Origin of the sequence: Thioalkalivibrio sp. ALJ24 (genome assembly GCF_000377785.1) — a bacterium.
Lineage (GTDB): Bacteria > Pseudomonadota > Gammaproteobacteria > Ectothiorhodospirales > Ectothiorhodospiraceae > Thioalkalivibrio.
In genome coordinates this window covers 183,775-239,267 of the sequence record NZ_KB898725.1, presented here as the reverse complement: position 1 = coordinate 239,267, position 55,493 = coordinate 183,775, and the positions used below count along the sequence as shown (strand labels likewise).

54 protein-coding genes, 3 tRNA genes and 1 other RNA gene (1 of these 58 running past the window's edge) are annotated in these 55,493 nt (G+C 68.5%); 44 read left to right on the top strand and 14 right to left on the bottom strand.

The window, feature by feature from the left end; translation table 11 throughout:
* The 4 genes in view from D571_RS0103400 to D571_RS0103385 are tightly spaced (at most 11 nt apart) and all read right to left on the bottom strand, a layout consistent with a single transcriptional unit that may run on beyond the window.
* On the bottom strand, positions 1 to 552 hold the 5' portion of the coding sequence (locus D571_RS0103400; protein WP_018935270.1) for a KpsF/GutQ family sugar-phosphate isomerase. Its footprint begins 426 nt before the window's first position; 552 of the gene's 978 nt are visible here — the first part of the coding sequence; it begins with the start codon at positions 550 to 552; the stop codon falls past the left edge of the window.
* On the bottom strand, positions 549 to 1,520 hold the full coding sequence (locus D571_RS0103395; RefSeq protein ID WP_018935269.1) for a calcium/sodium antiporter: 972 nt from the start codon (positions 1,518 to 1,520) through the stop codon (positions 549 to 551). The genes D571_RS0103400 and D571_RS0103395 overlap by 4 nt, the downstream gene beginning before the upstream one ends.
* An 11-nt stretch (positions 1,521 to 1,531) precedes the next feature.
* Positions 1,532 to 2,482 (bottom strand): NAD-dependent epimerase/dehydratase family protein, encoded by a 951-nt coding sequence (locus tag D571_RS0103390; RefSeq protein WP_018935268.1) that lies wholly within the window; start codon positions 2,480 to 2,482, stop codon positions 1,532 to 1,534.
* A gap of 4 nt (positions 2,483 to 2,486) precedes the next feature.
* Positions 2,487 to 3,572 (bottom strand): LLM class flavin-dependent oxidoreductase, encoded by a 1,086-nt coding sequence (locus tag D571_RS0103385; RefSeq protein ID WP_018935267.1) that lies wholly within the window; start codon positions 3,570 to 3,572, stop codon positions 2,487 to 2,489.
* Positions 3,573 to 3,693: 121 nt separating this feature from the next.
* Between D571_RS0103385 and D571_RS0103380 the strand changes: the two genes are divergently transcribed.
* From D571_RS0103380 to hisC, 11 genes are all read left to right on the top strand, one after another.
* Positions 3,694 to 4,323, top strand: coding sequence for a hypothetical protein (locus D571_RS0103380; protein WP_018935266.1), 630 nt, complete (start codon positions 3,694 to 3,696; stop codon positions 4,321 to 4,323).
* Between the two features lie 7 nt (positions 4,324 to 4,330).
* Positions 4,331 to 5,263 carry an ABC transporter ATP-binding protein gene (locus D571_RS0103375; protein ID WP_369773851.1) on the top strand — a complete coding sequence of 311 codons (933 nt, stop codon included), beginning with the start codon at positions 4,331 to 4,333 and terminating at the stop codon, positions 5,261 to 5,263.
* Complete coding sequence (mlaE, locus tag D571_RS0103370; RefSeq protein ID WP_026287545.1) at positions 5,256 to 6,035, top strand: lipid asymmetry maintenance ABC transporter permease subunit MlaE; 780 nt, start codon at positions 5,256 to 5,258, stop codon at positions 6,033 to 6,035. Before D571_RS0103375 ends, mlaE begins: the two co-directional genes overlap by 8 nt.
* A 19-nt stretch (positions 6,036 to 6,054) precedes the next feature.
* Entirely contained in the window at positions 6,055 to 6,513 is a 459-nt protein-coding gene (gene mlaD, locus D571_RS0103365; protein ID WP_018935263.1) for an outer membrane lipid asymmetry maintenance protein MlaD, read from the top strand.
* A gap of 35 nt (positions 6,514 to 6,548) precedes the next feature.
* Entirely contained in the window at positions 6,549 to 7,223 is a 675-nt protein-coding gene (locus D571_RS0103360) for a phospholipid-binding protein MlaC (RefSeq protein WP_018935262.1), read from the top strand.
* Positions 7,220 to 7,552, top strand: coding sequence for a lipid asymmetry maintenance protein MlaB (locus tag D571_RS0103355; protein ID WP_018935261.1), 333 nt, complete (start codon positions 7,220 to 7,222; stop codon positions 7,550 to 7,552). Before D571_RS0103360 ends, D571_RS0103355 begins: the two co-directional genes overlap by 4 nt.
* Positions 7,553 to 7,652: 100 nt before the next feature.
* A complete protein-coding gene (murA, locus tag D571_RS0103350; RefSeq protein WP_018935260.1) occupies positions 7,653 to 8,912 on the top strand; it encodes a UDP-N-acetylglucosamine 1-carboxyvinyltransferase in 1,260 nt (419 codons plus the stop codon).
* Between the two features lie 4 nt (positions 8,913 to 8,916).
* Complete coding sequence (gene hisG, locus D571_RS0103345) at positions 8,917 to 9,567, top strand: ATP phosphoribosyltransferase (RefSeq protein ID WP_156815758.1); 651 nt, start codon at positions 8,917 to 8,919, stop codon at positions 9,565 to 9,567.
* Positions 9,568 to 9,578: 11 nt separating this feature from the next.
* Positions 9,579 to 10,646 carry a 3-deoxy-7-phosphoheptulonate synthase gene (locus tag D571_RS0103340; RefSeq protein WP_018935258.1) on the top strand — a complete coding sequence of 356 codons (1,068 nt, stop codon included), beginning with the start codon at positions 9,579 to 9,581 and terminating at the stop codon, positions 10,644 to 10,646.
* Positions 10,647 to 10,669: 23 nt separating this feature from the next.
* Positions 10,670 to 11,974 carry a histidinol dehydrogenase gene (hisD, locus tag D571_RS0103335; RefSeq protein ID WP_018935257.1) on the top strand — a complete coding sequence of 435 codons (1,305 nt, stop codon included), beginning with the start codon at positions 10,670 to 10,672 and terminating at the stop codon, positions 11,972 to 11,974.
* Positions 11,975 to 11,976: 2 nt separating this feature from the next.
* On the top strand, positions 11,977 to 13,071 hold the full coding sequence (gene hisC / locus D571_RS0103330; protein WP_018935256.1) for a histidinol-phosphate transaminase: 1,095 nt from the start codon (positions 11,977 to 11,979) through the stop codon (positions 13,069 to 13,071).
* A gap of 33 nt (positions 13,072 to 13,104) precedes the next feature.
* Here the strand turns inward: hisC and D571_RS0103325 are convergent, their stop codons facing one another.
* Entirely contained in the window at positions 13,105 to 14,226 is a 1,122-nt protein-coding gene (locus D571_RS0103325; RefSeq protein WP_018935255.1) for a S1C family serine protease, read from the bottom strand.
* A gap of 63 nt (positions 14,227 to 14,289) precedes the next feature.
* Between D571_RS0103325 and D571_RS0103320 the strand changes: the two genes are divergently transcribed.
* The 6 genes from D571_RS0103320 to D571_RS0103295 all read left to right on the top strand — a co-directional run bounded on the left by D571_RS0103320 (position 14,290) and on the right by D571_RS0103295 (position 19,176).
* Positions 14,290 to 15,036 carry a Nif3-like dinuclear metal center hexameric protein gene (locus D571_RS0103320; RefSeq protein WP_018935254.1) on the top strand — a complete coding sequence of 249 codons (747 nt, stop codon included), beginning with the start codon at positions 14,290 to 14,292 and terminating at the stop codon, positions 15,034 to 15,036.
* A 222-nt stretch (positions 15,037 to 15,258) separates the two neighbouring features.
* Positions 15,259 to 15,864 carry a ubiquinol-cytochrome c reductase iron-sulfur subunit gene (petA, locus tag D571_RS0103315; RefSeq protein ID WP_026287543.1) on the top strand — a complete coding sequence of 202 codons (606 nt, stop codon included), beginning with the start codon at positions 15,259 to 15,261 and terminating at the stop codon, positions 15,862 to 15,864.
* Positions 15,864 to 17,273 carry a cytochrome bc complex cytochrome b subunit gene (locus D571_RS0103310; protein WP_018935252.1) on the top strand — a complete coding sequence of 470 codons (1,410 nt, stop codon included), beginning with the start codon at positions 15,864 to 15,866 and terminating at the stop codon, positions 17,271 to 17,273. Before petA ends, D571_RS0103310 begins: the two co-directional genes overlap by 1 nt.
* Positions 17,273 to 18,010 carry a cytochrome c1 gene (locus tag D571_RS0103305; protein WP_018935251.1) on the top strand — a complete coding sequence of 246 codons (738 nt, stop codon included), beginning with the start codon at positions 17,273 to 17,275 and terminating at the stop codon, positions 18,008 to 18,010. Before D571_RS0103310 ends, D571_RS0103305 begins: the two co-directional genes overlap by 1 nt.
* 102 nt (positions 18,011 to 18,112) lie before the next feature.
* Positions 18,113 to 18,739: a glutathione S-transferase N-terminal domain-containing protein gene (locus D571_RS0103300; protein ID WP_018935250.1), complete on the top strand. Its 627-nt coding sequence runs from the start codon at positions 18,113 to 18,115 to the stop codon at positions 18,737 to 18,739.
* Positions 18,736 to 19,176, top strand: coding sequence for a ClpXP protease specificity-enhancing factor (locus D571_RS0103295; protein WP_018935249.1), 441 nt, complete (start codon positions 18,736 to 18,738; stop codon positions 19,174 to 19,176). The genes D571_RS0103300 and D571_RS0103295 overlap by 4 nt, the downstream gene beginning before the upstream one ends.
* A 3-nt stretch (positions 19,177 to 19,179) precedes the next feature.
* On the opposite strand, the gene D571_RS0103290 is transcribed toward D571_RS0103295, so the two are convergent.
* The 3 genes from D571_RS0103290 to D571_RS0103280 are packed head-to-tail and all read right to left on the bottom strand — an operon-like array spanning position 19,180 to position 22,810.
* Complete coding sequence (locus tag D571_RS0103290) at positions 19,180 to 20,559, bottom strand: FAD-binding oxidoreductase (protein ID WP_018935248.1); 1,380 nt, start codon at positions 20,557 to 20,559, stop codon at positions 19,180 to 19,182.
* A complete protein-coding gene (locus D571_RS0103285) occupies positions 20,556 to 20,912 on the bottom strand; it encodes a YraN family protein (RefSeq protein WP_018935247.1) in 357 nt (118 codons plus the stop codon). The genes D571_RS0103290 and D571_RS0103285 overlap by 4 nt, the downstream gene beginning before the upstream one ends.
* Complete coding sequence (locus tag D571_RS0103280; protein ID WP_018935246.1) at positions 20,912 to 22,810, bottom strand: penicillin-binding protein activator; 1,899 nt, start codon at positions 22,808 to 22,810, stop codon at positions 20,912 to 20,914. Before D571_RS0103280 ends, D571_RS0103285 begins: the two co-directional genes overlap by 1 nt.
* 33 nt (positions 22,811 to 22,843) lie before the next feature.
* On the opposite strand from D571_RS0103280, the gene rsmI reads away from it, so the two are divergent.
* The 19 genes from rsmI (at position 22,844) to lpxC (ending at position 43,055) form a co-directional block, all read left to right on the top strand.
* Positions 22,844 to 23,731: a 16S rRNA (cytidine(1402)-2'-O)-methyltransferase gene (gene rsmI / locus D571_RS0103275; protein WP_083916862.1), complete on the top strand. Its 888-nt coding sequence runs from the start codon at positions 22,844 to 22,846 to the stop codon at positions 23,729 to 23,731.
* A gap of 61 nt (positions 23,732 to 23,792) precedes the next feature.
* Positions 23,793 to 24,140, top strand: an RNA gene (rnpB, locus tag D571_RS13915) — RNase P RNA component class A.
* Positions 24,141 to 24,417: 277 nt separating this feature from the next.
* The gene (gene mraZ / locus D571_RS0103270) at positions 24,418 to 24,858 is read left to right on the top strand and encodes a division/cell wall cluster transcriptional repressor MraZ (RefSeq protein ID WP_018935244.1); all 441 of its coding nucleotides are present in this window, start codon (positions 24,418 to 24,420) and stop codon (positions 24,856 to 24,858) included.
* Complete coding sequence (rsmH, locus tag D571_RS0103265) at positions 24,858 to 25,796, top strand: 16S rRNA (cytosine(1402)-N(4))-methyltransferase RsmH (protein WP_018935243.1); 939 nt, start codon at positions 24,858 to 24,860, stop codon at positions 25,794 to 25,796. The genes mraZ and rsmH overlap by 1 nt, the downstream gene beginning before the upstream one ends.
* Complete coding sequence (gene ftsL, locus D571_RS0103260; RefSeq protein ID WP_018935242.1) at positions 25,796 to 26,080, top strand: cell division protein FtsL; 285 nt, start codon at positions 25,796 to 25,798, stop codon at positions 26,078 to 26,080. The genes rsmH and ftsL overlap by 1 nt, the downstream gene beginning before the upstream one ends.
* Positions 26,068 to 27,780 carry a penicillin-binding protein 2 gene (locus D571_RS0103255; RefSeq protein WP_018935241.1) on the top strand — a complete coding sequence of 571 codons (1,713 nt, stop codon included), beginning with the start codon at positions 26,068 to 26,070 and terminating at the stop codon, positions 27,778 to 27,780. Before ftsL ends, D571_RS0103255 begins: the two co-directional genes overlap by 13 nt.
* On the top strand, positions 27,777 to 29,294 hold the full coding sequence (locus D571_RS0103250) for a UDP-N-acetylmuramoyl-L-alanyl-D-glutamate--2,6-diaminopimelate ligase (protein ID WP_018935240.1): 1,518 nt from the start codon (positions 27,777 to 27,779) through the stop codon (positions 29,292 to 29,294). Before D571_RS0103255 ends, D571_RS0103250 begins: the two co-directional genes overlap by 4 nt.
* Positions 29,294 to 30,670, top strand: a complete 1,377-nt coding sequence (murF, locus tag D571_RS0103245; RefSeq protein ID WP_018935239.1) for a UDP-N-acetylmuramoyl-tripeptide--D-alanyl-D-alanine ligase — start codon at positions 29,294 to 29,296, stop codon at positions 30,668 to 30,670. Before D571_RS0103250 ends, murF begins: the two co-directional genes overlap by 1 nt.
* Positions 30,651 to 31,733, top strand: coding sequence for a phospho-N-acetylmuramoyl-pentapeptide-transferase (mraY, locus tag D571_RS0103240; protein WP_018935238.1), 1,083 nt, complete (start codon positions 30,651 to 30,653; stop codon positions 31,731 to 31,733). The genes murF and mraY overlap by 20 nt, the downstream gene beginning before the upstream one ends.
* Positions 31,733 to 33,085, top strand: a complete 1,353-nt coding sequence (gene murD / locus D571_RS0103235) for a UDP-N-acetylmuramoyl-L-alanine--D-glutamate ligase (protein WP_018935237.1) — start codon at positions 31,733 to 31,735, stop codon at positions 33,083 to 33,085. The genes mraY and murD overlap by 1 nt, the downstream gene beginning before the upstream one ends.
* A gap of 53 nt (positions 33,086 to 33,138) precedes the next feature.
* Positions 33,139 to 34,290, top strand: coding sequence for a putative lipid II flippase FtsW (gene ftsW, locus D571_RS0103230; protein ID WP_232196934.1), 1,152 nt, complete (start codon positions 33,139 to 33,141; stop codon positions 34,288 to 34,290).
* Positions 34,287 to 35,396 carry an undecaprenyldiphospho-muramoylpentapeptide beta-N-acetylglucosaminyltransferase gene (gene murG, locus D571_RS0103225; RefSeq protein ID WP_018935235.1) on the top strand — a complete coding sequence of 370 codons (1,110 nt, stop codon included), beginning with the start codon at positions 34,287 to 34,289 and terminating at the stop codon, positions 35,394 to 35,396. Before ftsW ends, murG begins: the two co-directional genes overlap by 4 nt.
* Positions 35,393 to 36,817, top strand: coding sequence for a UDP-N-acetylmuramate--L-alanine ligase (gene murC, locus D571_RS0103220; RefSeq protein ID WP_018935234.1), 1,425 nt, complete (start codon positions 35,393 to 35,395; stop codon positions 36,815 to 36,817). Before murG ends, murC begins: the two co-directional genes overlap by 4 nt.
* Positions 36,814 to 37,788, top strand: coding sequence for a UDP-N-acetylmuramate dehydrogenase (gene murB, locus D571_RS0103215; protein ID WP_018935233.1), 975 nt, complete (start codon positions 36,814 to 36,816; stop codon positions 37,786 to 37,788). Before murC ends, murB begins: the two co-directional genes overlap by 4 nt.
* Positions 37,785 to 38,729 (top strand): D-alanine--D-alanine ligase, encoded by a 945-nt coding sequence (locus D571_RS0103210; RefSeq protein WP_018935232.1) that lies wholly within the window; start codon positions 37,785 to 37,787, stop codon positions 38,727 to 38,729. The genes murB and D571_RS0103210 overlap by 4 nt, the downstream gene beginning before the upstream one ends.
* Before the next feature lie 47 nt (positions 38,730 to 38,776).
* Positions 38,777 to 39,505 (top strand): cell division protein FtsQ/DivIB, encoded by a 729-nt coding sequence (locus D571_RS0103205; protein WP_026287542.1) that lies wholly within the window; start codon positions 38,777 to 38,779, stop codon positions 39,503 to 39,505.
* Between the two features lie 14 nt (positions 39,506 to 39,519).
* Positions 39,520 to 40,755 (top strand): cell division protein FtsA, encoded by a 1,236-nt coding sequence (ftsA, locus tag D571_RS0103200; protein ID WP_018935230.1) that lies wholly within the window; start codon positions 39,520 to 39,522, stop codon positions 40,753 to 40,755.
* A gap of 81 nt (positions 40,756 to 40,836) precedes the next feature.
* Positions 40,837 to 42,009 (top strand): cell division protein FtsZ, encoded by a 1,173-nt coding sequence (gene ftsZ, locus D571_RS0103195; RefSeq protein ID WP_018935229.1) that lies wholly within the window; start codon positions 40,837 to 40,839, stop codon positions 42,007 to 42,009.
* Positions 42,010 to 42,128: 119 nt separating this feature from the next.
* Entirely contained in the window at positions 42,129 to 43,055 is a 927-nt protein-coding gene (lpxC, locus tag D571_RS0103190) for a UDP-3-O-acyl-N-acetylglucosamine deacetylase (protein ID WP_083916861.1), read from the top strand.
* Positions 43,056 to 43,062: 7 nt separating this feature from the next.
* Here the strand turns inward: lpxC and D571_RS0103185 are convergent, their stop codons facing one another.
* Positions 43,063 to 43,494 carry a DciA family protein gene (locus D571_RS0103185; protein WP_018935227.1) on the bottom strand — a complete coding sequence of 144 codons (432 nt, stop codon included), beginning with the start codon at positions 43,492 to 43,494 and terminating at the stop codon, positions 43,063 to 43,065.
* Positions 43,495 to 43,539: 45 nt separating this feature from the next.
* Here D571_RS0103185 and D571_RS0103180 point away from each other — a divergent pair, with 45 nt between their 5' ends.
* The 4 genes from D571_RS0103180 (at position 43,540) to D571_RS0103165 (ending at position 49,492) form a co-directional block, all read left to right on the top strand.
* Positions 43,540 to 44,409, top strand: coding sequence for a M23 family metallopeptidase (locus tag D571_RS0103180; RefSeq protein WP_018935226.1), 870 nt, complete (start codon positions 43,540 to 43,542; stop codon positions 44,407 to 44,409).
* A gap of 84 nt (positions 44,410 to 44,493) precedes the next feature.
* Positions 44,494 to 47,289: a preprotein translocase subunit SecA gene (gene secA / locus D571_RS0103175; protein WP_018935225.1), complete on the top strand. Its 2,796-nt coding sequence runs from the start codon at positions 44,494 to 44,496 to the stop codon at positions 47,287 to 47,289.
* 24 nt (positions 47,290 to 47,313) lie between these two features.
* The gene (argJ, locus tag D571_RS0103170) at positions 47,314 to 48,531 is read left to right on the top strand and encodes a bifunctional glutamate N-acetyltransferase/amino-acid acetyltransferase ArgJ (RefSeq protein WP_018935224.1); all 1,218 of its coding nucleotides are present in this window, start codon (positions 47,314 to 47,316) and stop codon (positions 48,529 to 48,531) included.
* Positions 48,512 to 49,492, top strand: a complete 981-nt coding sequence (locus D571_RS0103165) for a Nudix family hydrolase (protein ID WP_018935223.1) — start codon at positions 48,512 to 48,514, stop codon at positions 49,490 to 49,492. The genes argJ and D571_RS0103165 overlap by 20 nt, the downstream gene beginning before the upstream one ends.
* Before the next feature lie 4 nt (positions 49,493 to 49,496).
* On the opposite strand, the gene zapD is transcribed toward D571_RS0103165, so the two are convergent.
* From zapD to pilB, 5 genes are read right to left on the bottom strand one after another with little or no spacing between them, the layout of a single operon-like run.
* On the bottom strand, positions 49,497 to 50,267 hold the full coding sequence (gene zapD, locus D571_RS0103160) for a cell division protein ZapD (protein WP_018935222.1): 771 nt from the start codon (positions 50,265 to 50,267) through the stop codon (positions 49,497 to 49,499).
* 55 nt (positions 50,268 to 50,322) lie between these two features.
* Positions 50,323 to 50,934 (bottom strand): dephospho-CoA kinase, encoded by a 612-nt coding sequence (coaE, locus tag D571_RS0103155; RefSeq protein WP_026287540.1) that lies wholly within the window; start codon positions 50,932 to 50,934, stop codon positions 50,323 to 50,325.
* A gap of 7 nt (positions 50,935 to 50,941) precedes the next feature.
* A complete protein-coding gene (locus D571_RS0103150; protein WP_018935220.1) occupies positions 50,942 to 51,808 on the bottom strand; it encodes an A24 family peptidase in 867 nt (288 codons plus the stop codon).
* Positions 51,809 to 51,830: 22 nt separating this feature from the next.
* Positions 51,831 to 53,042: a type II secretion system F family protein gene (locus D571_RS0103145; RefSeq protein WP_018935219.1), complete on the bottom strand. Its 1,212-nt coding sequence runs from the start codon at positions 53,040 to 53,042 to the stop codon at positions 51,831 to 51,833.
* Positions 53,043 to 53,060: 18 nt separating this feature from the next.
* Positions 53,061 to 54,776: a type IV-A pilus assembly ATPase PilB gene (pilB, locus tag D571_RS0103140; RefSeq protein ID WP_018935218.1), complete on the bottom strand. Its 1,716-nt coding sequence runs from the start codon at positions 54,774 to 54,776 to the stop codon at positions 53,061 to 53,063.
* Between the two features lie 246 nt (positions 54,777 to 55,022).
* On the opposite strand from pilB, the gene D571_RS0103135 reads away from it, so the two are divergent.
* The 4 genes from D571_RS0103135 to D571_RS13525 all read left to right on the top strand — a co-directional run.
* Positions 55,023 to 55,107 (top strand) — tRNA-Tyr (locus D571_RS0103135).
* A 53-nt stretch (positions 55,108 to 55,160) separates the two neighbouring features.
* Positions 55,161 to 55,234: transfer RNA gene (locus tag D571_RS0103130), tRNA-Gly, on the top strand.
* A gap of 20 nt (positions 55,235 to 55,254) precedes the next feature.
* Positions 55,255 to 55,330 (top strand) — tRNA-Thr (locus D571_RS0103125).
* Positions 55,331 to 55,397: 67 nt separating this feature from the next.
* Positions 55,398 to 55,493: GTP-binding protein (locus D571_RS13525; RefSeq protein WP_018873918.1), on the top strand; the 96-nt coding region annotated here is incomplete at its 3' end.

Genomic DNA, 55,493 nt, shown 5'->3' with positions numbered 1-55,493 from the left:
GTCGTCGGCGGTAAAGCCGCGGGCGTCCAGCACCGCGATCGCCAGCGCGTCGCTCATCGCCAGCGCCGCGGTGGTGCTGGAGGTGGGGGCCAGTCCCAGCGGGCAGGCCTCGCGCTCGACACTGACGTCGAGGTGCGCGGTGGCTTCGCTGCCCAGTCGCGAATCGGGCTTGCCGGTCAGCGCGATCAGCGGTACGTCGAGGCGCCGGATCAGCGGCAGGATGGTCAGGATCTCCTCGGTCTCGCCGGAGTTCGACAGTGCGATCACCACGTCGTCGCGGGTGATCATGCCGAGATCGCCATGGCTGGCCTCTCCGGGATGCACGAAGAACGCCGGCGTGCCGGTGGAGGCGAGGGTAGCCGCCAGCTTGCTGCCGATGTGGCCGGACTTGCCCATGCCGGTGACCACCACGCGCCCGCGGCAGGCGAGGATGTGACGACAGGCCGCGAGGAACGCGTCGTCGATGCGTGCGGTGAGGTTGCGGACCGCCTCGGCCTCGGTCTCGAGGACCGCCAGGGCGAGGCTGCGGGTGCTTGCGGGATTCAGGTTCATGCCGGTGCCGTGATTGCGAGAGAGACAAGGTATCCGCTGAAGCCCAGCAGGAGAAGGCCCCCGTGCCAGCGGCGGATATGGCCGCCGCCGAAGCGCACGGCCACCAGGACCGCCACCGTCAGCGCCAGCATCACCGGGTAGTCGCGGCCCAGCACCCCGGGCTCCAGCGTGAGCGGGGCGACCAGCGCGGGTACGGCCAGGACCGCCAGCAGGTTGAACAGGTTGGAGCCGACGATGTTCCCCAGGGCCATTGCGGTCTGGCCGCGCCGGGCCGCGGCCACCGAGGTGGCCAGTTCCGGCAGGCTGGTGCCGATGGCCACCAGCGTCAGGCCGATCATCAGTTCGCTGACGCCCAGCTGCTCCGCAAGTTCCGTGGCCCCCAGGACCAGGGCCTGACTGCTCGCCAGCAGGACGATCAGGCTTCCGGTCACCCACGCGAGGGCCGCGGGCAGGCCGGCGGGTGCCGCAGCAGGCGGCGTGCCGGGTTCGGGGCCGGTTGTCGAGTCGCTGTCGGCACCCTGGCCCCGGGCCGCGCGCACCATCCAGAAGACCAGGGCGACCAGGCCGGCGAGCATGACCAGGCCTTCCGGGCGGGTGAGCCGTCCGTCCAGCAGCAGGAGCAGCACACCCAGGGTCACCAGCAGCATCAGCGGCAGCTCGCGGCGTACCAGGCCGCGGCCCGCCACCACCGGGGCGATCAGGGCGGTGATCCCCAGCACCAGGCCGAGGTTGGCGATGTTCGAACCGATCGCATTGCCCACGGCCAGCCCCGGAGCGTCCTGCAGTCCGGCCAGCAGGGAAACCAGGATCTCGGGGGTCGATGTGCCGAAGGCCACGATGGTCAGGCCGACCAGCACCGGGGCGACGCCCAGGCCCTGCGCCAGCCCCGCGGCGCCGTACACGAAGCGGTCGGCGCTCACGGCCAGCAGGATCAGACCGACGGCGATGAAGAGCAGGGGCAGCAGCACGGTTGGCCAGATTAGTGCTTGCCGTGGCCGCGCAGGCGCTCCAGGCATTCCGGTGTCGAGACGCGGGGTGCCCAGGCGAGCGCCTCTCGAGCCCGACCGCAGTCCAGCACCAGCGGTCCGTCCAGGCCGCGCACCCAGCCCGGGTCGCCGGCCCGGGCGCTGAGGCGCCAGGCCAGTGGATGCAGCGCGCGGATGAGTACCCCCGGCACCGGCAGGCTCAGGCGCCGTCCGTGGCGGGCCATGGCGCGCAGTGACCAGGCCGGTTCGGTCCCCAGGTTGAAGCAGCCCGGGGCCCGGCGCGTGATCGCGGCGGCGATCGCGCGGGCGGCGTCCTCTTCCCACAGGATCTGCACCGGGGCGCGGACCCCGGCGGGGTGGACGCGGCCGCGCGCCAGCCGCTGCAGCAGCGGATGGGCATTGGGGCCGACCACCGCAGGTGGCCGCAGCACGGTGGTGACCAGCTCCGGGTATTCGCGGGCCACGTCCGCCAGCGCCTGCTCGGTGGCCACCTTGTCCTCGGCGTAGGCGAAGCGCGGGCGCGGGGGGTGATCCTCGGTCAGCGGGACCGGCGAGTCCGGCCACGGGCCGTACACCGCCGCGCTGGACAGGAACAGGATCTGGCGTACGCCGACCCGCGCGGCGGAGTCGAAAACCGCGCGCGACAGCTCCACGTTCTGTCGGCGCACCCATTCGCGGTCGTGGCGCCGGCGTCCGCCGTGGCCGCCCATCAGCTGGAAGGCCAGGTGTACCAGGGTGTCGGTTCCGGTGAGGTCGGCCGGGGTCAGCTCCGCGAGGTCTTTCTGGCGCAGGTCGTAGCGATCCGCCGGCAGGGTCGCGGCGCCGGGGAAATCGGGCGGTTCGCGGTCCAGGGCGATGACCCGCTCCACCTCCGGGGTGTGAAGAAGTTCGGGCAGCAGTACCCGGCCGATGCGACCGGCCGCGCCGGTGACCGCGACGTGCATGGCGTCAGCTCGCCGCTTTCGTGGCCGGGGTGAAGGTCGGCATGACCTCCTTCGCGAAGCAGCGCATGGATTCCTCCGCCAGTTCGCGCGGGACCGCGCCGGCGCCGAAGGCCAGCAGGACGTGGTCCACGCCCGCCTCGCGCAGGACCTCGATGCGCTCGCGGCATTCCTCGGGGGTGCCGACCAGCGTCATGCCCAGCATGTCGAGGATCTTCAGATTGATCCCGGCCCTGACCAGGTGGCGGAAGCGGCCCAGCGAGCGGTAATAGTCGTAGCCCTCGATCAGGCGCTCGAGCACCGGCAGGGTCTGCTGGAACATGTTGCGGTAGAACCATTCAAACGCGGGCTTGGCCTCGCGTCGGGCACGCTTGCCGTCCGGCAGGCACAGCACGCCGAGGGTCATGCCGACCCGGGGCGGGTGCGGGGTGTCGCCGGCGGCATGGGTCCGGCCCTCGCGATACAGGCGGATGTCCTCGCGGATCATCTGCCACGGCTTGAACGGGCCGGCCAGCGCGCCGATGCCCTGCTGCGCCGCCCAGGTGAACGACTCGGGACTGACCGCGGCGGTCCACAGCGGCGGGTGCGGGTCCTGCAGCGTTGCCGGCATCACCGGGACGTCGTCGAGGTGATGGAAGGGCCCGTGCTGGGTGATGCGGCCGGTGGCGAAGGCCTGGCGCAGGGCGTCCAGCCCGGCGTCCACCCGGGCGCGGCCCTCGCTCATCTCGGCGCCGAATGTGGCATATTCCGGCGGCGAGAAGCCACGGCCGATGCCCAGCTCCAGGCGGCCGCCGGAGAGCTGGTCGAGCATGCCGACGCGCTGCGCGACCCGCAGCGGGTGATGATAGGGCAGGGGCACGACGCCCAGCCCCAGGCGCAGGTTCCGGGTGCGCTGGCTGGCCGCGGCGAGCACGAGATCCGGCGCGGTGGAATGCGAGAATTCCGGCATCAGGTGGTGTTCCACCAGCCACGCGGTGTTGAACCCCAGGGTGTCGGCGAGATCCCACAGCGCGAGGGTGTCCTCGATCGCGCGGTGTTCGTCGATGCCGAGGAATTCGGGGACCGAGATCTCGTGGAAGAGGTCGAAGAGCATCACGAAACTGTGCCGCGCCGCGGGGGTGCTGGCAAGTGATCTAGCGGTGACGCAACGGAGGAACGACATGGCAGCAGGGGAATCGCCCGGAACGGACGCGGGTACAGGCACCACGGCGCGGTTGCGGCTGCAGCCGGCGGTGGCTGCGCGTCCGGGGACGCCCGCATGGGACGGGCACTTCCCGGAGCGTCTGCCAGGCGACTGGCAGCTGGCCTATCTCGGCCATTTCCGCTCGCGGGTGCTCCTGCCGGGAGTGCTGGCGGATGACGCCACGGTGGCGGCCCCGTTCGGCGACTGGGACGAGGCAGTGCCCCCCAATCTGCGCCTCACCCTGGTGTGGCCGCGGGCCCTGCCCGTGGCGGCCGGGGCGCAGGCGGTGGTCGGGCTGGCCGGTGAGCTGGGCGAGCGCCTGGACGGCGTGCTGTTCGCGCCCGGGGTGGATGCGTCGGCGGCCCGCGCCGCGCTGCACGATGCCGGTCTGGAACGCCTGATGCTGGCGGGACCGGGCGAGGCGCGCGAGCTGGCGGGTGTCGAACGGGCGTGCTGGTACCCGTGCCTGGCGGGGGGCGAGGGCCCCGGGGTCTGGCACGTGACTCCGGCGGGGACCCCGGACCCGGCGGGCTGGCGCGCGGTGGTCGAGGCGCTGGCCGGGGTCACGCCGGCGGGCCCGGTGCCGGTGTTTCTCGACGCCTCGCCCGGGGTGCTCGACGATGTGCGCACCATCGCGAAACTGCTGGGCTGGGGGCCATGACCGTGGGGTGCGGTTTGACGCCCCGCCCGGGCGCAGCCAGACTCCGGCGACTCCACCCCGGTCGTGCCGTGATGCCACCGGGGCCCGCATCCCGGAGGGGTCGAGCGTGAGTCAGCCCGCAGCCGCCGAAACACCGCATATCGTGGTCGAGGACCTGCATTTCCGGCGGGGCCGCAAGACCATCTTTGATGGCCTGTCGCTGGAGGTCCCGCGCGGTCGGGTGACCACGGTGATGGGCCCCAGTGGCTCCGGCAAGACCACGCTGCTGCGGCTGATCGGCGGTCAGCTGCGTCCGGATGCCGGGCGCATCCTGGTCGACGGCGAGGAGATCGGCCGGCTGTCCACGCGCCGGCTGTATGCGGTGCGCAAGCGCATGGGGCTGCTGTTCCAGACCGGGGCCCTGCTGACCGACCTGTCGGTGTTCGAGAACGTGGCCTTCCCGCTGCGCGAGCACACCGATCTCCCCGAGGACATCCTGCGCACCCTGGTGCTGATGAAGCTGGAGGCGGTCGGCCTGCGCGCGGCGCGCGACATGGACCCGGCCGAGCTGTCCGGCGGCATGGCCCGGCGCGTGGCCCTGGCGCGGGCGCTGGCGCTGGATCCCGAACTGATCATGTACGACGAGCCGTTCACCGGTCTCGATCCCATCACCATGGGTCAGATCGTGACCCTGATCCGGCGCACCAACCACAGCCTCGGGCTCACCAGCGTGCTGGTGTCGCACGACGTGAACGAGGCCATGGGGATCTCCGATCACGTGGTGCTGATCGCCGAAGGGCGGGTGGTGGACGCCGGGCCGCCCGACGCGCTGCAGGCGCGCGCCACCGACTGGTCCGCCCAGTTCCTCGAGGGGCGGCCGGACGGGCCGGTGCCGTTCCATTACCCCGGCGCCTCGTATCAGGACGACCTGCTGGATGCCGGAGGGCGTGACCATGATTGACGCCATCGCGTGGGTCGGTCGCTACAGCCTGAATGCCCTGACGGTACTGGGGCGCGCCTCGATGTTCCTGTTGCGGATCTTCGCCGCGCTGGACGCGGTGGTGCGGCGCTTCGGCCTGACCGTGTGGCAGGTCTACTCGGTGGGCGTGCGCTCGCTGCTGATCGTCGTGGTGTCGGGGCTGTTCGTGGGCATGGTGCTGGGCTATCAGGGCTACATCACGCTGGTGGATTTCGGCGCTGCCGAGGCCCTGGGCGGGGTGGTGGCGCTGTCGCTGGTGCGCGAGCTGGGGCCGGTGGTGACCGCGCTGCTGTTCGCCGGTCGGGCCGGCTCCGCGCTGACCGCCGAGATCGGCCTGATGAAGACCACCGAACAGCTGTCCGCGATGGAGATGATGGCGGTGAACCCCTATCGCCGGGTGTTTGCGCCGCGTTTCGTCGCCGGGTTCCTGTCCATGCCGCTGCTCGCGGCGATGTTCAGCGCGGTGGGCGTGATGGGCGGTTACATCGTCGGGGTCGGACTGCTGGGCGTGGACAGCGGGGCCTATTTCTCGCAGATGCAGTCGGTGACCGACTGGAACGAGGACGTCCTCTCCGGAGTCATCAAGAGCATCGTGTTCGGTTTCGTGGTGACCTGGATCGCGGTGTTCCAGGGTATGGACGCCACGCCGACCTCGGAGGGGATCTCGCGCGCGACCACGCAGACCGTGGTGGTGTCCTCGCTGGCGGTGCTGGGGCTCGATTTCATCCTGACCGGCCTGATGTTCGGCGGGTAACGAGAACAGGAGTGGCAACATGAAGATGCGTTTCGTCGAGCTGGCTGTCGGGGTGTTCGTGCTCCTCGGGGTGGCGGCACTGTTCTATCTCGCGGTGCAGGTCAGCAACATCACCGAATACCGCGACGGTGATACCTACGAGGTGACCGCCTACTTCTCCAACGTGGGCGGTCTGCGGGTGCGCGCCCCGGTCAACATCTCAGGGGTGCGGGTCGGCCGGGTGTCGGATATCCACTATGACCCGGAGGCCTTCGAGGCAAAGGTGACGCTGGCGATCCGGTCCGAACACGACTATCTGCCGGCGGATACCCAGGCGAGCATCCACACCGCCGGCCTGCTGGGGGAGCAGTTCGTCGCGCTGGAGCCGGGTGGCGACTACGATACCCTGCAGGACGGTGACCAGATCCTGTTTACCCAGTCGGCCGTGGTGCTCGAGAACCTGATCGGCCGCTTCATGACCAACATGGCGGACGACTGAGTCGTCCCGGCCACCGATTTCCCAGGGGGTGCCCCATGCGTTTGTTCCCGAATGTCGTTCGTTCCCTCCGTGTCGCCCCGCTGCTGCTGGCCGCGGTCGCACTGCTGCTGGCGGCACCGGCGCAGGCCGAGAGCCCCGCGCAGATGATGGAGCGCTCGGTCAACGAGATCTACGAGATCCTGCGCGAGAACGAGGAACGCGCGCAGGAAGAGCCCGAGTTCGTGATCGAGGTGCTGCGCGAGCACGTGCTTCCGAACGTGGACGTTGACGGCATGGCGCGGCTGGTCCTGGCGCGCCACTGGCGCGATGCCTCCGATGAACAGCGCAGTCGCTTCACCGAGGCCTTCACCACCACCCTGCTCAGGGTCTACGGCGTGCAGTTGGCGGATCACCTCGACAAGGAGGTGCGCATCATCGAACGCCGTTCGCGCGAGGACGACCGCATGGCGGTGGTGGCGAGCGAGATCGTGATGGGCTCGGGGCAGTCCAACCTGCAGGTGAACTACCGCCTGCGGCCGGTCGACGGGGAGTGGAAGGTGTTCGACGTGGAGGCCGAGGGCCTGTCATTCGTCGGCAATTTCCGCAGCCGCTTCGGTGACGAGATCGCCAGCAATGGCCTGGACGAGCTGATCGAGCGTCTTGAGGACGGCGACGAGGAGTTGATCGAGGAAGCGGTGGACGACGTTGTCGAGGAGGCCGACGGGGAATGAGCGACGGCCGCATCACCGCGGATGAGGCCGGTCTGGTGCTCTCAGGGCATCTGACCTTTGCCAGCGTGCCGCAGCTGCATCGCCAGGCCGCGCGGCTGTGGGACGGACTGCCGGAACATGCCCGCGTGGAGCTGGCGGGCACCGGTCGGATCGACAGTGCCGGGCTGGCGTTTCTTGTCAGTCTTTGGCGCGAGGCGCGCCGGCGGGGACATTTTCTGGTGTTCGAGCCGGTCCCCGAACGTCTCGCTCCGCTGCTGGAGCTCTATGATCTGCGCGGGGTGATCAGTGATTCCGCCGCGCGCGCCGCGCAGCCGAGGGGGCTGCACTGATCTGCTGCAGGCGCGGCGAGCGCGCGCCGGCGGCCCAGTTTCGTTATCATTGCGGGTTTTGCCGGTCCGTCCCTGGCCCGGCGCACGAACCGGGCAACACATGGACAAGCTCATCATCACCGGCGGCGAGCCCCTGGAAGGCCAGGTCTGGGTCTCCGGCGCCAAGAACGCGGTGCTCCCCATCCTGTCGGCCACCCTGCTGGCCGACAGTCCAATGGTCATCGGCAACGTGCCGCATCTGCAGGACGTGACCACCACCATGGAGCTGCTGGGGCGCATGGGCGTGAGCCTCACGGTGAATGAGCGCATGCGTATCGAGGTGGATCCCGCCACCCTGACCCAGTGCGTCGCGCCCTACGATCTGGTCAAGACGATGCGTGCGTCCATCCTGGTGCTGGGGCCGCTGCTGGCGCGCTTCGGCGAGGCCGAGGTCTCGCTGCCCGGGGGCTGCGCGATCGGTTCGCGGCCGGTGAACCTGCATCTGCGCGGGCTGGAGGCGCTGGGGGCGGAGATCGATGTCGACGGCGGGTACATCCATGCGCGGGCCGGCCGGCTGCAGGGCGCGCGCGTGGTGTTCGACCAGGTGACCGTGACCGGCACCGAGAACCTGCTGATGGCGGCGACCCTGGCCGAGGGCGAGACCCTGATCGAAAACGCCGCCCGCGAGCCGGAGGTGGTGGACCTGGCCGACTGCCTGACCGCGATGGGAGCGAGGATCCGCGGTGCCGGGACCGACACCATTCGGGTCGAGGGCGTGGAACGCTTGCGGGGCTGCGAGTATGACGTGATGCCGGATCGCATCGAGACCGGGACTTTCCTGGTCGGTGCGGCGATGACCCGCGGGCACGTGCGCACCCGCAACACCCGGCCGAAGCTGCTGGATGCGGTGCTGGCCAAGCTGGACGAGGCCGGTGCGCGGGTGGAGACCGGGGCGGACTGGATCGAACTCGACATGCAGGGGCGCCGCCCGCGGGCGGTCAACCTGCGAACCGCGCCGTTCCCGGCGTTTCCCACCGACATGCAGGCGCAGATGATGGCCATGAATACGGTGGCCGAGGGTACCGGGTCGGTGGTGGAGACGGTGTTCGAGAATCGTTTCATGCACGCCCTGGAGCTGCAGCGGATGGGCGCGCAGATCACCATCGAGGGCAACACCGCGATCGTTGAGGGCGTGGACAGGCTGGTGGGGGCCCCGGTGATGGCCACCGACCTGCGCGCCTCCGCCAGCCTGATCCTCGCGGGGCTGGTGGCCGAGGGCGAGACCGCGGTGGAACGCATCTATCACATTGACCGGGGCTACGAATGCATCGAGGAAAAACTGAGCCAGATCGGCGCGACGATTCGACGGGAGCCCGCCTGACATGATGGAAACCATCCGTCCCCTGACCATTGCCCTGTCCAAGGGCCGCATCCTCGAGGACACCCTGCCGCTGCTGGCGCAGGCGGGCATCGAGCCGCTGGAGGATCCGGACAGTACCCGCAAGCTGATCCTCGACACCACGCGCGAGGACGTGAAGATCGTGGTGGTGCGGGCCACCGATGTCCCCACCTACGTGCAGCACGGGGCGGCCGCGGTAGGCGTGGCCGGCAAGGACGTGCTGATGGAGCACGGCGCCGCCGGCCTGTACGAACCGCTGGACCTCGGGATCGCCCGCTGTCGCATGATGCTGGCGGGGCACCCCGGGCAGCAGCCGGACCCGGGTGCGCGTCTGCGCATCGCGACCAAGTTCGTGAACATCACGCGCAACTATTTCGCCAGCCAGGGTCGCCAGGTGGAGATCGTCAAGCTCTATGGCTCGATGGAGCTGGCGCCACTGGTGGGGCTGGCCGACTACATCGTCGACCTGGTGGATACCGGCAACACGCTGCGCGCCAATGGCCTGGAGCCGCTGGAGGAGATTACCCCCATCAGTTCCCGGTTGATCGTGAATCAGGCAGCCATGAAGATGAGACATGGACTGATTCAAAATCTCATTAAGAACCTGCGCGAGGCCGTGACGCCCGCGACCACGTAATCGAGACCGCAATGACCGCCGATACCGACGACCTCAGGATCCGTGACATCCAGGAGGTGTCCGCCCCGGACACCGTGCGTGACGAGCTGCCGATCACCGATGCGGCCGCCGAGGCGGTGTACGAGGCCCGCCAGGCCTGCCACCGGATCCTGCACGGCGAGGACGATCGCCTGCAGGTGATCGTGGGGCCCTGCTCCATTCACGACGTGGATGCCGCACTGGACTACGCCGACCGCCTCAAGGCCCTGCGCGAGGAGCTCTCCGATGCGCTGAACATCGTGATGCGGGTGTACTTCGAGAAGCCGCGGACCACGGTCGGCTGGAAGGGGCTGATCAATGACCCGGACCTGGACGGCAGCTTCCACATCAACAAGGGCCTGCGGGTCGCCCGCGGCCTGCTGCGCGATCTGGCGATCAAGGGCATGCCGGCGGCCACCGAGTACCTCGATCTGATCAGCCCGCAGTACATCGCGGACCTGGTGGCCTGGGGCGCGATCGGCGCGCGCACCACCGAGAGCCAGGTGCATCGTGAGCTGGCCTCCGGGCTGTCCTGCCCGGTGGGCTTCAAGAATTCCACCGATGGCAGCCTGCGCGTGGCGATCGACGCGATCCGCTCCGCCTCGCGCCCGCACCACTTTCTGTCGGTGACCAAGGCCGGGCGTTCGGCGATCTTCTCGACTACCGGCAACGACGATTGCCATATCATCCTGCGTGGCGGCAAGCAGCCGAATTACGACGCCGAGAGCATCGAACAGGCCTGCCGGGAGCTGCGCATGGCCGAGCTGCCGGAGCAGGTGATGGTCGACTGCAGTCACGCCAACTCGCGCAAGGACCCGGCGCAGCAGGTGGAGGTCGCGCGGGTGCTGGGCGAGCAGATCGCCGCGGGCGATCGCCGCATCGTCGGCGTGATGCTGGAGAGTCACCTGCAGGGCGGACGCCAGGATATCCTGCCTGGACAGCCGCTGAACTACGGTCAGAGCATCACCGATGCCTGCATGGGCTGGGACGAATCCGCGGCGACCCTGCGGGGGCTGGCGGATGCCGTGCGTGCGCGGCGCAAGCAGAACACCCCGGCCTGAGGCCGGGCCACGAGGAATACGCCATGCCTTCGATCAAGCGACTCGACACGCAGGACACCGGTTTCGCGGCGGAACTGGAACGCCTCCTCGCCTGGGAATCCGGCGAGGAGGCCGGGGTGCGCGACGCGGTGCGCGAGATCCTCGACGCGGTAAAGGCCGAGGGCGATGCTGCGGTGCTGCGCTACACCGCGCGCTTCGATCGCCTCGAGCGGGATTCGGTGGCCGGGCTGGAAGTCCCGCCGGAACGCCTGCAGGTGGCCTTGGAGGCGATCCCGGCGGCGCAGCGCGAGGCGCTGGAGACGGCGGCCGAGCGCATCCGGCAGTACGCCGAACACCAGAAGATGCAGGACTGGCAGTTCACCGACGTTGACGGCACGGTGCTGGGGCAGCGGGTGACCCCGCTGGACTCGGTGGGGCTGTACGTGCCCGGCGGCAAGGCCGCCTATCCGTCCTCGGTACTGATGAACGCGGTGCCCGCGCGGGTCGCGGGGGTCGCGCAGGTGATCATGGTAGTGCCGGCCCCGGACGGCGAGCTGAATGACCTGGTCCTGGCGGCGGGCGCGGTGGCCGGAGTGGACCGCGTATTTACCGTCGGCGGCGCGCAGGCGGTGGGTGCACTCGCGTTCGGAACCGCCACCATCCCCGCGGTGGACAAGATCGTCGGTCCCGGCAACATCTTCGTCGCCGCGGCCAAGCGCGAGGTCTTCGGCACCGTCGGCATCGACATGATCGCCGGTCCTTCGGAGATCCTGGTGGTCTGCGACGGCGAGACCGACCCCGAGTGGATCGCGGCCGACCTGTTCTCGCAGGCCGAGCACGACGAGCAGGCCCAGGCGATCCTGGTGTCCTGGGACCGCGAGTTCCTCGAGCGCGTGGACGCGGCCATGGACCGCCTGCTGGCGGACATGCCGCGTGCCGACATCATCCGTACCAGCCTGCAGGATCGGGGCGCGCTGATCGCCGCGCGCGACCTGGAGGACGCGGTCGCGGTGGCCAACCGGGTCGCGCCCGAACACCTCGAGCTGTCGCTGGCCGACCCGCAGGCGGCGCTGGAGGCCGGGCTGCGCCACGCCGGCGCGGTGTTCATGGGGCGCCATACCTCCGAGGCCCTTGGCGACTACTGCGCCGGGCCCAACCATGTGCTGCCGACCTCGCGCACCGCGCGCTTTTCGTCGCCGCTGGGGGTCTATGACTTCCAGAAACGCTCCAGCATCATCCAGTGCTCGCCCGAAGGCGCGGCGCGGCTGGGTCGCACCGCCGCGGAACTGGCCCATGGCGAGGGGCTGACTGCACACGCCCGTTCCGCCGAGCTGCGCGGGGAGCGCTGAACATGGCCGAGGGTCGCCGACCCGGGGACCTGATGCGCCCGGAGGTCCTTGCGCAGCCCGCGTATGCGGTGGCCGATGCCAGCGGCCTGCTCAAACTGGATGCGATGGAGAACCCCTGGCCCTGGCCCGGGGAGCTGGAGCCCGCCTGGCTGGAGGCGATGCGAGCGCCGGAGCTCAACCGCTATCCGGACGCGCAGGCGCGCGATCTGGCCGCGCGGGTGCGCGAGGTCGAGGCCGTCCCCGACGAGGCCGGGCTGCTGTTCGGCAACGGCTCGGACGAGCTGATCCAGATCCTGATCCAGGCGGTGGCCGGCAGTGACCGGCCGGTGATCGCGCCGGAGCCCGGGTTCGTGATGTACGGCGTGCTTGCGCGGGCCCTGGGCGTGGCGTTTCATGGGGTGTCGCTGCGGCCGGATTTCTCGCTGGATCCGGATGCCCTGCATGCCGCCATCCGCGAGCATCGCCCCGCGATCGTGTTCCTGGCGCACCCCAACAACCCGACCGGGCGACTGGAAGACCCGGCGACGGTGCAGGCCGTGATCGAGGCCAATCCCGGGATCACCGTGGTCGACGAGGCCTATGCCCCGTTTGCCGGTCACAGCTTCATGCCGCAGGCGGGGCGCGTCGACGGGCTGCTGGTGATGCGCACGGTCTCCAAGCTGGGGCTGGCCGGGGCCCGGCTGGGCTATCTCGCGGCCAGTCCCGAATGGATCGATGCCCTGGACCGCCTGCGTCTGCCCTACAACATCAATACCCTGACCCAGCGCAGCGTGGCCTTCGCCCTCGATCATCGTGACATGCTCGACGGCCAGGCGCGCGCCATCGTCGCCGAACGCGGCCGCCTGAGCGATGCGCTGCAGGCGCTGGATGGCGTGACCTCGGTGGTCCCGTCGCAGGCCAATTTCGTGCTGTTCCGGGCGCAAGAGGGCCGGGGGGCGGCAGTGTTCGCCGGGCTGCGCGAGCGCGGGGTGCTGATCAAGGACGTGGGCCGCGCGCATCCGCTGCTGGCCGATCACCTGCGGGTGACCGTGGGTCGCCCGCAGGACAATGACCGTTTCCTCGCGGCACTGCGAGAGACGCTGGCGGCCACGGCCTGACGCAACATCCGAGCACCGGGACGCGGTCCCGGGTCAGATCGGCCGCTGTTCGACGTCGGCCTCCAGCTCCTGAGCCTCGTCCGGACGGTGGATGCGGATCGAGAGCGGCTCGCCGGGGGTGGTGCGGGCGATGATGTCCAGTGCGTCGCGCGGCGAGCCGACCCGGTCCCCGTCCAGATGGGTGATCACGTCCCCGGGCCGGATCCCCGCCTCGGCGGCCGGCCCGTCGCGCAGTACCCCGGCGACCAGCACGCCCACCGGATCGTCCAGTTCGAACGAGCGGGCGAGTTCGGGATTCAGCGCCTGTACCTCGATGCCCAGCCAGCCGCGGGTCACGTAGCCCTGCTCGATGATCTGTGTCATCACGTCGCGTGCGAGGTCCGCGGGTATGGCGAAACCGATCCCGTGGGAGCCGCCGGAGCGCGAGAAGATCGCGGTGTTGATGCCCACCAGATCGCCGTGGGCATTGATCAGCGCCCCGCCGGAGTTGCCGGGGTTGATCGCCGCGTCGGTCTGGATGAAGTCCTCGAAGGTGTTGATCCCGAGCCGGTTGCGCCCGGTCGCGGATACGATCCCCTGGGTCACGGTCTGGCCCACGCCGAACGGGTTGCCGATGGCCAGCACCACATCCCCGACCCGCAGGTCGCGCGAACGACCCAGGGTCGCGACCGGCGGGTCATCGACCGTGACCCGCAACACTGCGAGATCGGTGTCGGGATCGATGCCGATGATCTCGGCGGGCCGCGCGCGGCCGTCGGCCAGCACCACCGCGATCGCTTCGGCCTCCTCGATCACGTGGTGATTGGTCAGCACGTGGCCGCCATCGGTCATGATCACGCCGGATCCGAGGCTGGACTCCTCACGCTCCCCGGGCGGCGGGACCTGGCGACCGAACAGTTCCTGCAGCAGCATCCCGGGGTCGGCCTCCACGGTCCGCGAGGCCATGATGTTCACCACCGCCGGGGCCGAGCGTTCCACCGCCGGGGCATAGGAGGCCGGGGCCCCGCCGTCTTCGTCGGGGAGGCCCTCGACGACCTCCACCGCGACATCCTCCCTGCCGGACCCGAGCCAGTGCGGGAAGAAAACCGCAATGGCCACCGCGATCACGACCCCGGTGACGGCTGCTTGCAGGAAGAATCGAGAAAAATTCATCATAAGTCGATTCTAACTCAAAGCCCCGCCCGCTGCCCCGGACGGGGTTCCGACGGAGCCCGTCCCATGCATCGTAACGACCTGCTTGCGGCCCTGAATGCCGAGCTCGCCCCCGACCGGTTTACCGATTACAGCCCGAACGGCCTACAGGTCGAAGGCCGTGCCGAGGTGCGGCGGGTCATCAGCGCCGTGACCGCGTCGGCTCAGGCGGTCGAGGCCGCCGCGCAGCGGGGCGCGGACGTGTTGCTGGTCCATCATGGTTACTTCTGGAAAGGCGAGCCAGCGGTCATCACCGGGATGAAACAGCGGCGGATCCGCCGTCTGCTGGAGGCGGGGATCAACCTCGTGGCCTACCATCTGCCGCTGGACGCCCACCCCGAGCTGGGCAACAACGCCTGCCTCGCCCGCGACCTGGGTTTTTCTGCCGACGCTCCGATGCGCGACGACGGCGTGGGGCTGGTCGGGGCGCCGGACAGCCCGCTCACCGCGGCCGATCTGGTGGCCCGGGTGGCCGGTGCGCTGGGGCGCGAGCCTTTGCTGGTGGAGGCCGGTGACCATCCGATCCGGCGGGTCGCCTGGTGCTCCGGCGGTGCCCAGTCACTTTTGCCGCGCGCTGCGGAACTGGGGGCTGACGCCTACATCAGCGGCGAGATCTCGGAACAGACCACCCACGAGGCCCGCGAGCTGGGGGTCCATTATCTGGCCGCCGGACACCACGCCACCGAACGTGGCGGCCCGCGTGCCCTGGGTGACTGGTGCGCCCGCCACTTCGGTCTGGAGCACGAATTCCTCGATCTCGACAATCCGGCCTGATACCCTGCGCGCCGGCCCCGGATAGACGAGAAGGCACCCGTTACGCGCGGCGGTGTGCGTCCGGGGCGTACTTGACCTTATTAGCGTGTTCGGGAATTCTATTGCGATTTTCCGACCCTGTGTCGGGTTCCAACAAGAGAGCTCCAGGCTCCTTCGAGCAGGCTGTGCCCCGCGGGTGCAACCTCGCATCACGCTTTCAACACGTTGTTTGGAGAGACAAACATGGCAAACCAAGGCGTAAATCGAGGCCGGCGCCGGTTCCTCGTCGCCGCGACTTCGGTCGTTGGCGGAGCCGGCGTTGCGGCGGTAGCCGCGCCGATGCTGGCGTCCCTGCAGCCGAGTGCCCGCGCCCAGGCGGCCGGAGCTCCGGTCGAGGTGGATCTCCGCGAGATCGACGAGGGTCAGCGTATCTCCGTCGAATGGCGCGGCCAGCCCATCTGGGTCGTCCGTCGTACCGAGGAGATGCTCGAAGGGCTGTCGAAGATCACCGACCGCCTGCGTGATCCGGACTCCGAAGTCGAGGATCAGCAGCCTCCCTACGCCCAGAACGAACACCGCTCGATCGATCCCGAGTTCCTGGTGGTCGTCGGTATCTGTACCCACCTCGGGTGCTCGCCCAGCTACCGCCCCGAGATCGGCGATCCCGAGATGGGCTCCGCCTGGCAGGGCGGCTGGCTGTGCGGCTGCCACGGTTCTCGCTTCGACATGGCCGGCCGCGTGTACGCCAACATGCCGGCGGCTACCAACCTCGTGGTCCCGCCGTACAAGTACCTCACGGACGACGTGATCCTGGTGGGTGAAGACGATGAAGAAGGAGGGACCGTCTGATGGCCAGTAATCCGGACGAGAAGATCCAGGGAGGTTTTCTGGGCTGGGTGGACGCGCGCTTCCCCCTGTCCCAGATGTGGAACGACCACCTGGCCAAGTACTACGCGCCGAAGAACTTCAACTTCTGGTACTTCTTCGGCTCGCTCGCCCTGCTGGTGCTGGTGATCCAGATCGTTACCGGCATTGTCCTGACCATGTTCTACAAGCCGGATGCGGAGCTGGCCTTCGCGTCGGTCGAGTACATCATGCGTGACGTGGAATGGGGCTGGTTGATCCGCTACATGCATTCCACCGGCGCCTCGATGTTCTTCGTGGTCGTCTATCTGCACATGTTCCGTGCCCTGCTCTACGGTTCCTACAAGAAGCCGCGCGAGCTGATCTGGATCTTCGGCATGCTGATCTACGTCGTGCTGATGGCCGAGGCCTTCGCCGGCTACCTGCTGCCGTGGGGCCAGATGTCCTACTGGGGCGCGCAGGTGATCGTGAACCTGTTCCAGACCATCCCGTACATCGGGCCGGAGCTGGTGACCTGGATCCGCGGTGACTTCCTGCTGTCCGACGCCACGCTCAACCGGTTCTTCGCCCTGCACGTGGTGGCCCTGCCGCTGGTGCTGATCCTGCTGGTGGCCGCGCATATCATCGCGCTGCACGAGGTGGGCTCCAACAACCCCGACGGCGTCGAGATCAAGGCGAACAAGGACGAGAACGGCATCCCGAAGGACGGCATCCCGTTCCACCCGTACTACACCGTGAAGGACATCGTGGGCGTGGGCGTGTTCCTGATCGTTTTCTTCGCGATCGTGTTCTTCGCCCCCGAGGGTGGCGGCTACTTCCTGAAGCCGGACAACTTCATCCCGTCCGATCCGCTGGTGACGCCGGAGCTGATTCCGCCGGTCTGGTACTTCACCTCGATGTACTCGGTGCTGCGTTCCGTGCCGGATCCGTTCCTGGGCGTGGTCGCCATGGGCGCGGCCGTGGTGATCCTGTTCGTGATCCCCTGGCTGGACCGTAACCCGGTCAAGTCCATGCGCTACCGGTCCTTTGCGGCCAAGTTCAACCTCGCGGTGTTCGTGATCGCCTTCGTGATCCTTGGCTGGCTGGGCCTGCAGCAGGCGACCACCGCGGTCAGCGACATGAGCCTGCGGTTCTCCCAGGTCTACTTCCTGTTCTTCTTCCTGCTGTGGTTCCTGTCGCGGGAACGTTCGGCCTGGTTCAGCATCCTCGCGTTCCTGGTGCTGGTCGCGATCTACACGTTCTACGACGTGGCGCGCTTCGATGCGGATGACGCCGCCCTGATCATGTGGGGCTGGCTGATCCCGACCGTGTATCTGTTCGTGACCATGGTGGCCCCCGTGTTCGCACGTGGTCTGGGCCGTGACCGTCCCGTTCCGCAAAGGGTGACTTCGTGATGAAAAAGCTGATTGCTGCAACCTTCGTGGGCCTTGCGGCCCTGTTCATGGGGCCGGCGGGAACCGCCGGCGCCAGCGAGCTGATGTCGGCCAACGTGGACATCTCCAACCAGAACGCGCTGCAGCGGGGCGCCCGCCTGTTCGCGGACAACTGCATGGGGTGCCACTCGACCAAGTACGAGCGGTATAACCGCGTTGGCAAGGGCATCGGTCTGACCGAGGAACACATGGAAGAGCACTTCATCTTTGTCACCGACGAGGAGGGAGAGCCGGTTAACGTGGGTTCCCTGATGGAGATCGCGATGGAAGAGGACTACGCCGAAGAAGCCTTCGGCGTGGCCCCGCCCGACCTGACCCTGACCGCGCGCATCCACGGCGAGGACTGGCTGTACACCTTCCTCAAGTCGTTCTACCGCGACGAGTCCCGTCCGCTGGGCGCCAACAACACGGTGTTCAGCAACGTGGGCATGCCGCACGCGCTGTGGCACAAGCAGGGCTGGCAGGAACTGGTCGAGGATGATGATGGCAACGAACGCCTGGAGCTGGTGGAAGGCGGCAGCATGTCTCCCAGCGAATACGACCGGGCGGTGCGTGACATCGTGACCTATCTGTCCTACCTTGGCGAACCGGTCAAGCTGGAACGCCAGCGGATCGGTGTCTTCGTGATGATCTTCCTCGCCTTCTTCACGCTGCTGGCGTACTTCCTGAAAAAGGAATACTGGAAGGACGTCCACTGAGGCGGGAGGAGATCCAACCGGTGCCGGACTCGAGGATGAGCCGGCGCCGGCATCCTGTACCGTGGACCCGGCACCTGCAGACGCCGGGGTAGGGAGAATGCCATGGCGCTGGTCGCCAACCGCCGTTCCGTAATGACGCTGTTTTCCGCACACGACTGCGTGCGCTGCCACCGGGTGCGCATCATCCTCGCCGAAAAGGACATCGCGGTGGACGTGGTCAACCTCGGGCCCGACGATCTCCCCGAGGATCTCTCCGATCTCAATCCGTACAACGAGGTTCCCACCCTGGTGGACCGGGACCTGGCCCTGTACGGAACGCACGTGATCACCGAATACCTCGACGAGCGCTTCCCGCATCCGCCGCTGATGCCGGTGGACCCGGTCTCCCGTGCCGCAGCGCGGCTCGCGCTGTACCGCGTGGAACGTGACTGGTACGAGGGGCTCGATGCGATCGCGAAGGCGTCCGGGAATTCGCTCACCAAGGCCCGCAAGGTGCTGCGGGAGAGCTTTCTGGCTTCCAGTGACATCTTCGAACTGAAGCCATACTTTCTCAGCGACGAATTCAGCATCGTGGATGCGGCCATCGCCCCGGTGGTCTGGCGCCTGCCGGCAGTGGGGATCCCGCTGGACGGCCTTCCCCGGGCCATCCAGGAGTACGCTGACCGGGTCTGCCGGCGCGAATCGTTCACCATCAGTCTGACCGAGGCCGAAAGGGAGCTGCGGCTTTGACTTCGTCGCGACCGTACCTGCTCCGGGCGCTGTGGGACTGGATCACCGACAACGGCATGACCCCGCACCTGCTGGTGGATGCCACGGTGGACGGGACCGTGGTGCCGGATGCCTTCGTGGAGCAGGGCAAGATCACCCTCAATGTGGGGCCCAATGCCGTGCAGGGGCTGGAGCTGGGCGACGAGTTCGTCGCGTTTTCCGCCCGTTTCGCGGGCACGCCGATGGACGTGTTTGTCCCGCTGGCTGCGGTGATGGCGGTCTACGCACGTGAAAACGGGCAGGGCATGATGTTCGGCAGCGAGCCCGGACCATCTCCGGACCCGGGTCCCGGCGATGGCCCGCCGGATGACGGCGAGCCGCCGGATGATGACGGGGACGGCGGTGGTGACGAACCGCCGCGACGCAAGGGCGGTCCGTCGCTCACTGTGGTCAAGTAGGCGTCATTCACCGGGGGTGGGCGGCGCCTTGCCCGGGTTCAGGATTCCGTCGGGATCGAACGCCGCTCGTACCCCTTCCATCAGCTCCAGGGCCGCGGGGTCCAGTTCGCGCCCGACGAACGGCCGTTTGACCAGCCCGATGCCGTGTTCACCGGAAAGGCTGCCGTCCAGCGACAGCACCAGGCGGAACACGTCGTCGAGACAGGCCTCGGCGCGCTGCATCTCCTCGGGGTCATCCGGGTTCACCAGCAGATTTACATGGATGTTGCCGTTGCCGGCGTGGCCGAAGTTCACGATGCGGATGGCGTGGCGGGTGGCCAGCTCCTCCAGGCCGCCGATCAATGCCGGGATACGCGATACCGGCACGACGACGTCTTCGTTGATCTTCTTCGGCGCGATGGTCCTCAGTGCGGGCGAAAGGGCCTTCCGAACCTTCCACAGGCGTTCCATGGCCTCGTGCGTATCCGCCATGTCCACGTGCAGTGCCCCGTCGGCGGCGACCGTGCGGATACCGGCGGCCCGCCCGGCAATGCCCTCGGCCGAACCATCGACCTCGATCATCAGGATCGCGCCGGCCTCTTCGGGCAGTTCCACGCCACCATAGCCGCGGATCATCGTAATCGCGGAGCGGTCCATGAATTCCAGCGCCGAGGGCGATTCGGCCCGGGCCATCAGACGGGTAACGGCCTGCGCCGCTGATTCGATGTCGGGGTAGACCGCCTGTAACAGGTGCGTGCACTCGGGGCGCGGGGTCAGCTTCAGTGTCGCCTCGGTAATGATCCCGAGGGTACCCTCCGAACCGATCAGCAACCGGGTGAGGTCGTAACCGACCACCCCCTTGGTCGTGCGCACGCCGGTGCGAAAGCGTTGGCCGGTGCCCGCCACGGCCTCGAGCCCCAGGGTGTTTTCCCGCGGCGTGCCGTATTTCACCGCATGGGGGCCGGCGGAATTGTAGGCAAGATTGCCCCCAAGCGTGCAGAACGCGCTGCTGGTGGGGTCCGGGGGCCAGAAGAAACCATGCTCGCCGGCAGTCGTCTGGATTTCTGCGTTGGTCGCGCCCGGCTGCGCGATCAGCCAGCGATTGCCGGGGTCGACCTCAAGGATACGGTTCATGCGTTCCAGCGACAGCACCAGACCCCCGCGGTCGGGCACCACGGCCCCGGTCGTGCCGGTGCCACGGCCCCGCACCACCAGCGGTGCGCCCAGCCGGCGACACAGGCGCACCAGTTCCGCGACCGTATCGGCATCACGGGCAAAGGCGACCGCCTCCGGGATGGCGTGCAGGCGCGAGTTGTCACTGCCGTAGGCCCAGCAGTCGGCCGGATCCAGCAGCCGGTCTGCCTCCGGCAGGAGTCGTTCCAGTTCTCTGGCCAGCGGGGTCACAACTCGTCGCCCCGGATCGCGTCGACGATCCATTCGATCCCGCCGTCACCGTCCAGCGCCACCACGTCGAACCGCGCCGGGCCGTCCCACTGCTGTTCCAGCATCCAGGTCTCGGCCATGCGCCGCAGCCGCCCCCGTTTGCGCCGGTCGATGCTTTCCAGCCCACCGCCGTAGTCGCTCCGGCTGCGCATGCGCACCTCCACGAACACCACAGTATCGTGCTCGCGCATTACCAGATCGATTTCGCCCCACGGCCGCCGGACATTGCTGGCGAGCGGGCGCAGGCCGCGATCCTCGAGATAGCGGGCCGCACGCTCTTCGGCCTGCTGTCCGGCATCGCCCGGGCGGAACATCAGTCGCCGGAGCCCCCGGCCGCCTCCAGGCGTTGCGGGACGCCCCGAACAAAATGGGCCCAGGTCGGCTCGCGCTGCCAGTCACCGGTCAGGGCGTTGAGTTGCCATTCGCCGGCGTGTCCCGCCACGGTGGCATGCGGCGCGGCATTTGCCGGTTCGGCGCGCACGGCTAGCCGGCGCGCGTCCTGGCCCAGGGCGAAGAAACGTGGCAGCTCCGTGTGGTCACGCAGCGTCGTTCCGCCCTCATCGCCCAGCGGGGCGATCTCGCTGAACAGCAGCGGGGCGTCGGGGAATGCGATGGCGTTCAGGTCGCGATCGCGGGATGGGTCCGGTGCCCCGGGGTAGACGTGCGGAGTGGCCATCATCGGCAGGCTGGAGGCCTGATGGAAATGCAGATGGGGTGCGATCCGGCGGACGTCGGCCCCCTGTCCGGCGATGAACAGGTAATCTATGTCTGCGCGGATCTGCGGGTCCGCCTCGAGGCTCAGGCCCAGCCGCCGCGAGACCTCGCGGATACGCTCCTCGCTCCGGCCAATCCCGACGTGTTCGCCGATCCGCTCGTTCAGGTCCCCGGCATGAGTATCCACCCGGGCCACGTCGCGCGGGGGCTGGCCATGATCCTCGGCGGCCAGCGACCAGGCCGACGCGAGCCGATCACCAAACTCGCCCTCGGGAATGATCGCCAGACCGGGCCCCCAGCCGGCACGGGCCGCGCGATCGGCGACCGCCCGGGCATCGGATTCCGGGTCCAGTGCCAGGGCGCTGAGCCCGCGGGGCAGGGGGTTGTTGGTACGATTGAGCAGGACGCCGGGAAGGTGCTCGTCGAGGTCGGCGATTGCGGCCACGGAATCCCGGTGCAGCGGACCAATGACGTGATCGGCGTCGGCGCGGACCGCATCGCGATACAGGCGGGCTGCCTGTTGCGGATCGCCCCGGGTGTCGCGAACCTGCAGGCGGCCCTGACCCCCGGCCTCGGCATAATGGGCGCGGGTCACGCCATCGAGCACGGCCTCGCCGAGTCCGGCGAGATCGCCGGACAGGGGCAGAAGGACCACGATGTCGCCGGGTGCGTCGGCCTCCAGCGGTGTTGCGGCCAGGAGCGTGGAAAGGTGGCTGTTGGCGGGGTGCCGCGGGAAAGCTTCGCGCCAGCGTTCCGCTTGTGCCATTGCGGCGTCCCCGTCCTCGGCCTGGGACAGCGCCCGGAAGAGTTCGTGCCATCCGGCGGCGCCGGGCGCCGTATCACGTGACAGCCGTTCTCGCTGGGCCGGACGCAGCGCGGCCATCAGGGCCCACACACGGTGGTGGTTGGCGGTCTGCTGATCGGGTTCCATCATCAGCAGGGGGTCGAGCCGCAGGCGCGCCTCCAGGGCCTGATACCATGCCTGTTCGCTCTCCAGCAGCCGCGCATGCAGTTCCAGACCGCGGCGGTGAAACTCCGGGGTTCGGGTGGGGTCGTCGGGGTCGTCGGCACCCAGGCGTTGGGCCGCAAGGTCGGGTTTGTCACGGTGCCAGGCCAGCCAGCCACCGCGGACGCGATCGGCCAGCGGCATGGGCTCCTCGTCGGGCAGCCGGCGCCAGGCCTGCTCGGCGCGTTCAAGCGTCGCGTCGGGGATCGGCTCCAGGGCCAGTGCAGCGTCCACTGCTTCGCGCAGCAGGTCGGTGTCGATCTCGTCGTCGGGAAGTTCTTCCGCGCGTTGCAGCAGGCGTTCGGCCTGCTGTTCCGGCTCGAGCTCGATCTCGACCGGGACCTCGGGTTCCGGGTCGGGGGTCGGGTCCGGCTGGGGCGCGGCACAGCTGGCCACCAGGCCGATGACGGCCAGGGTCAGCAGCGGGCGCGGGAGCAGGGTGGCCGGGCGCAGATAACAGGCCGGACGGAAAAGGGTTGGGAGTCGGGTCACGGCAAATGTCGAGTCAGCGGTAAGGAGTCAGTATTGGAAGCGCAGCAGACAGTGTCAACGCGGGCCGGAACACTGTGGGTGGTGGCCACCCCCATCGGCAACCGGGCCGATCTTGGGCCGCGCGCCAGAGAGGTATTGTCGCATGTCTCGCGCATCGCGGCGGAGGATACCCGTCACAGTCGGGCCCTGCTCGCGCCGATGGGCATCGACACGCCGATGGTGAGTCTGCACGAACACAACGAGGAGCAGCGCGTGTTCAGTCTGCTGGCCGAGCTGGAGGGCGGTGCGGACGTGGCGCTGATCTCGGATGCCGGCACTCCGCTGGTCTCGGATCCGGGTTTTCGTCTGGTCCGGGAGGCACGCGAGCGCGCTCTGGAGATCCGGCCGGTGCCCGGACCCAGTGCCCCGCTGGCCGCGCTGGCGGTGTCGGGGCTGCCCAGTGACCGGTTCTGTTTCGACGGCTTCCTGCCGCATGCCGCTGGTGCGCGGGAGCGGCGCCTGAGTGAACTGCTGGCGCGGCCGCAGACCACCATCGTGTTCGAGTCGGCCCACCGGATTGCCGCGACCGCGAGCGAGCTGGCCGCACGGGCGCCGATGCACACCGTGTTCCTCGCGCGCGAGCTGACCAAGCAGTTCGAGGAGCATTATTTCGGGCCGGCCGGGGAGCTGCCCGGCTGGCTGGAGGCCGATGGCTGGCGCACGCGCGGGGAATTCGTGCTGGTGCTGGCGCCGGCGGAGGCTGCTCCGACGGAGGGGATCCCGGCCGAACACGAGCGGCTGCTGCTCGCGCTGGCCGAGGAGCTCCCGCTCAAGCGCGCGGCGCGCCTGCTGGCGGACGTCACCGGGCAGCCGCGCAACCGGCTGTACGCGCGAGGCCTGGAGCTGAAGGCCGCCGGTTCCCGGGAGGACGGGGGCGGCTGAAGGGCAGCTGGCGGCCGTTCGGGTCTTGCAAGTGCGTGGTGTCGCGCGTACAAGGGTTGCGGGAGTCGGCCGGACGGTCGCTGCGCCCCTGTGGCGTGGAGGAAAGTCCGGGCTCCGCAGGGCAGGACGCCAGGTAACGCCTGGGCGGCGCGAGCCGACGGAAAGTGCCGCAGAAAACAGACCGCCGATGGCCTTCGGGCACAGGTAAGGGTGAAAAGGTGCGGTAAGAGCGCACCGCACGGCTGGTAACAGTCCGTGGCACGGCAAACCCCGTCCGGAGCAAGGCCAAATAGGGGTGCATGGTGTGGCCCGCATCGCACCCGGGTAGGCTGCTTGAGGCGTCCGGTGACGGACGTCCCAGAGGAATGATCGTCCTCGACAGAACCCGGCTTACAGGCCGGCTCCCACTTTTTCCCACCTGCCGGGCTGTGCGCCCCGCGGGACCTGAATACCGGGTTGCCGCAAAATCATAAAGTAATTTCTCAAAAGGGCGCCTCAGACCTCTGGTTTCGGGTGCTTCTTTTCCCTCTGTGCTGCCGTCTCTGCAGGGCTTCATAAGTCTCTGTGATGAAAGGCTTATTTTTCTCCAAAGACCCCTTTTTTCCTTGACCGGTTTCAGGGGTGTACCTATAGTGGGTCCAAGTGGGGAGAAGTGGGAGAAGGTGGGAATACCACCATGACCGGCCATGTTCCGAGGCGTCAGTCAGCTCAATCTGGATGCGAAAGGGCGCCTGGCCATGCCGGCGCGCTATCGCGATGAGCTTGTGGCCTCCTGTGACGGCCAGCTGGTGGTGACCGTCCACCCCGACCGCTGTCTCCTGGTGTATCCGCGTCCGGAATGGGAGCGGGTCGAGCAGAACCTGATGTCGCGTCCCAACCTGAAGCCGGCGGTCGTGCGCCTCCAGCGCCTGCTGGTCGGTCACGCTTCCGACTGCGATCTCGATGGCAGCGGCCGTCTGCTGTTGCCGCCGCCCCTGCGACGGTTCGCCAGTCTCGACAAGCAGGTCGTGCTTCTCGGGCAGGGCAAGAAGTTCGAGATCTGGGATCAGGCCACCTGGGATCAGAATTGCGAGCAGATGTTCGAGGATGGCATCGATGCAGACGAACTCGATTCAATCTCGCTGTGATGGCCGGCTCCTCGCTACAGGCGCATGTCCCGGTGATGCTGGACGCCGTGCTGGAGGGGCTGGCGGTGCGCGCTGACGGTTTCTACGTCGACGGCACCTTTGGTCGGGGCGGCCACAGCCGGGCGCTTCTCGAACGTCTGGGGCCGGACGGTCGCCTGCTGGCGATGGACCGGGACCCCGAGGCGGCCAAGGCCGCCTCTTCGTTTCTGGGCGATCCGCGGTTCGCCTTCGAGGCCGCCGCGTTTTCGACCATGGCCGAAGTGCTGCGCCGGCGTGGCGATGCCGGCCTTCCCGCCGGCGTTTTCCTGGACCTCGGGGTTTCCTCGCCGCAGCTGGACGATGCCGAACGCGGATTCAGCTTCCAGCACGACGGCCCGCTGGACATGCGCATGGATCCGGGTACCGGCGAGAGCGCCGCGGACTGGCTTGCACGGGCCACCGAGCAGGAAATCGCCGACACCATCTACCAATACGGCGAAGAGCGGTTTTCGCGGCGCATTGCCCGTGCGATCGTGCGGGCGCGCAGCGAGGCGCCGATCACCCGCACCGGGCGGCTGGCGGAGCTGGTTCGTGGCGCCGTGCCGCGGCGCGAGCCGGGCAAGCACCCCGCGACACGCACCTTCCAGGCACTGCGCATCCGGGTGAACGATGAACTCCGGGAGCTGGAGCGCTGGCTCGCGACCATCCCGGAAGCGCTGCCGAGCGGCGCGCGCGTGGTGGTCATCGCGTTCCATTCCCTGGAGGACCGCATGGTCAAGCGCGCCTTTCGCGGTGACCGCGAAGATGCGCCGCGTCTGCCACGCGGCCTGCCGGTGAACCCCGAGCCGGTGCAGCGTCCCCTGCGTCCGCTGGGCAAGCCCGTGCGTGCCGATCGCGCGGAACAGCAACGCAATCCGCGGTCGCGCTCGGCGGTGCTGCGCGTGGCGGAGCGTACCTGATGGTCTGGCGCGGCCTCGCCATCGTCGCACTTTCGGTGGGCGCGTTCGCCTCCGCGCTGGGGGTGGTCGTGGCTCGCCACGAGGCACGTCAGGTGTTCGTCGACCAGCAGGCGGTGATGGCCGAGCGTGATCGCCTGAACCGGCAGTGGGCGCAGCTGCAGATCGAGCAGTCGACCTGGGCGACGCCGGGGCGCATCGAACGTCACGCGCGTGACGAGCTGGGGATGCTGCAGCCGGATGCCGAGCGGCTGGTAGTGATCGGGGGTGACGCATGGGGGCGCTGAAACGCGAGATCTCCATGGCACGCCTGTACACCGTGGGCGTTCTGCTGCTGCTGATGCTGGTGGCCCTGGTGCTGCGTGCGGCCGACCTGCAGGTGTTCAAGAGCGACTTCCTGTCGGCCCAGGGCGAGGCCCGCCAGGTGCGCACCCTGACCGAGACCGCCCACCGCGGGACGATCACCGATCGCCATGGCGAGCCCCTGGCGATCTCGGCGCCGGTACACACCGCGTGGGCCGTGCCCGGCGACCTGCTGGACGCCCCCGAACGCTGGGACGAGCTGGCCGAAGCCCTGCAGACCGATCCCGAGGAGCTCGCCGGGCGCATCGAGGAACGTGCCGATCGCGAGTTCATGTATCTGCGCCGGCACATGCTCCCGTCCCAGGCCGAGGCGGTGGAGGAGCTGCGGGTGCCGGGGGTCTCTCTCGCGCGCGAGTTCCGCCGCTACTATCCCCACGGCGAGGCGGTTTCGCATGTCCTCGGATACACCGACATCGACGACCGTGGCCAGGAAGGGATCGAACTTGCGTTCGATTACTGGATGACCGGCCAGCCCGGAACCAAGCGAGTCCTGCAGGATCGGCACGGGCGGACGATCCGCGATGTCGCCAGCATTCGTGCCGCGCGCGACGGTCAGGCCCTCGGCCTGACCCTGGATGCACGCCTGCAGTACCTTGCATACCGCGAGCTGAAGGCCGCGGTGCAGCGCCACGATGCGCGTGGTGGCTCGGCCGTGCTGCTGGATGCGCGCAGCGGTGACGTCCTGGCGATGGTCAACCAGCCCGGCTTCAATCCCAACAATCGCGGGTCGATCCGCTCCGAGCGGGCCCGCAACCGCGCGGTGGTCGACGCCTTCGAGCCCGGGTCCGTGCTCAAGCCGTTCACGGTGGCGGCCGCGCTCGACTCCGGGGCGGTCGATCCGCACGAGACCCTGGACACCGCACCCGGGACGATGCGCGTGGGGCAGCTCACGGTGCGCGACCTGCGGGACTTCGGCACCATCGACCTGACCACCCTGATCGCGCGCTCGTCCAACGTGGGCGCCACCCGCCTCGCGATGGACACCGATCCGGCGGAATTCTGGCGGGTGTTGTCGCGTGCCGGTTTCGGTCAGTCTGCGGGGCTCCATTTCCCCGGCGAGGCCCGCGGCACCCTGCGCGATTTCACCGCCTGGCGCGAGGTGGAACAGGCCACCCTGGGTTATGGCTACGGCATGGCCGCTACCCCGTTGCAGCTGGCGGCGGCATATACCGCGTTCGCCAACGAGGGCCGGCGCATGCCCGTGCGGCTGGTGGAAACCGCCGATGATGTCCGTGAGCCCGAGGCGGTCATGAGCCCCGGGACTGCTGCCCGCCTGATGGCGATGATGGAACACACCGTGGGGCCCGAAGGTACCGCCCGGCAGGCCGTGATCGACGGCTACCGCGTGGCCGGCAAGACCGGTACCGCACGCAAGGCGGTGGCCGGCGGTTATGCCGAGGATCGCTATTACTCGAGCTTCGTCGGCCTGGTACCGGCCTCGGACCCGCGTTTCGTGATGGCGGTGGTGGTCGACGAGCCTGCGGACATGCATTACGGCGGCGCGGTCGCGGCCCCGGTGTTCCGCGAGGTCGCCGCCTCCGCCCTGCGCATGTACAACGTCCGTCCGGACGCGATGCCCGAGATCCCGATGCAGATCGCGGCCGGCGAAGAGGGGCAGCCATGACCCCCGCGGCCGCCGATACGCCCATGACGGCCGTGCCCCTGCACCGGCACTTCCCGGAACTGTTCCGCGGGCAGGCCGAGGTCAACGTAACCGACTTGGTGCAGGACAGCCGCGCGGTGACGCCGGGTGCCGGTTTCGTCGCCCTGCGCGGTACCCGCGAACACGGGCTCGTCCATGCCGTGGACGCGGCGGCACGCGGGGCCTGCGTGATTCTGTGGGACGAGGACGGTGAGGCCGAACCCGCGGAGATCGCGGATACAGGGGTCCCCGCCCTGCGGGTGCCGGGCCTGCGTTCCCGTCTTCCTGCGCTGGCCCGCGCGGTATTCGGGGCGTGGCCGGAGGATGCGCCGGTCGTCGCGGTTACCGGCACCGACGGCAAGACCTCGGTGACCCATCTCGTCGCCGCGGCGCTCGAACAACTCGGCACTCCCGCCGGCGTGATCGGAACCCTGGGGGCCGGGCGCCCCGCCGCGCTGCATCCCGCCGGTCACACCACTCCGGGGGTGCTTGAATTGCACCGGCATCTTGCGGATCTGGCGCGCAACGGCTGTCGCGCGGTCGCGCTCGAGGCGTCCTCGCATGGCCTGGTGCAGGGGCGCCTGGACGGCATCCCGGTAAGTGTGGCGGTACTGACCCGGCTGGGCACCGATCACCTGGATTTTCACGGCAGCCAGGCCGCCTACGCGGAGGCCAAGGCGACCCTGTTCGACCGTCCCGGGCTGCACACCCGGGTGATCAATGCGGACGACGAGCTCGGCCGTGAACTGCTGCGGCGCCCGGTCCCGGCCGGGGTCGCCGACCTCACCTGGGGAGCGGATCTGTCGACGGCGATGGTGCGCGCCGAGGCGGTCGAGGCCACGCCGCAGGGGCTGGCCTTCACCCTGGTCGCCGACGGGCAGCATTGGTCCGTTCGCTCGCGGCTGTACGGCCGCTTCCAGGTGGAGAACCTGCTCGCCACCCTTGCGACCCTGCATGCCCTCGGTCACTCCTGGGAGGCCGCCGCCGAAGCGGTGGCCGGGCTCCCGGGGGTGCCCGGGCGCATGGAGCGTTTCGAATTGCCCAGCGGCGCCCTGCTGGTGGTCGATTACGCCCACACCGCGCAGGCGCTGGAGGCCGCGCTCACCGCCCTGCGCCCGCATTCCCGTGGACGTCTGAGTGTGGTGTTCGGCTGCGGCGGTGATCGTGACCCGGGCAAGCGCGCGGCGATGGGCCGGGTCGCCGCCCGCCATGCGGATCGGGTGATCGTGACCGACGACAACCCCCGCCACGAGGACCCGGCGGCGATCCGTGCCGCGGTGCTCGCTGGCTGCGGGGCCGCCGGCGAGTGCTGCGAGATCGCCGACCGCGAGGCGGCGGTACGGGACGCGGTGGCCAATGCCGGTGCGGGCGACATCGTGCTGCTGGCCGGCAAGGGACACGAGACCACGCAGCAGGTGGGCGACACGCAGCGACCGTTCAGCGACCGGACGCTGGCCGCCCGGCTGGCGCACGAACCCATCGGGGAGGAAGGGTAATGATCCGGATGACGGCGGGCGAGCTGGCGACCGCAGTGGGCGGGCGTCTGCAGGGCGATCCCGGGACCGAATTCAGCGGTGTGTTCACCGATACCCGCAGTCCGCGGGAAGGCGGGCTGTTCGTCGCATTGCGCGGGCCTCGCTTCGATGCCCACGATTACCTGGACGCCGCGCTGCCGGCTGCCCCGGTCCTGCTGCTGCGCCGGGCGCGCACGGACCTCCCGGTGGCGCAGGTCGTGGTCCCGGACACCGGCGAGGCCCTGGGGCGCCTGGCCGCGGCCTGGCGTGCGCGCTGCGACGCGCGGGTGATTGCGCTGACCGGCTCCAACGGCAAGACCACGACCCGCGAGATGCTGCGCAGCATCCTCGCGCGCATGGGGCGGGTGCATGCCACCGAAGGCAACCTGAACAACGAGGTCGGCACCCCGCTGACGCTGCTGGCGATGCCCGCAGATACCGAATTCGCGGTGATCGAGCTGGGTGCCAACCACACCGGCGAGGTGGGGCGCATGGCCGCCTGGGCCTCCCCGCAGGTGGCCCTGATTACCAACGCGGGCCACGCCCACCTCGAAGGCTTCGGCAGCCTCGAGGGGGTGGCCCACGCCAAGGCCGAGATCTTTTCCGGCCTGCCCTCCCAGGGCGGTACGGCCGTGGTCAACCTGGATGATCCGTTCGCCGATTACTGGCTGTCGTTGAACGAACACCATCATCGCCAGCGTTTCTCGCTGGAGGGTGGCGGCGAGGTCGAGGGCGCATGGATCGCGCCGGATCGCCTGCTGATCACGATCCTCGGGGCCGGGCGCGAGGTCCGTCTGGCCAGCCCCGGGCGGCACGTGGCCGCCAATGCGGTGGCCGCGGCGGCGGCGGCCAACGCGGTGGGTGCCGGTATCGATACGGTTGCCGCCGGCCTGGCCGCGTGGCGTCCGGTCGCCGGCCGCCTGCAGGCCTGCCGCCATGCCAGCGGGGCACGGATCTGGGACGACAGCTACAACGCCAACCCCGATTCCCTGCGGGCCGGGCTGGAGGTCCTGGCGAGCGTACCCGGTCGCCGCCTGCTGGTGCTCGGCGAGATGGGCGAGCTGGGAGCCGAATCGGCCGAGTTGCACGCCGCGATCGGTCGCGAGGCACGGGCCATGGGCATCGACGCCTGCCTGGCCCTGGGTGAGCAGGGCCGCGCCGTGGCCGAGGCCTTCGGTGAAGGCGGCGAGTGGTTCCTGGATCATGCTGCGTTGGTCGCCCGCCTGGAAGGGTTGCTGGACGAACACACCACGGTGCTGGTCAAGGGGTCGCGCAGCCAGCACATGGAACGCATCGTGGAGGCGCTGGACGCGCAGCCCCTGGACCCGGAGGCGGTGGATGCTGTTCGCGCTGACTGAATATCTCGCCCAGTTCCACAGCGGGTTCACGGTCTTTCAGTACCTGACCCTGCGCGCCATCCTCGGGGTGGTGACGGCGCTGGCGATCGCCCTGCTGATCGGTCCGGCGGTGATTCGCCGCCTGACCCTGGGCAAGGTCGGCCAGAACATCCGCGAGGATGGACCCGAATCGCATCTGAGCAAGGCGGGGACGCCGACCATGGGCGGCGCGCTGATCCTGGTGGCCGTGGCGGTGGCCACCCTGCTGTGGAGCGACCTGACCAACCGTTTCGTCTGGATCGTGCTGCTGACCACCCTGGCGTTCGGCGCGGTGGGGGGCTGGGATGACTATCTCAAGCTGCGCTACGGCAACAGCCAGGGGCTGTCGGCGAAATCCAAGCTGCTGTGGCAGACCCTGTTCGCGCTGATCGCGGCCGGGGTGATCATGCTGACCGCCCAGGACCCGGTGGAGACCACCTTCTATCTGCCGGTGTTCAAGGAGATCGAGTTCAGCCTCGGCTGGCTGTTCATCCCCTTGGTCTGGCTGGTGGTAGTGGGCTCGTCCAACGCCGTCAACCTGACCGACGGGCTGGACGGGCTGGCGATCATGCCGGCGGTGCTGGTGGCCGGCGCCCTGGGCATCTTCGCCTATGCCGCGGGCCATGCGGTGTTCGCCGACTATCTCGGCATTCCCGCGGTCCCCGGGGTTGGCGAGGTAGGCATCTTCGCCGCTGCGCTGGTGGGCGCGGGGCTGGGCTTTCTGTGGTTCAACACCTATCCGGCGCAGGTCTTCATGGGCGATGTCGGGGCCCTGGCGCTGGGCGCCGCTCTGGGGATGATGGCGATCCTCACCCGCCAGGAGATCGTGCTGCTGATCATGGGCGGCGTGTTCGTCCTGGAGACCGTTTCGGTCATGCTTCAGGTCGCGTCCTTCAAGCTGACCGGCCGGCGCATGTTCCGCATGGCGCCGCTGCACCATCACTTCGAACTCAAGGGCTGGCCGGAGCCGCGCGTGATCGTGCGCTTCTGGATCCTGACCGTGGTGTTCGTCCTCATCGGGCTGGCAACCCTGAAGGTGCGCTGATGGAACGGGTGCGAAGTGACAACCTGATCGTCGGGCTGGGTGCCACCGGGCAGTCGGTGGCGCGCTACCTGCTCGCGCGCGGGATGTCGTTCGCGGTCACCGATACCCGTAGCGAGCCGCCGGCCTGTGACGACCCCGAGCTGGCGCGGATCCTGAACGAGCGCCGGGTCGGCCCGCTGGATGGCCTGGATGCCACCGGCGTGCGCCGCCTGATCGTCTCGCCGGGGGTCGCACTGGAGCACCCGGCGATCGCCGCCGCAGGGGAGGCCGGGGCCGAGATCACCGGTGACATCGACCTGTTTGCCCGCGAGGCCGCCGCCCCGGTGATCGCGATCACCGGTTCCAACGGGAAGAGCACCGTGACCGCGCTGACCGGCGAACTGCTGGATGCGGCCGGTTACGCGGTGGCGATCGGGGGCAACTACGGGACCCCGGCGCTGGATCTGCTGGAACGCGATCCGGAGATGTTCGTGCTGGAGCTGTCCAGCTTCCAGCTGGAACGTTGCCACGATCTGGCGCCCGCCGCGGCGGTGGTGCTCAACCTGTCGCCGGATCACCTCGATCGCTATGCCGATATGGCCGCCTACCTGCGTGCCAAGCAGCGGGTATTCCGGGGCGCCGCTCGCGGGCTGGTCAATCGTGATGACCCGATGCTGGCCGACATGCCGACCCCGCCCGCAATGCAGCGCGAGACCTTTGGCCTGCAGGCCCCGCCCTCCGCGACCGACTGGGGCCTTTGCCCCGGAGTGCACGAGGACGGACCGCAGTTTTGCCGCGGCGACCAGGCCCTGCTCGCCACCGCCCGTCTGCGCCTGCGGGGACACCACAACTGGGCCAATGCCCTTGCCGCGCTGGGGCTGGTGTGGCCGTGGCTGGATGCGCCCGAACGCCGTGCGCGGGCGCTGGCCGCGCTGGCGGATTTCCCCGGCCTGCCGCACCGTTCGCAGTGGATCGCGTCCATCGACGGGGTCGACTGGATCAACGATTCCAAGGGCACCAACCTGGGCGCGACGATGGCCGCCCTGCGCGGCACGCCGGGCCCCCTGGTCCTGATCGCCGGCGGTCAGGCCAAGGGTCAGGACTTCTCGCCGCTGGCCGATCAGCTGGCCGGCAAGGTGCGTGGCGCGGTCCTGCTGGGAGAGGATGCCCCGCTGATCTCGCGTGCGCTGTCCCCGGTGGTGCCGGTGCATCATGTCGCCGACATGGATGCCGCCGTGGCCAGTGCCGCGGAGTGGGCGCAGCCGGGCGACAGCGTGCTGCTGTCCCCGGCCTGCGCCAGCCTGGACATGTATCCGGACTATCGCGCCCGCGGCGACGACTTCGCCCGCGCGGTCAGGGAGCGTGCGGCGTGACGGCCCCGGTCGCATACGGTCGTCCGGGCGCACTGGACCGGCTGCGGCAGGAAATGGATCTGCCCCTGCTGGCGGTCACCGCCGCACTGGTGGCGCTGGGACTGGTGATGGTCGCGTCCGCGTCCATGGAGATGGGGGCTCGGGATTTCGGCAACGCCTGGCATTTCCTCCAGCGCCAGGTATTGTTCGCGGCGTTGGGCGTGGTGGCCGCGGTGGCGGTCTGGAACATCCCGCTGGCGCGCTGGGAACGGGCCGGACCCTGGCTGCTGGCGCTTTTCCTGCTGATCCTGATCGTGGTCCTGCTGCCGGGGGTCGGCCGCACCGTCAACGGTGCGACCCGCTGGATCCCGCTGGGGCCGTTCAACCTGCAGGTGGCGGAGCTCGCCAAGCTGCTGGTGGTGACCTATCTGGCGGGTTATATCGTGCGGCACTATTCCACTCTGCGGCTGCAGCTGTCGGGCTTCATCCGTCCGCTGGTGGTGCTGGGCCTGGGTACGGTGCTGTTGCTGCTGCAGCCCGATTTCGGCGGTGCGGCCATGATGCTGGCGATCGGCATGGGGATGCTGTTCCTCGCCGGGGCCCGCATGTGGCAGTTCCTCGCCCTCGGCGTCACCATCGCCATCGGCATGGCGATCGCGGCGGTGGCGGCGCCCTATCGCATGGCGCGCCTGACCGCGTTCCTCGATCCCTGGCAGGATCCGTTCGCCAGTGGTTTCCAGCTGACCCAGTCACTGATCGCGATCGGTTCCGGCGGGGTCACCGGCTCGGGCCTGGGCGGTTCGGTGCAGAAGCTGTTCTACCTGCCGGAGGCGCACAACGACTTCCTGTTTGCGGTGTTTGCCGAGGAGTTCGGTTTCATCGGCGTGCTGGTGCTGATCGCGCTGTTCGCCGTGCTGGTGTGGCGCTGCCTGCGCATCGGTCTGGAGGCCCAGCGCAGCGGCCATGCCTTCGGTGCCCATCTGGCCTTCGGGGTGGCGATCTGGCTGGGCCTGCAGTCGGCGCTCAACATGGGCGTGAACATGGGGCTGCTGCCGACCAAGGGCATGACCCTGCCGTTCCTGTCCTACGGCGGCAGCTCCCTGATCGTCAGTCTGGTCGCGGTGGGGCTGGTTCTGCGGGTGGCGCGCGAGGCGCGTACCCCGGCGCCGGCGCCCGTGCCGCGCCGGCGCACCCGGACCGCCGGTCCCCGCGGAGGTGCGGCATGAGCGCGCCTGCCGAACCGGTCCGCGTGCTGGTGATGGCCGGCGGTACCGGGGGCCACGTGTTCCCGGGACTGGCGGTGGCCGAGGCGTTGCGCGAGCGTGGCACGGAAGTGGTGTGGCTGGGCACCCGCGAGGGCGTGGAGGCGCGTCTGGTCCCCGATGCCGGCATCACCCTGCACACCCTTCCGATCGCCGGTATCCGCGGCAAGGGGCTGACGGGCCTGGCGCTCGCCCCGTGGCGCCTGGGCCTGTCCCTTTGGGCGGCTTTGGTGCTGCTGCAGCGGATCCGGCCGCAGGCGGTGATCGGGTTCGGTGGCTTCGCCGCTGGCCCGGGCGGGCTCATGGCCGCAGCGCTCGGGCGCCCGCTGGTGATCCATGAGCAGAACGCCGTCGCCGGACTTACCAACCGCTGGCTCGCCCGGGTGGCCGACCGGGTGTATGCGGGCTTCGACGGGGCCTTCCCGCCGCGTGCCGGCGCGCAGGTGGCGGGCAATCCGGTGCGCCCGGCGATCGCGGCACTGCCGCCGCCGGCGGAGCGTTTCAGCGGACGCAGCGGGCCGCTGAACCTGCTGGTGCTGGGCGGCAGCCTGGGGGCGCGTTCGCTGAATCACTCGGTCCCGGCGGCGCTGGGCCGGCTCCCATCCGATCAGCGCCCGCAGGTCCTGCATCAGGCCGGGACCCGCACCCTGGAAGAGGCGCGCGCGGCGTACGCCGAAGCCGGGGTGGAGGCCCGGATCACCGCGTTCATCGACGACATGGAGAGCGCCTGGGCGCAGGCCGACCTGGTGATCTGCCGGGCCGGGGCCCTGACCGTGGCCGAGGTAGCGGCGGCCGGGGTGGCCGCGATCTTCGTGCCCTATCCGCATGCGGTGGACGATCACCAGTTCGCCAATGCCGAGGCCCTGGTCGCGGCGGATGCGGCGTGGCGCTTCCGCGATGCCGAGCTGGACCCGCAGGCCCTGGCGCAGCTGCTGGGGGCGCTGGATCGCGACGCGCTGCTGCAGCGCGCCGAACGTGCCCGCGCCCTTGCCAGCCCCGACAGCGCCAGGCGTCTGGCCACGGCCTGTCTCGAACTGGCGGGGGCCGCGCCCGCGGGAGGGGAGTCATGAGTCACGCACGCCTGCCCGAACACGCCATGCGCCGGATCCGTCGTATCCACTGCGTCGGGATCGGCGGCTCCGGGATGAGCGGTATCGCCGAGGTCCTGCATCAGCTGGGCTACCGGGTCTCGGGCTCGGACCTCGGGCGCTCGCCGATGATCGATCGCCTGGTGGAGATGGGCGTGCGGGTGGTCGGCGAGCACCGGCCGGAGAACGTGGCCGAGGCCGACGTACTGGTGGTGTCCTCGGCCATCGACCCGTCCAACCCCGAGGTCGCGGCGGCGCGCGAGCGCGGCATCCCGATCGTGCGGCGGGCGGAGATGCTCGCCGAGCTCATGCGTTTCCGCTTCGGCATCGCGGTGGCGGGCACCCATGGCAAGACCACCACCACCAGCCTGGTGGCCAGCGTGCTCGCCGAGGCGGGCATGGATCCCACGTTCGTGATCGGCGGGCGCCTGAATTCCACCGCCAGCCATTCCAGCCTGGGGGCGGGTGACTATCTGGTCGCCGAGGCCGACGAGAGCGACGCCTCGTTCCTGCATCTGCAGCCGCTGCTGGCGGTCGTCACCAATATCGATGCCGATCACCTCGGCACCTACGGCAACGACTTCCGCCAGCTCCACGCGACCTTCCTGGAGTTTCTGCACCACCTGCCGTTCTACGGCCTCGCGATCCTGTGTGTCGACGACCCGCAGGTGCGCGAACTGCTCCCCGAACTGGAACGTCCGCGCCTGACCTATGCGATCGACGCCGAGGCCGACGTGCGCGCCCTGGACGTGCGCCAGGAAGGGGTGCAGACCCATTTCCGCCTGCAGCTGCCGGAGGCCGGCGAGCCGTTCCCGGTCACCCTGAATCTCCCCGGGCGTCACAACGTGCTCAACGCGCTGGCGGCCGCGGCGGTGGCCTGGGAGCTGCAGGCTCCGCGCGAGGCGATCGCCACCGCCCTGGAAGGCTTCCAGGGGATCGGCCGCCGCTTCCAGGTGCAGCAGTGGCAGGGTCCTGCCGGACCGGTGACGCTGGTCGACGACTACGGCCATCACCCGCGCGAGATCGCCGCCACGCAGGCGGCGGCCCGTGATGCGTGGCCGGAGCGCCGGCGCATCACCGTGTTCCAGCCGCATCGCTACACCCGCACACGCGACCTGTTCGAGGACTTCGTCGAAGCGCTGTCGGAGACCGACGTGCTGATCCTGCTGGAGGTCTATGCCGCCGGCGAATCCCCGATCGCCAGCGCCGACGGACGCAGCCTGGCGCGGGCGATCCGCCTGCGCGGACGGGTCGAGCCGATCTTCGTGGAGCAGGCGGCGGACGTGGCCGGAGTGCTGGAAGGACTGCTGCGACCCGACGACGTGATCATCGCCCAGGGGGCGGGCGACATCGGCCGGCTTGCGGCGCTGCTCCCCCGGGAACTCGCGGGAGGTGAGCCATGATTCCGCTGGATCCGGCCCTGGCGGGGATTCACGACCTGCGCGATCTGGCACCGCGCGGCGAACTGCGTGCGCGGGCCCCGCTGGCGCCGCTGACCTCCTGGCGCGCGGGGGGCGTGGCCGACTGGCTGTTCCGGCCGGCCGATCGTGACGATCTTGCCCATCTGCTGGCCGCGCTCGCGCAGCGCGCGCCCGATCTGCCGATCACCTTCCTCGGGCTGGGCAGCAACGTGCTGATCCGTGACGGTGGTATCGCGGGACTGGTGGTGCATCTGCAGGGCGTGCTGGCGGAGCGCGAGCGCCTGGAAGGCGACCGCGTGTTCCTCGGCGGCGGACTGGCCTGTGCCCAGGCCGCACGCTTCTGTGCCCGCGAGGGCCTGGTGGGCGCGGAATTCCTGGCCGGGATCCCCGGCACGGTGGGCGGGGCATTGCAGATGAACGCCGGCGCCTGGGGCGGCGAGACCTGGCCGCTGGTGGAATCGGTGGAGGTGATCGATCGCGCGGGACGCCGCTCGACCCGCGCCCCGGATGCCTTCCGCGTGGGATATCGCCGGGTGCAGGGCGGCGATCCGGGCGAGCGGCTGTGGTTTACCGGGGCGACCCTGCGGCTGAGCCCGGGGGACCCCGAGGCCGGCACCCGGCGCATCCGCGAGTTGCTGCGCGAACGCTCGGCGAAACAGCCGCTGGGCCAGCCCTCCTGCGGCTCGGTGTTCCGCAATCCGAAGGGCGACCATGCGGCGCGGCTGATCGAGGCGGCGGGCCTCAAGGGACTGCGGTCGGGCAAGGCCGAGGTCTCGGCGGTGCATGCGAATTTCATCACTCACGACGGTACCGCCCGGGCCGCCGACATCGAGCGTCTGATCGATACCGTGCGCAACACGGTGGAACAGCGTTTCGGTGTCCGCCTGGAGCCGGAGGTCCGCATCCTGGGTCGCTTCACTGACCCGGGCGAAGATGGCGAGGGGGAGGCATGAACCACGACGACATCCAGCCGGGTGACTATGGTCGGGTGGCCGTACTGATGGGCGGCTGGTCCGGCGAGCGCGAGGTCTCCCTGGCGAGTGGCAACGCCGTGCTGGCGGCCCTGCGTCGCCGGGGCGTGGATGCCCATGCGGTGGATCTCACCCGCGAGCATCTCGAACGTCTGACGCTGGACGGGTTCGACCGCGCGTTCATCGCCCTGCACGGGGAGGGCGGCGAGGACGGCGCCCTGCAGGGCTGCCTCGATCTCGCCGGTATCCCTTATTCCGGCACCGGCGTGCTGGGGTCCGCGCTGGGCATGGACAAGCTGGCCTGCAAGCGTCTGTGGGCCGGCAGCAACCTGCCCAGTGCGCCGTACCGTCTGCTGACCCCGGGGTTCGATCCGGACGCGGTGGCCGAGGCCCTCGGGCTGCCCCTGATCGTGAAGCCCGCGCGCGGGGGCTCCAGTCTCGGGATCACGCGCGTGGATCGCGCCGCGGATCTCCCGGCGGCCTGGGAGGCGGCCCGCTGTCAGCCGGGTCAGATCTTCGCCGAACAGTGGATCGAGGGCCGTGAATACACCGTGGCCATCCTCGAAAACCAGCCCCTGCCGGTGGTGGAGATCCGTGCCGACGGCGGGTTCTACGACTACCACGCGAAATATGAATCGGATGCGACCGGCTACATCTGCCCGCCGCCGCTGGACGAGGCCGAGCTGCTCGAGCTGCAGTCGCTGGCCCTGGGCGCGTTTGCCGCGGTGGAGGGCTGTGGCTGGGGGCGGGTGGACATCCTGCAGGACGAACACGGTGACAACCACCTGATCGAGATCAACACCGTTCCGGGCATGACCGATCACAGCCTGGTGCCCAAGGCGGCGGCCGAGGCCGGGATCGATTTCGACAGCCTGTGCCTGCGCATCCTCGATTCGAGTCTGCGCTGCGGAGGCCTGCGATGAATCGCCGCGTGACCGCCCCGGCGCCGCGTTTTGCGCGGCTGCGCGCCCTGGCCGGCCCCGGGCTGCGTCTGCTGGCGGGCATGGGGCTGGCCGCCCTGCTGGTGGGTGCGGCGCTGATCGTGGCTCGTTTCGATGCCGATGCGGTGCTGCCGGTAGAGCAGGTGAAGGTGACCGGGGATCCGCGCCACGCCGATGTCGACGAGGTGCGTGCCCTGGCTCGCGAACATGCGCCGGGATTCGTGACTGCCGATCTTGCGGCGCTGGAGGCCTCGTTGCTGGCCGAGCCCTGGATCGACGGTGTCCGCCTGCGCCGGCAGTGGCCGGGCACGCTGGTGGTGGAGCTGCGCGAGCCGGTGCCGGTCGCGCGCTGGGGCGAGGAGCAGCTGGTCGATCGCCACGGTCGGGTATTCGGTCCCGTGGACCAGTCCGACTGGGACTACCTGCCGGCGCTGGAAGGCGAGGAGGGGCGTCAGGTGGTGCTGATGCGGCGCTACCTCGAGGTCTCGGCGCGGCTGGCCGATGCCGGTCTGGAGGTGGCGGGGGTCGCCGAGGGGCGCCGCCACGACTGGACCATCCATCTGGAGTCCGGGGCGAAGATCCTCATGGGACGGGACACCGACACCGGTCGTCTCGGCCCGCTGGTCCGGGCCGCCGATGCGGTGCGCGAGCGCCGTGACGCGCCGGTGGAACGCTGGGACCTGCGTTATCCCCACGGGATGGCGGTGGCCTGGGCCGATGAAGACGGGGGCGCCGCCGGCGCCTCCGGGACACATTGAAAGGACGCGGGGAGATGATGGCAAAGAAGGCGGAATCGGGTCTGATCGTCGGGCTGGATGTCGGGACCTCGAAGATCGAGGCCATCGTCGGCGAACTGAAGGACGATGGCGAGATCGAGATCATCGGCATCGGCTCGTCGCCCTCGCGCGGCCTGAAAAAGGGCGTGGTGGTCAATATCGAATCCACCGTGCAGTCGATCCAGCGCGCGGTGGAGGAAGCCGAGCTGATGGCCGGCTGCGAGATCCACTCGGTGTACACCGGCATCGCCGGCAGTCACGTGAAGAGCTACAACTCCACCGGCGTGGTGGCCATCAAGGACGGCGAGGTGGGGCCGGGCGACGTCGAGCGGGTCATCGATGCCGCGCGGGCCATCGCGATTCCCGCCGACCAGCGCATCCTCCACGTGCTCCCGCAGGAATACATCATCGACGAGCAGGAGGGCATCCGCGAACCGGTGGGGATGTCCGGCGTGCGCCTGGAGGCGAAGGTCCATCTGGTCACCGGTGCGGTCTCGGCGGCGCAGAACATCGTCAAGTGCGTCGAGCGCTGCGGGCTGCGCGTCGACGACATCATCCTCGAACAGCTGGCCTCCTCGTATTCGGTGCTGACCGAGGACGAAAAGGACCTCGGTGCCTGCCTGGTCGACATCGGTGGCGGGACCACCGACATCGCGGTGTTCTCCCACGGCGCCATCGCGCACACCGCGGTGCTGCCGATCGCCGGCGACCAGGTCACCAACGACATCGCGGTCGCGCTGCGCACGCCCACGCAGTACGCCGAGGAACTGAAGATGAAATACGCCTGCGCGCTGCGCTCGCTGGCCGATCCGGGGGAGTCCATCGAGGTCCCCGGGGTGGGCGACCGCGAGGCGCGCCGGCTCTCGCGCCAGACCCTCGCCTCGGTGGTGGAGCCGCGTTACGAGGAGCTGCTGCAGCTGGTGCAGGCCGAGCTGCGCCGTTCCGGAACCGAAGAAATGATCGCTGCCGGGGTGGTTCTGACCGGCGGATCGTCGCGAATGGAAGGTGGGGTGGATCTCGCCGAAGAGGTCTTCCACATGCCCGTTCGCCTGGGGGTCCCGCAGCACGTGACCGGGCTGCTGGACGTGGTCCGCAACCCGGTGCACGCCACCGGAGTAGGGCTGCTGCTGTACGCCCGCGAGTCGCGGGCGCAGCAGGAAGCCCGCCCGGTGGAATCCGGGTTCCAGGGGATCTGGGCGCGCATGAAGCGCTGGTTTTCCGGGCAGATCTAGGACGGCCCGGTACAGGGGCCGGACCGCTCTCCGGCCATCACAAGGGAAAGACATGTACACGCGAAACAAGAGGACGCAACCATGACGTTCGAACTGATGGATACCTTTAGCCAGAGCGCCACGATCAAGGTCGTCGGCGTCGGTGGTGGCGGCGGCAACGCCGTTCAGCACATGGTCCACTCGCAGCTTGAGGGGGTGGATTTCATCTGCGCCAATACCGATGCCCAGGCCCTGAAGAGCCTGGATTCCAAGACCCTGCTGCAGCTGGGCGGGGACATCACCAAGGGTCTCGGCGCCGGCGCCGATCCGTCGGTGGGCCGCGAGGCCGCGCTGGAGGATCGCGAGCGGGTGCAGGACCTGCTGCACGGCGCCGACATGGTGTTCATCACCGCCGGCATGGGCGGCGGCACGGGCACCGGCGCGGCCCCGGTGGTGGCGCAGATCGCCAAGGAGATGGGCATCCTGACCGTGGCCGTGGTCACCAAGCCGTTCCCGTTCGAGGGCAAGAAGCGCATGCAGGTCGCGATGTCCGGGATCAAGGCGCTGACCGAACAGGTGGACTCGCTGATCACCATCCCCAACGAGAAGCTGCTCACGGTGATGGGCAAGAACACCACCCTGCTGGATGCCTTCAAGGCCGCCAACGACGTGCTGTTCGGCGCGGTGCAGGGCATTGCCGAGCTGATCACCCGTCCCGGCCTGATCAACGTGGACTTCGCCGACGTGCGCAACGTGATGCGCGAGATGGGCATGGCGATGATGGGCACCGGCACCGGCTCGGGCGAGGATCGGGCACGCCAGGCCGCGGAGGCGGCGATCGCCAGCCCGCTGCTGGAAGACATCGACATCTCCGGTGCGCGCGGCATCCTGGTCAACGTGACCGGTGGCATGGACGTCGGCATCGGCGAGTTCGAAGAAGTGGGCGAGGCGGTCAAGGCCCTGGCCTCGGAAGACGCCACGGTCGTGGTCGGTACGGTCATCGATCCGGAGATGAGCGAAGAGATGCGGGTGACTCTGGTGGCCACCGGGCTCGGGGCACAGAGCCAGCAGCCCGAGCGGCCGCAGGTGCGCGTGGTGGATGCCCAGCCGCAGCAGGCCGCGGCGGGTTCGGACGTCGATTTCGACCGGCCCACCCATCAGCGCCAGCGGCGTGGCCAGCAGGACGAGGTGGCTGCGGATTACGGCACCGGCAGTTCGCAGTCGAACATCGATGTGCTCGATATCCCGGCATTCCTGCGCAAGCAGGCGGACTGAAGGGGTTGACATGCAGGAAGAGCGGAATCCTGCAATAATGAACCTTTCGTTGTGTGCATGAATGGAGCCCGGGAGGGCCCGGGCTTCCCTCCATGCGCTCTCGCAGAAGAGGCAGTGCGTTGATCAGGCAAAGAACGCTGAAGAACAGCATCCGGGCCACCGGTGTCGGGCTCCATACGGGCGAGAAGGTCGTGCTGACCCTGCGCCCCGCCCCACCGAATACCGGTGTCGTGTTTCACCGTGATGACCTCGACCCGCCGGTGGAGATCCCGGCGCGGGCCGAGAACGTGGGGGATACCCGGCTGTCGACCACCCTGGTCAACGGCGATACGCGGGTCTCCACGGTGGAACATCTGCTGTCGGCGGTGGCCGGCCTGGGCATCGACAACCTGTTTGTCGACGTGAGCGCCGCGGAGGTGCCGATCATGGACGGCAGCGCGGGACCCTTCGTGTTCCTGCTGCAGTCCGCGGGTCTCAAGGAGCAGGACGCTCCCAAGGAATTCATCCGGGTGAAGCGCAGCGTGGAGGTTCGTGACGGCGACAAATGGGTACGCTTCGATCCCTACGACGGGTTCAAGGTCGGTTTCTGCATCGACTTCGAACACCCGATGTTTACCGACGGAAGCCAGCGGGCCGAGCTGGATTTCTCGTCCACCTCGTTCGTGAAGGAAGTGTCACGGGCCCGGACCTTCGGTTTCATGCGTGACATCGAGGCCCTGCGCGCCAACCAGCTGGCGCTGGGGGGCAGTCTGGACAACGCGGTGGTGCTGGACGATTTCAAGATCCTCAATGAAACCGGCCTGCGCTACGACAACGAGCTGGTGAAACACAAGATCCTCGACGTGGTCGGGGATCTGTATCTGCTGGGGCACAGCCTGATCGGGGCCTTTACCGGGCACAAGTCCGGCCATGCCCTGAACAATCAACTGATCCGCCAGCTGGCCGCCGATCGCACGGCCTGGGAGAAGGTGACCTTCGAGGATCCCTCCGAGCCGCTGCCGATCTCGTTCGGCCAGCTGGAGCCGGGTGCCGGCACTGCCGGCTGAGTCTGCTTCACTCCTGCGGTCCCGTGTGCAGGCGGGCGAGCCGCCGCAGGGCCGAAGCCAGGCGGGTGTCATCCATCGCGGCTGCCGTCTGCTCCAGCGATTCGCGGGCGCTGTCCGGGATCGTGCGCCGGTGGGGTTCGGCCACGGGTTCGCTGGCACGGGTCGCACCGCCCAGCGCGACCCGCATGCGTTCGACCTGTGGATAGCCGCCCGCCCGCACGGTCTTGATGATCTCGCGCTGCTGGAAGCGCAGTTCGGTGCACAGGGCGCGGTCGCGGCACACCGCCACCAGGGTGTCCTCCTGGCGTACCAGCTGCAGGCGGCCGCTGGCGATCTGCGGACCGACCAGGCCCGCCAGTGCCTGTTCCAGTCCCGGATCGGGTGCCGCCCGCTGCTGCCAGGAGCCGCGGATGAAGCCGGAAATGCGGCGGGGTGTCATGGCAGTTGACATGGCGTCGGTCTTGCGGGAATCAACGGAGGTTGCATGGATCTGATGCTACTACGAGCGGGCGGTGTCTGTACCCGGGTGCCGCTGTGGCTGGTGGTCCCGGCCTTCCTGGTCTTGCTGGCGGGGGCGGTGGCCGCAGCATTTTTCGTGGGGCAGCAGCAGCGCGAGGTGGTGGAGATGCCGGCGCCTCCGGTCCCGGCCGCTCCGGACCTGGATGCTGCGGAACGTGAACTGGCGCGTGAGGGAGTGGAATCGCTGGCATCGCGCCTGGTGGAACTGGAAACCCGCCAGGCCCGCCTGGACCTGCGCATGCACACCCTCGGCGACGCGCTGGATTTAGACGACGAGGCCCTGGAACCGGACTCCGGGGGGCGTGGTGGTCCGCTGGCGCCGGACACGGCGTCGGATCTGGATCGCCGTGTTGCGGCCCTGGATAACCTGCTTGAGCGACGCGACGAGGCGGTCTCCCGCCTCGATGACGCCGTGCGCATCGACTCGATGGAGGATCGCATGCGACCCGGCTTGCGGCCGGTAGAGTCCGAGGCCTGGGTCAGCTCGGCCTTCGGCTATCGCGAAGATCCGTTTACCGGGGAGCGCCGCTTCCATGCCGGGATCGACTATGCCGGCCGTGAAGGGTCGGAAATCCGCGCGGCTGCCGACGGCATCGTGGTGCAGGCCGGGACGAACGGCGGTCTGGGGCGCAGCATCGACATCGTCCACGCCGACGGGATGCGAACCCGATACGCGCACAACTCCGAGCTGCTGGTGGAGCCGGGCGAACGGGTGGAGGCCGGCCAGGCCATCGCCCGCATGGGCAGCACGGGCCGGGCCACGGACACCCACCTGCATTTCGAGGTCCATGGCCCGGATGGCCCGGAAAACCCGGCGAATCACGTCCACGACTGATCCCTTCGCGCACCGGCATCCGACAGGCAGAGCCCTGCCGGATGGTTTATCCTAGGCCGGTTTCACGCAATCTCCCGGATCCCCATGAAGCAGCTCGTACGCAAATTCTTCGGCAGCCGCAACGACCGCATCATCAAGCGCTATACGAAAAAGGCCGAGCGCATCAATGCGCTGGCCCCGGACATCGATGCCCTTCCGCAGGAGGAGCTGCGTCACAAGACGGACGAGTTCCGGCGCCGGATGCAGGCGGACGAGGATGTCGATGCGCTGCTGCCGGAGGCGTTCGCGGTCTGCCGCGCGATGAGCGATCGCGTACTCGGACTGCGTCATTTCGACGTGCAGCTGATCGGCGGGATGGTGCTGCATGACGGTCGCATTGCTGAGATGCGCACCGGTGAGGGCAAGACCCTGGTCGCGACCCTGACCGCCTATCTCAACGCCCTGTCGGGCGACGGCGTGCATGTGGTGACGGTCAACGACTACCTCGCGCGCCGCGACGCCGCCTGGATGGGCCGGCTCTATCACGCGCTGGGGCTGTCCGTGGGGGTTATCAACTCCTCCGGGGGGCAGTCGGGCGGTTCCTCCTCGTTCCTGTTCGACCCGGAATACGTGGCCGGCGAGGACGGCATGGACGGGCTGCGTCCGGCCAGCCGCAAGGAGGCTTATGCCGCCGATATTACCTATGGAACGAACAACGAGTTCGGCTTCGACTACCTGCGCGACAACATGGCGTTCTCCGCCGATCAGCGGGTCCAGCGCGGGCTCAACTACGCGCTGATCGACGAAGTCGATTCGATCCTGATCGACGAGGCGCGGACCCCGCTGATCATCTCCGGACCCTCCGGTTCCGGCTCCGACCTGTACGAGCGGATGAACGCGATCCCGCCGCAGCTGACGCGACAGGAAGACGAAGAGGGCGAGGGCGACTACTACGTCGACGAGAAGGCCAAACAGGTCTTCCTCAGCGAGGAGGGCCACGAGAAGGCCGAGGCCCTGCTGCGCGAGGCGGGGCTCCTGGAGGAGGACCAGTCGCTGTACGATGCCGGCGCGATCGCGGTGCTGCACCATCTGAACGCCGCGCTGCGCGCGCACGCGCTGTTCCATCGGGATGTCGACTACCTGGTGCGCGACAACAAGGTACAGATCATTGACGAGTTCACCGGCCGCATCATGAGCGGGCGGCGCTGGTCCGAGGGGCTGCATCAGGCGATCGAGGCGAAAGAGGGCGTGCCGATCCAGCGCGAGAACCAGACCCTTGCCTCGATCACCTTCCAGAACTACTTCCGCCAGTACGACAAGCTGGCGGGTATGACCGGCACCGCGGATACCGAGGCCTACGAGTTCCAGACCATCTATGGCCTGGAAGTGGTCGTGGTGCCCGGCAACAAGCCACTGATCCGCGATGACATGCAGGACCTGGTGTACCTGACCCAGGACGAGAAGTACGCCGCGATCGCCAAGGAGATCCAGTGGTGCGTCGACCGCGGCCAGCCGGTGCTGGTCGGCACGGCCTCGGTCGACAGCTCCGAGCGGCTGGCAAAGTCCCTCAAGGAGAAGGGCATCGAATTCGAGGTGCTCAACGCGAAGCAGCACGAGCGTGAGGCGCATATCATCGCCCAGGCCGGTCGCCCGGGCGCCGTGACCCTGGCGACCAACATGGCGGGACGCGGGACCGACATCGTCCTCGGCGGCAGTCTGGATGCCGAACTGGCCGGTGTCGACGACGAGGCGCAGCGTGAACGCATCCGCGAGGAGTGGCAGAAACGCCACGACGAGGTCATCGCTGCCGGCGGCCTGCACATCATCGGCTCGGAACGCCACGAATCGCGGCGCATCGACAATCAGCTGCGCGGTCGGTCCGGGCGCCAGGGCGACCCGGGTTCCAGCCGTTTCTTCCTGTCGCTGGAGGACAACCTGATGCGGGTGTTCGCCTCCGATCGGGTGAAGTCCCTGATGAGCCGCCTGGGCATGAAGGAAGGCGAGGCGATCGAGAACGCATGGGTCTCGCGCGCGATCGAGAACGCCCAGCGCAAGGTTGAGGCGCACAACTTCGACATCCGCAAGCAGCTGCTGGAATACGACGACGTCGCCAATGACCAGCGCCAGGTGATCTACGAACAGCGTGCCGAGCTGCTCACCACCGAGGACATCAGCGACACCATCGACGCGCTGATCAGCGACGTAATGAACGCGCAGATCAGCGAGTACATTCCGCCCGGCAGTATCGAGGATGAATGGGATCCGGAAGGCCTGGAGCGGGCGCTGCAGAGCGAATTCGGACTCGAGCTGCCGGTGAAGCAGTGGCTGGATGACGAAGACGACCTGCACGAAGAACCGCTGCGCGAGCGCATCATCGAACACGCGCGCGAGGCTCTGAGTGGCAAGCGCGAGCAGCTGGGCGATGCCACGATGAACCGCCTGCAGCGCGACGTGATGCTGCAGGTGCTGGACTCCCAGTGGAAGGAGCATCTGGCCGCGATGGACTATCTCCGCCAGGGGATCGGGCTGCGCGGTTACGCCAACCGCAATCCGAAGCAGGAGTACAAGAAGGAAGCGTTCGCGATGTTCCAGTCCCTGCTGGAGCGCATCAAGCATGATGTGATCAAGATGCTGCTGCGCATTCAGCTGCGCTCTGCGGACGAGGCCGAACAGCTCCAGCCCGAGAAGCAGGCGCCCGAAACCGGGGCGATGAACTTCCAGCACGAAAACCCCGACAGCCCGCTGTCGGCCAGTGAGGAGGAACCGGCCGACGCCGACGAGTCGCGCAAGGTGGCCGACGGTGATGAGCCCTACCGGCGCGAAGAGCCCAAGCTGGGCCGCAATGAGCCCTGCTGGTGCGGTTCGGGCAAGAAATACAAGCACTGTCACGGCCGGCTGTAGTCGGTCGGGCGCGGGAGACATCGGATGGCCGTAGGTTTGCAGGAACCGGAGGCACCGCCGGCCGTACCGGGGATCCGTCTGGCCTCGGCGGCGGCCGGCATCCGTTATGCCGGGCGGGATGATCTGGTGCTGATGGATGGTGGCGAGGACGCGACGGTTGCCGCGCTGTACACCAACAGCGCCTTCCGTGCGGCGCCGGTGCTCGTGGCGCAGGATCACCAGGCGCGCGGACGGCCGCGCTGGCTGCTGATCAACGCGGGCAATGCCAATGCGGGTACCGGCGAGCCGGGGCTGGAGGCGGCACGGGGCAGCTGCGCGGCGCTCGCGCGTCTGGCCGGAGGCGATCCGGCCGAGGTGCTGCCGTTCTCCACCGGGGTGATCGGAGAACCCTTCCCGCTGGACCGGCTGGAAGCGGCCCTGCCGACGGTGTACCACGGGCTGACCGAGGACGGGGCTGCCTGGCTGGGTGCCGCGCGGGCGATCATGACCACCGACACCGTGACCAAGCTTGCGAGCCGCACGGTTGTACTGTCGGGCGGTACGGTCCGCATGAACGGCATGGCCAAGGGATCCGGCATGATCCACCCCGACATGGCGACCATGCTGGCGTTCCTTGGCACCGACCTGCAGATTGATGCCGCCGATCTCGACGCGTTGCTGCGCGAGGCCAGTCGCGAGAGCTTCAACGCGATCACGGTGGACGGCGATACCTCCACCAATGATGCCCTGGTGTGCGTTGCCAGCGGGACCAGTGGCGTGCGCCTGGCGAACGACGACGATCGGGCGGCGTTCGCCGGCGTGCTGGAGTCGCTCTGTCTCGAACTGGCCACGGCCATCGTGCGCGACGGGGAGGGGGCCACCAAGTTTGTCACCGTCGAGGTGAGCGGGGCCGCCGAACGTTCCGAGGCCGAGCGCGTGGCGGAGACCGTTGCGCTGTCACCGCTGGTGAAGACGGCGTTGTATGCCAGTGATCCGAACTGGGGCCGGATCCTGGCCGCCGTGGGCCGGGCGGGTGTCCCGGATCTCGCCATCGAAGGCGTCGCCGTCGATATCAACGGTGTCGCGATCGTGCGCGGCGGCGGGCGCGCGCCGGACTACCGCGAGGAGTACGGCCAGGCCGTCTTCGCGGCCGCAGAGATCACCATCGTCATCGATCTCGGGCGAGGTGCCGCGCGCGCCCGCAAGTACACCTGCGACTTCTCCCACGAGTACGTGCGCATCAATGCCGAATACCGTTCCTGACGCGCCCGTCGTGGAGGTGGCGCTGGGGGTGGTGGAGGACGCTGCCGGGCGCGTGCTGGTCGGGCAGCGCGGCGCGGACCAGCATCTGCCGGGGCGGCTGGAATTCCCGGGAGGCAAGCTGGAACCCGGAGAAGACCCCGTCGAGGCCCTGACCCGCGAGCTGTTCGAGGAAACGGGTCTTACCGTCCATCGCGCGGTGCCCTGTCTGCAGCTGGAACATGATTACGGCGACCGGCGGGTCCGGTTGCACGTGTTTCGGGTCCACGGCCACGACGGCCGGGTCGCGGAACGTGAGGGACGAGTCCTGTCCTGGCAGGATGCGGCTTCCCTCGACCCGGCGGCCTTCCCGGCGGCCAATGCTCCGATCCTGCGCATGTTGCGCCTTCCCCCGTTTTTGCTGGTTACGCCGGATCCTGGCACCGCCGCGGCGATCGACGCGACGGTGAAGCGGGTCGCGACGCGTCTGCAGGACGGCGATATCGGGCTGTTGCAGATCCGCGCCCCCTCTCTGGGGTTCGGTGATTACCGGAGCCTGGTCCGGGAGCTGATGGCGCAGGTCCGGCCGACGGGCGTGGAGGTGCTCCTGAACGCGCCTCCGGACTGGCTGGATGCCCTGCCGGCCGCCGGGATCCATCTGCCGGAACGGCGCTGGCGGGGGCTGACCCGACGCCCGGAGGTTTCCGGACCGGTCGGGGTCTCGGTGCACGATGTCACCGGTGCCAGGGAGGCGGCGCATCGCGTCGCTCCGGATCTTGCCGTGGCCGGACCCGTGCGGCCGACGTCCACCCATCCCGGCGCACCCGTGCTGGGATGGACCGGGCTGGCAGAGCTGGCCGCGGCGAGCCCGGTGTCGATCTATGCGCTCGGAGGGCTGGAGGCGAGCGACCTGTCGCGGGCACGTGCGAGCGGTGCCTGCGGGGTCGCGGCCATACGCGGCCTGCTGGAGCGCAGCGGCGCCTGAGTGGCTACAGGGCGCAGCAGCAGAGCTGGAATTCGATGTCCCGGCGCACCGGGTTGGGGCGTACGCGGAAGTCACCGGGATCCATGAAACGGACCGTGAACCGCTGCCGCCCGCCCGAGATCTCCGGATAGATCCCCAGCGCCGGGTCAACGCCGACCCGGATCAGCTGCCAGGCATGCTGGTGGTCCAGGGCCTGTTCAAAGAAGCCGTCTTCCGCGGTTACGCTGCGGTCGATGCCCGACCCCCGGATATAGTGCAGCACATGCTGGGTGGCCTCGGTCACGGCCTCCAGGGGCTGGAACCACTCGCTCAGCAGTTGTGTGCGCTCCGCCGGTGGCTGGGATAGCCAGTGGTGATAGATTGGCAGATCGAAATCGAAGGCGCCACCGGGCAGGGACATGCGCTGGCGTACGCTGTTGAAGAACTCGTTTTCGCGCACCCGCCCGTCAAGTGCCCCGGCCTGGGCCTCCAGGGCCGAATGCAGGCGTCGCTGATCGTCCATCGTGCTGCGAAAGCGCGACGCGTCGACCTCCGGCTGGTCGGCCAGACGCTGGAGATTCGCGGTCTGGCGTTCGATCTCGCCCATCAGCTCCCGCTTGATGTCGACCCGGGTGACGAGCGCGTAGATGTCCACCAGCGAGACCAGGGCCTCATGGTGGTCATAGGGCTTCCCCGCATCCAGGGCATCCCCGAACCGTTTGGTCAGCGCCTCCAGCCGCAGCAGCAGGCGGATCCGTTCATGGAGAGGCTGTTCGAAGATCAGCGGAGCGGTCACGGCAGGGCCATTGGCTTGGAGATCCTGCAGTATCCCCGATTGCCGGGGGATGTTTCTACCCGCCAGAAGTCAGGACTCGCAGATGGCGGTCCGCAGCCAGAACCTGTTCTCGTAATTGCCCGTCGTCAATGCAGTCGCGGTTGTCGATACAGATGTCGGCCCGGCGGCGACGCGCGTCGCTATCGAGCTGACGCTCCATCATCGCGCGGACCTCCTCGCGGGTGCGGCCATCGCGGCGGGTTACGCGCTCGACCTGCTCTTCGGGCGTGCACTCGACGGTGAGGATGTGGAAAAAATCGGTTTCCCAGCCCGCCTCGAACAGCAGCGGTACCACGATCAGCGCGTACGGTGCTCCGGAGGGCTCGCCTTCCAGTCGGGCATGGATCTCGTTGCGTACGGCCGGGTGGACGATCGCTTCCAGGGTCTCGCGTTCCCCGGCGTCGGAGAACACCCGCGCTGCCAGGGCCCGTCGATCGAGGTGCCCGCGCGGATCGAGGATGCCCGGTCCGAACCGTTCGACGATCGCCCCGTGCAGTGGTTGTCCGGGTTCCTGCAGTTCGCGCGTGACGCGATCGGCATCGAGTACCGGGATCCCCTGTTCGGCGAACAGCGCCGCCACACGGGATTTCCCGGATCCGATCCCTCCCGTCAGTCCTGCTCGCTCCATAACCGCATTATAGGCCGTGTGGGAAATAGATGCGCAGCAGGGCGTCGCCGGTGATCAGCGTCAGCCATCCGGCCGCGGCCAGGTAGGGGCCGAACGGGATCGGGATGTTGCGATCCCGCCCGCGCAACAGGATCAACGCGATTCCGACCACTGCGCCCACCAGGGAGGCCAGCAGCAGGATCACCGGGATCGCCTGCCAGCCAAGCCATGCACCCAGCGCGGCCAGCAGCTTGAAGTCGCCGTAACCCATGCCCTCCTTGCCGGTGAGCAGGCGGAAACCGTGGAACACCAGCCAGAGCAGCAGGTAACCCGCCATCGCGCCGAACACGGCGGACTGCAGGTCGGTGAACAGGCCGAAGCTGTTGACCAGGAGGCCCAGCCAGAGCAGCGGGAGGGTCAGCTGGTCGGGCAACAGGGTGGTGCGGGCATCGATGCCGCCGGCTGCGATCAGCACGCCGGTCAGAACCAGCGCAAGGCCCGCCTCGGCGCCGACACCAAAGTGCCACAGGGTTATCGCGAAGAGGATCCCGGTCAGCAGCTCCACGATCGGGTACTGCCAGCTGATGCGCGCACCGCAGCCGGGACAGCGTCCGCGCAGGAACAGAAAACTGAGCAGCGGGATGTTCTCGATCGCGCGGATGCCACGCTGACAATCGGGACAGCGCGATCGGGGACGGATCAGGTCGAAAGGCTCCGTGGTGGCGTCTGACGCGGGCTCCTCGCCATGAAGGACGTAACGGGCTTCGGTCTGCCACTCCCGTTCCAGCATGATCGGAAGTCGGGCGATCACCACGTTGATGAAGCTGCCGATCAGCAGCCCCAGCAGACCGGCGATGATCGCCAGCGCCACCGGGTTCGCGAGCAGCTCGTTCATGTGCGGGGCAGACCGCCGGGCATCAGATCACCTGACCCATCTGGAAGATCGGCAGGTACATCGCAATCACCAGGCCACCGACCAGCACGCCCAGGACCACCATGATCAGCGGTTCCAGCAGGCTGGAGAGGCTGTCCACTGCGTTGTCGACCTCTTCCTCGTAAAAGTCGGCGACCTTGGCCAGCATCGAATCCAGGGAACCGGACTCCTCGCCGATCGCGACCATCTGCACCACCATGTTGGGGAACACCGCGGTGTTGCGCATCGACCACTGGAGCTGCCCGCCGGCCGCGGTCTCGTCGCGCATGCGTTCGGTGGCCTCGCGATACACCGCGTTGCCGGTGGCGCCCGAGACCGAGTTGAGGGCGTCGACCAGCGGCACGCCGGCGGCGAACATGGTGGAGAGGGTCCGGGCGAAACGGGCCACTGCGGCCTTGCGCAGGATGGGCCCGAAGGCCGGGGCGCGCAGGATGGCGATGTCGAGGAAACGATCGAATTTCGGGAGCCGCTGACGGGCCTGAATGAACAGAAATCCCGCCAGGATCGCCGCACCAAGGACCGCCCACCACCAGGCCTGCATGAACTCGGACATGTTGATGACCATGCGCGTGAAGACCGGCAGGTCGGCGCCGAAGCCCTGGAACAGGGCCTCGAACTGCGGTACTACATAGATCAGCAGGATGGCCGTGACCACGATCGCGACCACGATGACCGCGGCGGGATAGAACAGCGCCTTGCGGATCTTCGCCTTCAGGGCCTCGGTCTTTTCCTTGTACGTGGCGACCTTGTCGAGCAGGGTCTCCAGTGTGCCCGACTTCTCGCCGGAGTCGACCAGGCTGATGACCAGGTCGTCGAAATGTTTGGGGTGGCGCGACAGTGCGGTCGCAAAGGTGTCACCGCCCTCGACGTCGCTCTTGATCTGCATGATCATGTCGCGCATCGAGGCCTTTTCGTTGCCTCTCCCCACGATTTCGAAGGCCTGCACCAGCGGGACGCCGGACTGCAGCATGGTGGTCATCTGCCGCAGGAAATAGGCGATGTCCGCCGGGATGATCTTCTTCTGTCCGCCGCCCAGCAGGGGTTTGGGCTTCTTCTTGATCTTGAGTACGTTGACGCCGTTCTTGCGCAGTTCGGCGCGTGCGGAAGCCTCGTTCTCGGCGGGTACCTCGCCCTTGACGCGGTCCCCGTTCTTGTTGAGGCCTTCCCAAGTATAGATGGTGCCGGAATCGGCCATTCCCTGTCCCCCTTGCCGCTAGTCGATGGTCACGCGGTTGACTTCTTCCAGGCTGGTCAGCCCCTCGATGACCTTGTGCAGGCCCGCCCGGCGCAGATCCTTGATGCCTTCCTTCTCGGCCTGTCGGGCCAGCTCGGTGCTGTTGCCGTTCTCCAGGATGATGCGTTCAATTTCTTCGGAGATCGGGAGGACCTGATAGATGCCGACGCGCCCCTTGTAGCCGTTGGTGCACTGGTCGCAGCCGACGGGCCGGTACACCGTGAACCCCTGTTCCAGCTCCTCGTCGGTGAAGCCTTCGTCGCGCAGGGTTTCCTCGGGAAGCTCCTCCGGAGCCTTGCAGTTGGGGCACAGGCGCCGCGCCAGCCGCTGGGCGATGATCAGCAGGATCGAGGAGGCGATGTTGTAGGGCGGGACGCCCATGTTCGCCAGGCGCGTCAGGGTCTGTGGCGCGTCATTCGTGTGCAGGGTCGAGAGCACCAGATGCCCGGTCTGTGCGGCCTTGATCGCGATTTCCGCCGTCTCGAGATCGCGGATCTCCCCGACCATGATCACGTCCGGATCCTGGCGCAGAAAGGCACGCAGCGCGCTGGCGAAGGTCAGCCCGACCTTCGGGTTGATGTTGACCTGGTTGACGCCCGGCATGTTGATCTCGGACGGGTCCTCGGCGGTGGAGATGTTGCGATCCGTCGTGTTCAGGATCCCGAGGCCCGTGTAGAGAGAGACGGTCTTGCCCGACCCCGTGGGGCCGGTCACCAGGATCATCCCGTAAGGCCGGCTCAGTGCGCTGAGATACTGTTCCTTCTGCTCTTCCTCGTAGCCCAGCTGGTCAATGCCCATCGAAGCCGAGCTGGGGTCGAGGATCCGCAGCACGATCTTTTCGCCGAACAGGGTCGGCAGCGAGCTGACACGGAAATCGATGGCGCGCGTGCGCGAGAGCTTCAGTTTGATCCGCCCGTCCTGCGGAATCCGGCGCTCGGCGATGTCCATGCGTGACATGACCTTCACGCGTGCCAGGATGCGTGGCGCGAGGGAATTGGGTGGGCGCGCGACCTCGTGCAGCACCCCGTCGATGCGGAACCGGACCCGGAAATCCTTTTCGAAGGGTTCCAGATGGATGTCGGACGCCTTGCGATTGATCGCATCCATCAGCAGCTTGTTGACGAAGCGCACCACCGGCGCATCGTCCACCGCGTCATTCTGCTCGGCGCCGTGGTCGCCATCCGGGTCGGATTCGACATTCAGGCTGTCGAGGTCATCGTCGCCCAGATCCTCCATCAGCTGGGAGGCCGCGTTGAGCGCGTTGTCGATCGCCTTGTCGAGCTTCTTCGGTTCGACCAGCACCGCCTCCACCGGCATGCCCGTGGCGAACTTGAACTCGTCGGTCGCGACCAGGTTGGTCGGGTCGGAGATCGCGATGAACAGCCGGTTGCCGCGCTGCATCAGGGGCAGGGCGTGGTGCTTCTGCACCAGCTTTTCGTTGAGGTGGTCGCGCGGGATCACCTCGTCGTCGAACGCCGCCAGATCCATGATGGGCAGCCCGAATTCCTCGGCGGCCGCCTCCACCAGGCGGGGCTCGGGAACGTCACCCTTGGTGGCCAGCAGCGCCATCAGCGGGGTTTGCTGGGAGCGGGCTTCCTCCACCAGCTGCTGCGCGATGTCCTGCGCGATCAGCCCGCCGTCGACGAGGCGTTTCGCCAGTCCCGGAAGTCGGGGCACCGTATTGCTGTTGGCCATGGGTGTTCGCACACGATGTAAGGGATGGTCCACACTGTACGTGGCGTGGAACGGAAAGAAAACGCGCAACCGCCCCGGGGTCGATGCTCGGATGGCTCGATCATAGGGTGGTTATTCCGCCGAATACAAGGATGCGGGCAAGGTTTTTGCCGACCGCGTGAAGGGCGCCACGATCCGTGCCCCGGCGGTGGCGTCCCCGGGGTTGACTTGCGCGCGCAAGCCTCTCAGAATGCACGGCTTGGTTCAGGAGGGATACCCAAGCGGCCAACGGGGGCAGACTGTAAATCTGCTGGCACAGCCTTCGGAGGTTCGAATCCTCCTCCCTCCACCATCCGGTTTTCATGCCAGTAGCCCGAGCGGGTACGGCGAGAAGGCCAGGGCTCTGCGGGTGTAGTTCAATGGTAGAACCTCAGCCTTCCAAGCTGATGATGTGGGTTCGATTCCCATCACCCGCTCCAGATTCTGGCTTGCAGGTCCGGCTCATGTAGCTCAGCAGGTAGAGCACTTCCTTGGTAAGGAAGAGGTCACCGGTTCGAGTCCGGTCATGAGCTCCATTATTTGTATGCAGCAGCCTGCGGGCTGCCGCCGCAACGACAGCGTCACGATCCGGGGAAGCGAGATATGTCCAAGGAAAAGTTCGAACGCAAGAAGCCGCATGTGAATGTGGGGACGATTGGTCATGTGGACCACGGGAAGACGACGCTGACGGCGGCGTTG

Excerpts from the sequence above, each read along its gene's own strand:
- D571_RS0103390 (WP_018935268.1), bottom strand. The coding sequence starts at position 2,482 with ATGCACGTCGCGGTCACCGGCGCGGCCGGTCGCATCGGCCGGGTACTG.
- D571_RS0103385 (WP_018935267.1), bottom strand. The coding sequence starts at position 3,572 with ATGCTCTTCGACCTCTTCCACGAGATCTCGGTCCCCGAATTCCTCGGC.
- mlaE (WP_026287545.1), top strand. The coding sequence starts at position 5,256 with ATGATTGACGCCATCGCGTGGGTCGGTCGCTACAGCCTGAATGCCCTG.
- mlaD (WP_018935263.1), top strand. The coding sequence starts at position 6,055 with ATGAAGATGCGTTTCGTCGAGCTGGCTGTCGGGGTGTTCGTGCTCCTC.
- D571_RS0103360 (WP_018935262.1), top strand. The coding sequence starts at position 6,549 with ATGCGTTTGTTCCCGAATGTCGTTCGTTCCCTCCGTGTCGCCCCGCTG.
- D571_RS0103355 (WP_018935261.1), top strand. The coding sequence starts at position 7,220 with ATGAGCGACGGCCGCATCACCGCGGATGAGGCCGGTCTGGTGCTCTCA.
- murA (WP_018935260.1), top strand. The coding sequence starts at position 7,653 with ATGGACAAGCTCATCATCACCGGCGGCGAGCCCCTGGAAGGCCAGGTC.
- hisG (WP_156815758.1), top strand. The coding sequence starts at position 8,917 with ATGGAAACCATCCGTCCCCTGACCATTGCCCTGTCCAAGGGCCGCATC.
- D571_RS0103340 (WP_018935258.1), top strand. The coding sequence starts at position 9,579 with ATGACCGCCGATACCGACGACCTCAGGATCCGTGACATCCAGGAGGTG.
- hisD (WP_018935257.1), top strand. The coding sequence starts at position 10,670 with ATGCCTTCGATCAAGCGACTCGACACGCAGGACACCGGTTTCGCGGCG.
- hisC (WP_018935256.1), top strand. The coding sequence starts at position 11,977 with ATGGCCGAGGGTCGCCGACCCGGGGACCTGATGCGCCCGGAGGTCCTT.
- D571_RS0103325 (WP_018935255.1), bottom strand. The coding sequence starts at position 14,226 with ATGATGAATTTTTCTCGATTCTTCCTGCAAGCAGCCGTCACCGGGGTC.
- D571_RS0103320 (WP_018935254.1), top strand. The coding sequence starts at position 14,290 with ATGCATCGTAACGACCTGCTTGCGGCCCTGAATGCCGAGCTCGCCCCC.
- petA (WP_026287543.1), top strand. The coding sequence starts at position 15,259 with ATGGCAAACCAAGGCGTAAATCGAGGCCGGCGCCGGTTCCTCGTCGCC.
- D571_RS0103310 (WP_018935252.1), top strand. The coding sequence starts at position 15,864 with ATGGCCAGTAATCCGGACGAGAAGATCCAGGGAGGTTTTCTGGGCTGG.
- D571_RS0103305 (WP_018935251.1), top strand. The coding sequence starts at position 17,273 with ATGAAAAAGCTGATTGCTGCAACCTTCGTGGGCCTTGCGGCCCTGTTC.
- D571_RS0103300 (WP_018935250.1), top strand. The coding sequence starts at position 18,113 with ATGGCGCTGGTCGCCAACCGCCGTTCCGTAATGACGCTGTTTTCCGCA.
- D571_RS0103285 (WP_018935247.1), bottom strand. The coding sequence starts at position 20,912 with ATGTTCCGCCCGGGCGATGCCGGACAGCAGGCCGAAGAGCGTGCGGCC.
- mraZ (WP_018935244.1), top strand. The coding sequence starts at position 24,418 with ATGTTCCGAGGCGTCAGTCAGCTCAATCTGGATGCGAAAGGGCGCCTG.
- rsmH (WP_018935243.1), top strand. The coding sequence starts at position 24,858 with ATGGCCGGCTCCTCGCTACAGGCGCATGTCCCGGTGATGCTGGACGCC.
- ftsL (WP_018935242.1), top strand. The coding sequence starts at position 25,796 with ATGGTCTGGCGCGGCCTCGCCATCGTCGCACTTTCGGTGGGCGCGTTC.
- D571_RS0103255 (WP_018935241.1), top strand. The coding sequence starts at position 26,068 with ATGGGGGCGCTGAAACGCGAGATCTCCATGGCACGCCTGTACACCGTG.
- D571_RS0103250 (WP_018935240.1), top strand. The coding sequence starts at position 27,777 with ATGACCCCCGCGGCCGCCGATACGCCCATGACGGCCGTGCCCCTGCAC.
- murF (WP_018935239.1), top strand. The coding sequence starts at position 29,294 with ATGATCCGGATGACGGCGGGCGAGCTGGCGACCGCAGTGGGCGGGCGT.
- mraY (WP_018935238.1), top strand. The coding sequence starts at position 30,651 with ATGCTGTTCGCGCTGACTGAATATCTCGCCCAGTTCCACAGCGGGTTC.
- murD (WP_018935237.1), top strand. The coding sequence starts at position 31,733 with ATGGAACGGGTGCGAAGTGACAACCTGATCGTCGGGCTGGGTGCCACC.
- ftsW (WP_232196934.1), top strand. The coding sequence starts at position 33,139 with ATGGATCTGCCCCTGCTGGCGGTCACCGCCGCACTGGTGGCGCTGGGA.
- murG (WP_018935235.1), top strand. The coding sequence starts at position 34,287 with ATGAGCGCGCCTGCCGAACCGGTCCGCGTGCTGGTGATGGCCGGCGGT.
- murC (WP_018935234.1), top strand. The coding sequence starts at position 35,393 with ATGAGTCACGCACGCCTGCCCGAACACGCCATGCGCCGGATCCGTCGT.
- murB (WP_018935233.1), top strand. The coding sequence starts at position 36,814 with ATGATTCCGCTGGATCCGGCCCTGGCGGGGATTCACGACCTGCGCGAT.
- D571_RS0103210 (WP_018935232.1), top strand. The coding sequence starts at position 37,785 with ATGAACCACGACGACATCCAGCCGGGTGACTATGGTCGGGTGGCCGTA.
- ftsA (WP_018935230.1), top strand. The coding sequence starts at position 39,520 with ATGATGGCAAAGAAGGCGGAATCGGGTCTGATCGTCGGGCTGGATGTC.
- ftsZ (WP_018935229.1), top strand. The coding sequence starts at position 40,837 with ATGACGTTCGAACTGATGGATACCTTTAGCCAGAGCGCCACGATCAAG.
- D571_RS0103185 (WP_018935227.1), bottom strand. The coding sequence starts at position 43,494 with ATGACACCCCGCCGCATTTCCGGCTTCATCCGCGGCTCCTGGCAGCAG.
- D571_RS0103180 (WP_018935226.1), top strand. The coding sequence starts at position 43,540 with ATGGATCTGATGCTACTACGAGCGGGCGGTGTCTGTACCCGGGTGCCG.
- secA (WP_018935225.1), top strand. The coding sequence starts at position 44,494 with ATGAAGCAGCTCGTACGCAAATTCTTCGGCAGCCGCAACGACCGCATC.
- argJ (WP_018935224.1), top strand. The coding sequence starts at position 47,314 with ATGGCCGTAGGTTTGCAGGAACCGGAGGCACCGCCGGCCGTACCGGGG.
- D571_RS0103165 (WP_018935223.1), top strand. The coding sequence starts at position 48,512 with ATGCCGAATACCGTTCCTGACGCGCCCGTCGTGGAGGTGGCGCTGGGG.
- coaE (WP_026287540.1), bottom strand. The coding sequence starts at position 50,934 with ATGGAGCGAGCAGGACTGACGGGAGGGATCGGATCCGGGAAATCCCGT.
- D571_RS0103150 (WP_018935220.1), bottom strand. The coding sequence starts at position 51,808 with ATGAACGAGCTGCTCGCGAACCCGGTGGCGCTGGCGATCATCGCCGGT.
- D571_RS0103145 (WP_018935219.1), bottom strand. The coding sequence starts at position 53,042 with ATGGCCGATTCCGGCACCATCTATACTTGGGAAGGCCTCAACAAGAAC.
- pilB (WP_018935218.1), bottom strand. The coding sequence starts at position 54,776 with ATGGCCAACAGCAATACGGTGCCCCGACTTCCGGGACTGGCGAAACGC.